Below are 56,519 nucleotides of genomic sequence, written 5' to 3'. Positions count from 1 at the left end.
CCCTTCAATCCCACCCTTTTTCCTTCGCCCGATTTCAGGTCTGGTACGCGAAAACAGGCCGTCGTGGCCCCCGGCCGCTAGGCATAACGCTGTCCGCAACGATCAGAATATGCCGAGGAATTTCTTGTGCTGTTTCTCGGCTTTGACGTCCTTGCTCTTGCCCGATCCGACATCCTCGCGCGGTGCGCCCTTGGTCGTACGTTGCGCCGAGGCCTTCGCCCCTGCCAGCACCGGTCCGCACGCCGCACTCTTGGCGTCGCCCGGATCGACGAAGGCGATGATCGCCGCCAGGGGGCTCGCCACGATGCCCAATGCCAGCCCGGCGCCGCCGCGCGCCAGCAATTGCGGAGTGATGATCTGGATTGCCGGCTTGGCGAAATAGCCACCAATGCCGACCGGCGACTGGCCCGAAAACAGGCTGAACTTCTTGCCGTCGGCGCGGAACGCCAGGCTGAGTGATTCATCCTTGAAGCTGAAACCGCCCTTGGCGGTCATGACGTTCTTGTCGGTGTCGATCAGGATCGGGTCGGCGGAGGCGATGCCATCGCGCACCGTAAAGCCAATCAGGCCGCAATTCACTTCCACCGGCTTCTTGAGCTTGTCCTGCAGCAGTTTCTGCAGGAACACGCCCAGATCGAACTCGCTCAGCTGGATATATTGCGTCCAGAAGGTGCCCTTTGGCAGGATGATCGCGATCCTGCCGGACGAGGAGGCGAGGCTCTTGCGCAGGGAGTCGCCCACGCCCCGCATCTTTACGCGTGCCGTCATGACGCCGGACGCGGGCGCATCCGCGACTCCGCTCTTGTAGAGCAACTTGCCGATCGGTGTCGGCGAAAGGCGGATGTCATATTCCGTGACGACCGCGGGCACACGTGCGTTGATCGAGATGTCGGAGCTCAGATGGCCGCCGGCGACGTCGAAGTTGAGCGGCGACAATTTGAGCAGCGATCGGTTGAGATCAACGCCCAGCACGATATTCGACACGGGGACGAACGGCTGCGTGATCGTGGCGATCGTGTAATTGACCTTCGCGTCGAAAGTCTTGATCGAGTCACTGCGCAGCGGCGCATCGGGCAGGATGCGCGGCACCCCGTCGCCCTTGTGCTGGGTCGTCGCTGCGGCGGTTGCACCCTTGGTTGCAAGCGCTGCCGGATCATAGCCGATAAACGGCCCGACATCGATGATGTCGACATGGCGCGATTTGAGATCGGCCGTCAGCAGCATCCGTTCGTCGCTATTCGCCGGGACCCGCGCGGTGAACCGCCCGGCGATGTCACTGGCGCCATAGAAACCCGTCATCCGCGTGAAGCGATATTCCTGCCCCTGCTTCACCATGTGCGATGTCAGGCGATAGGTGCGCGTGTCGGGCACTGCCACGCCGATCAGATCAAACAGGTATCGGATGTTCGGGCCGCGCGCGCCGACCGTCAGGTCCGCGCCTTCGATCATCGTCGCGCCGGGCAGGTTGCCGGCGACGTCGATGTGGAACAGTGCGCCCTGGGCGTGCAGGTCGAACTTGTTCGCGCCGCCCGCGATTAGCTGGTTGGGAGAGGATTGGCTGCCCCATAGCCGGAAGGGGCGTCCACGCATCGTGCCGTCGCCGTTAAAGCGGATGGCCTTGCCGACCTTATTGTCCTGGGCGTGGATCGCCTGAAACGCGACATCCACCGACAATTGCATCGATGGATCGCGATAGCGCGCGGTCGTGCCGTCGATTTCGGCCCGCTGGATAAGCGGCATCTGGAACGGTTTGCCGCCGCTCTTGCCGAACGTCCAGGTATTGTTCTGGTGCTTGGCGTCCCATTCCAAATCGGCGGCGCCATCGACCAGATTGATCCAGTTCACCTTTGACTGATCGCCGAACAGAAAGCTGAACGTGTCAATCCGGGTGTCGATGAGCTTGGCCTGGAACAGGTTCGGCTTGGACGCCCATGCCGGGTTGGATATAGTGAGACCCTCGGCCAGGAATTTGGTCGCGAAGGGATCGAGGTAAAGATTGAAGTCGCCCGCCACCTTCACCGCACGTCCGGTATGCGAGCTCGCGATCCGCTCGAACGTATGCTTCAGGAATCGCCCCTTGGTAACGAACAAGACCAGCCAGGCAAGAAAGATCAGTCCGATCAGTGTCGCGAGGATTGAGATGCCGGTAGCGAGGGTATGCGTTCCGGTGTCGCGTCTGCGCGCGGGCGGCGGCGTTTCGGACCGGACATCGTCGACGGATTCGGTATAGGGGATTTCGGCCATCCGCGTTGTAACCGTTCCGGATCGGCTCGGTTCCGCAACGTTCGTCGCACGAAGTGCACGGTTGCGCCGAGCCCTGGACTGCCTTATAGGCGCGCCCTTCCAAGCGATAATGGATGAACTGCCCGGCTAGTGTGGGCTGCCGTGGCCGTTCTTGATCGCTCTCGAAAGGAGACGAAAATGCCCAAGCTGAAGACGAAGAGCGGCGTTAAAAAGCGCTTCAAGCTCACCGCAACCGGCAAGATCAAGCACGGGGTCGCTGGCAAGCGTCACCGCCTGATCAGCCACAATGCGAAATATATCCGCCAGAACCGCCGCACCGATGTGCTCGCCGACGCCGATACGGTGCGGGTGAAGCTCTGGGCGCCCTACGGCCTCAATTAAGGAGTAGCGGGACATGGCACGCGTCAAGCGCGGCGTAACTACGCACGCAAAGCACAAGCGCATCCTTGAGGATGCAAAAGGCTATTATGGCCGCCGCAAGAATACGATCCGCATCGCCCGTCAGGCGGTGGAGAAAGCGGGTCAATATGCGTATCGCGACCGTAAGGTTAACAAGCGCAACTTCCGCGCGCTCTGGATCCAGCGCATCAACGCTGCCGTTCGGGCCGAGGGCCTGACCTACGGCGTGTTCATGCACGGTCTGAAGCTGGCCGGGGTCGAGCTTGACCGCAAGGTCCTGGCCGATCTCGCCATGCACGAAGGCGAAGTGTTTAGCGCCATCATCGCCCAGGCGAAGGCCGCGCTTCCGGAAGGCGCTCGGGTCGCGGCATAACGCCTGAGACCTTGGTGACCCATTGAAGGGCGCGGCGGCCGAACGGCTTCCGCGCCCTTTGTTTTGATTTGGTGCCAATGATCCAGCTTCACGCCATGACCGATGCGGATTTCGCCTGGTTGCTGGGTAAGGGGCCGGCGCGTGATCCAGGCCTGGCAATTGCACAAGGCGGGATCGCTCCTCCCGAAATTCTCGCCATGCTCCGTGGCATCATCGCAAGCTTGGCCGCCGCCGATCATCGCTCGGTTGCTTGGCTGGTCAGCGATGCGGGCATAATCGTTGCCATGATGAGCTTCACCAAATCCGGCGCCGACGGCCGCTACGAACTCGGCTATGGCGTGGCGCCTGCCTATCGCGGGCAGGGAGTGATGACCCGTGCGCTGGCCTCGTTGCTACCGCTTTTGGCTTCCGAAGGTCATCATGGCTTGACCGTGGAGACCAGCGTGGACAATCCGGCGTCGCAGCACGTGCTCGAACGGAACGGCTTTGTCCGCACTGGCGCGCGCGACGATCCCGAAGACGGCGCCCTCATCACCTGGGCGATCGACCTTAAATCAAAGGCTAAAGCGTGAGTACCGATCCCGATCAGATGCGCAGCGAATTGCTGAACGCGATCACTGCCGTCGACGAAGCCGACGCGCTGGAGGCGATTCGCGTGCGCGCGCTTGGCAAGAACGGCTCAATCACCGCTTTGCTCAAGACGCTTGGCGGCATGTCGCCGGAAGAGCGCCAGGTGAAGGGGCCGGAAATCCAGGAGCTGCGGCTCGCGGTTGCCGACGCGATCGCTGCGCGTAAGGCCGCGCTCGATCGGGCCGCGCTCGACGCACGGCTGGAATCGGAAACGATCGACATGACGCTGCCGGTGCCCGTGCGCGCTTCGGGCACGATCCACCCGGTCAGTCAGGTCATGGACGAACTGGCGGAGATCTTCGCCGATCTCGGCTTCGCGGTCGCGACTGGGCCGGAGATCGAGGACGACTGGCACAATTTCACCGCGCTCAACATTCCGGAAACCCATCCGGCCCGCGCGATGCACGACACCTTCTACTTCCCGGAAGCTGAAGGCGGCGACGGCAAGATGCTGCTGCGCACGCACACCTCGCCGGTTCAGATCCGTACGATGCTGACGCAGCAGCCGCCGATCCGCATCATCGCGCCCGGCCGGGTCTATCGTGCCGACAGCGACGCCACCCACACGCCGATGTTCCATCAGATCGAAGGCCTGGTGATCGACAAGGGCATTCATCTCGGTCACCTGCGCTGGACGCTGGAAACCTTCCTCAAGGCTTATTTCGAGCGCGACGATATTGTACTGCGGCTGCGGCCGTCCTTCTTCCCGTTCACCGAACCTTCGGTCGAGGTCGATGTCGGCTATTCGATCGAGAAGGGCCGCCGCGTCATCGGCGGTGCCGAAGGCTGGATGGAGGTATTGGGCTCGGGCATGGTTCACCCCAAGGTGATCGCCGCGTGCGGGCTCGATCCCGAGGAATATCAGGGCTTCGCCTTCGGTACCGGCGTGGATCGGCTGGCGATGCTCAAATATGGCATGGACGATCTGCGCGCCTTCTTCGATGGCGACCTGCGCTGGCTCAAACATTACGGTTTCCGCGCGCTGGACGTGCCGACGCTCAGCGGGGGAGTAGGGGCATGAAGTTCACCCTTTCCTGGCTCAAGGAGCACCTCGACACGGACGCGACGCTCGAGGAGCTCGTCGTCGGGCTTACCAAACTCGGGCTTGAGGTTGAGGGCGTCGACGATCCCGCGGCGAAGCTGGCGGGGTTTACCGTCGCGCGCGTGCTCACCGCCGCACCGCATCCGCAAGCTGACAAGCTTCAGGTGCTCACGGTTGACACCGGCGACGGGCAGGGGCTGCAGGTCGTGTGCGGCGCTCCCAACGCCCGCGCCGGGCTGGTCGGCGTGTTCGGTGCGCCCGGTGCGACCGTGCCCGCCAACAATATGGTGCTGCGCGTCGCGGCCATCCGGGGGGTCGAATCCAACGGCATGATGTGCTCGGTGCGCGAGCTGGAGCTGGGCGACGAGCATGACGGCATCATCGAGCTTCCCGGCGACGCGCCGGTCGGCACGTCTTTCGCCGACTATCAGGGCTTGTCGGACCCCGTCATCGACATTTCAGTGACGCCCAATCGCCAGGATTGTATGGGCGTTCGCGGCATCGCGCGCGATCTCGCCGCCGGCGGCTACGGTGCGCTGAAGCCGCTCGACGTGCCGGCCATCCGTGGCGACGGGCCGTCGCCGGTATCGGTGGCGACCCACGATCCGGCAGGTTGCCCGGCCTTCTTCGCACGTGCCGTCCGCGGCGTCGCCAACGGCGCCTCGCCCGATTGGATGCAGCGCCGGCTGATCGCGGTCGGCCAGCGCCCGATCTCGGCTTTGGTCGACATCACCAATTACGTGATGCTCGATCATGGCCGGCCGCTCCACGTTTACGATATCGCCAAGCTCAGCGGCGGGCTGGTCGCACGCAAGGCGGCCGACGGCGAGACGCTGACTGCGCTCAACGGCAAGGATTACACGCTCACCGCCGACATGACCGTCATTGCCGACGATGCGCATGTCCACGACATTGGCGGCATCATGGGTGGCGCGGCCTCGGGCGTTTCGGAAAACACCACCGACGTGCTGATCGAATGCGCCTATTTCACGCCGGAGACGATCGCGCGCACCGGCCAGAAGCTCGGCCTTACCAGCGACGCGCGTCAGCGTTTCGAGCGCGGCGTCGATCCGGCCTTCCTTGGTGATGGGCTCGCGATCGCAACCCAGCTCGTCACCGAAATTTGCGGCGGTACGCCGACCGAGGCGATCGAGGCGGGCCAGCCGCCGCTTGGCCACCCTACCTTCAGATATGATCCCCAGGCGGCCGCCCGGCTTGGCGGTTTGGACGTGTCCGCCGACCGCCAGCGTGAAATCCTCACTCGCCTGGGTTTCGGGATCGACGGTACCTGGACGATCCGCGTGCCGAGTTGGCGCCGCGACGTCGAGGGTGTGGCTGATATCGTCGAGGAAATCGTCCGGATCGAGGGCATCGACAATGTCCTCGCCGTGCCGCTGCCGCGCCCCGACGGCGTCGCCCGGCCGACCGCTACGCCCGAGCAAAAGATCGAGCGTATCGCCCGTCGCACGGCCGCCGCGCGCGGGCTCAACGAAGCCGTCACCTGGAGCTTCCTGCCCGAAGCGGAGGCGGACCGCTTCGGCGGCGCCGCCTGGATCCTCGCCAATCCGATCAGCGAGGATCTGAAGGCGATGCGTCCATCGCTGCTGCCGGGATTGCTCACCGCCGCGCGCCGCAATGCGGACCGTGGGGCCGGGGCGATCCGGCTGTTTGAGCTCGGCCGCCGCTATCTCGCGGAGGGGGAGCGTTCGACGCTTGGCCTGCTGCTCGCCGGCGATGCGCCGCGCGACTGGCGCCACGGCAAGGTTCAGGTCGATGCCTATGACGCCAAGGCCGAAGCGATGGCCTTGCTTGCCGCCGCCGGCGCGCCTGTCGATCGGCTGCAGGTGATGGAGGCGCTTGCGCCGACCTGGCATCCCGGCCGTTCGGGCTCGCTTCGCCTCGGCCCCAAGACCATCCTGGCGGAATTCGGCGAGCTCCATCCCGCCACGCTTAAGGCGTTTGGTCTCGATGGCCCCGCTGTCGCGGCAGAAATCTATCTCGACGCCATTCCTCCGAGGCGCGAGTCGGGCCGCATGCGCTCAGCCTATGCGCCGCCTGCGCTCCAGCCGGTGACGCGCGACTTCGCCTTCATCGTCAAGCGCACCGCCACCGCCGACGGCCTGCTCCGGGCGGTACGCGGCGCCGACAAGGATGCGATCGTCGATGTGACGCTGTTCGACGTCTTCACCGGCACCGGCCTTGCCGAGAACGAAAAGTCGCTGGCGGTCGAAGTCACGCTTCAGCCGGCCGATAAGAGCTTCACGGAAGCCGATCTCCAGGCAATCTCGGATAAGATCGTCGCCGCGGCGGCCAAGACCGGCGCCCGCCTGCGGGGTTAACGCCGAGCGGGCTTTCTGCGGTATCGCGCTCACCGCCGCAGCAGGAACACCGCATGCTCGGCGCGCAGATTGGCCGCCGCGCTCGAAATGCGCCGGTCCCCGGTCAGGAACCACGCATCCTCCACCACCAGCCCGCGCTCCGCCACGAATGCACGGAAATCGTCGATCGTGAGTTGGTGGATATTTTCCGTCTCGTACCAGGAGACCGGCAGCGCCGCCGTCACCGGCATCCGCCCGCCCCACATCAAATTCCAGCGCACGCGCCAGTAAGCGAAATTGGGGAAGGACACGAACGCCCGATCGCCGATCCGCAGCAATTCGGTCAGCACCTTGTCCGGCGCCCGCGCGGTCTGCAGCGTCTGGCTCAATATCGCGTAATCGAACGCCCGGTCGGGATAATAGCCAAGGTCCGCATCGGCATCCCCCTGGATCACCGACAGCCCCCTGCCGACCGCGAGGCTGACATTGGCGGGATCGATCTCCAGCCCGCGCGCGTCCACCTGCGCACGGTCGCGCAACTCCGCCATCAGCTCGCCGTCACCGCAGCCAATATCGAGCACGCGCGATCCGGGCGTGACGTGCTGGGCGATGATCGCCAGATCGGGCCGCAAGCTCATGACTCGCTCTGCAGCATGTCGGCGAAGCCCGGCGCGAGCCGCTCCATATAGCGATCCGGCCGCAGCAGGGGGTGGAAGCCCTGCGCGGCATAGACGTCATGCGCATCGCGCGTGACCAGGGCGAAGCGCCGTATGCCTTCGAATTGGGGATGATGGAGAAACCAGCCGACCATTCGCCGACCTAGGCCTTCGCCGCGGGCAGGCTCGTCCACCCAGACGTCAGCCAGCCATGCGAAGGTCGCATGATCGGTGATCATCCGCGCGAAGCCGATCTGCTCGTCTCCGCGAAAGGCGCCGAGACAGTGTGATCCCGCGATAGCCCGTTCGACCTTTTCGCGTTCGATCCCCGGCGACCAATAGCTTGACGCCAGCCAGCCATGGACCCGTGCCACGTCCAGCCGCGCTTTGTCATCGGACAGGACGATTTCGCTCATGCCTCGCCCGCCCGGATGAAGCCGTCGACCACCCCGAACAATTGCGGCACGTCGAGCAGAAAACTGTCATGCCCGAACGGCGACGACAGCTCGACGAAGCTCACCGCCGCGCCGGCGGCGTTGAGCGCATGCACGATCGCGCGAGATTCGCTGGTCGGATACAGCCAGTCGGTGTCGAAGCTGACCAAGCAGAAGCGTGTGGCGCTGCTCTTAAAGGCATTGGCGAGCAGCCCGCCATGCTCCTCGGCAAGGTCGAAATAATCCATCGCGCGGGTGATGTAGAGATAGGAGTTGGCATCGAACCGGTCGACGAAGCTGATCCCCTGGTGACGCAGATAGCTCTCCACCTGGAAGTCGGCATCGAACCCGAACCCCTTCTCACCGCGATCCTGCAGCTTGCGCCCGAACTTGTCGTGCAGCCCCGCTTCGGAAAGATAGGTGATGTGCGCCGCCATCCGCGCCACCGCCAGTCCAGCCGAGGGCGGGTCGCCGGTGCCGTAATAGTCGCCGCCGCGCCAATGGGGATCGGCCATGATCGCCTGACGCCCTACTTCGTGGAACGCGATATTCTGCGCTGAATGGCGCGCGGCCGAGGCGATCACCACCGCCGCGCGCACGCGCTCCGGGAAGCTCGCCGCCCATTCCAGCACCTGCATACCGCCCATCGATCCGCCGACTACCGCCTCGAGCGTCGGCAGGCCGAGATGGTCGATCAGCATCGCCTGCGCACGCACCATGTCGCGCAACGTGATCACCGGGAACGCCATTGCATAAGGCTGTCCCGTTGACGGATCGAGCGTGGCCGGGCCCGACGACCCCATGCACGATCCCAACACGTTGGCGCAGATCACGAAATGTCGCGCCGGATCGATCGGCCGGCCGGCGCCGACCATTCGCGTCCACCAGCCGGGCTTGCCCGTGCGCGGGTGGGCGGAGGCGACATGATGATCGCCTGTCAGCGCATGGCAGATCAGGATCGCATTCGATGCGTCGGAATTGAGCGTTCCGTACGTCTCATAGGCAATCTCGACCGGCGCCAGCATGCCGCCCCCGTCGAGCTTGAGCGGCCCGGGAAGCGTGATGTGGCGCGCGAGGCCAAAGCGTTGATCGTCCGACATGGGAGGGGCGGGCTAAGGGGCCGCCGCGCGCCTTGTCAACCGCGCCCTGTGCGACGCCGGCGCGGTCACGCGTTCAGCGCTGACGCTCCTCTGCCGTGGAACGGGAAGGCAGAGCCGCACCTGCTCGACATTCCTGGCGACTATGGCAGATTTGTGTAATGGCCCAGCTGTTTCGCCTTGCGGGTGCCAGCCCGCGTGATCCTCGTGTCGAGGCATGGTTCGGGGCGGAGGCGGCGGCTATGCGCCATGTCGTCCAGCCTTGGTTCGATCGCATCCGCGCCTGTGGTCCGGACGTTCGCGAGTTACTTCACGATGGCCAGCCGACGGCATGCGTTAAGGGCGTCGCCTTTGCTTATGTCGATGCCTTCCCCAGCCATGCGAATATCGGCTTCTTCAACGGGGCGGAACTGGATGATCCAGCAGGCCTATTGCAAGGCTCCGGCAGGAATATGCGCCATGTGAAACTGCGCTGGGGACGGGCGGTCGACGAGGTCGCGCTGGAGGCGCTGATCGCGGCGGCTTATCATGATATCCGCGCGCGCCTCGCCGACGCGATCTAAGTCCTGCGACGAAAGGAGTGCCGCTATGTATATTTGTGGCCTGTTGATCCCTGTGCCCGAACATCAGTTGGACGCCTACCGCGCCTGGGCCGAGAATGGCGCGCGCTTCTTCAAGGACTATGGCTGCCTCGAGATCGTTGAAAGCTGGGAGGATTTCGTGCCGCACGGCAAGCAGACCGATTTCCGCCGGGCAGTGGCCGCAAAGGACGGCGAGAAGATCGTCTTCACCTGGCAGATATGGCCGGACAAGGCGTTCTTCGAGGCTGCCGAGCAACGGATGCATCAGGATGAGCGCATGGACAGCGCGGGCAATCCACCGTTCGACGCCGCACGCCTGATCCTCGGCTGCTTCCAGCCCGTCTTCACGATGGGCCGGGACTGACTTCCCGCGCCATTGCTTGCGGCACTATTTGATCGGGCGCTTTTCCAGTTTCCGCGCCAGCGTCCGGCGGTGCATTCCCAGGCGGCGCGCCGTCTCGGAAATGTTGAATTGCGTTTCGACCAGCGTCTCGTTGATCCGTTCCCACTCGAGCGTCTTGATGGACGTCGAGCGTTCCGAAATCGGCGCAGCGACATTTCCCGCCGCCCGGCTGAAGGCGGCCTCGATATCGTCCGTGTTGGACGGCTTGGCGAGATAATGGCAGGCGCCCAGCTTGATCGCCTCGACCGCCGTCGCGATGCTGGCGAAGCCGGTGAGCACCACGATCAGCATCGCAGGGTCGTGCCGATGCAGGCGCTGGACGCAGGGCAGGCCGGATGCATTACCCAACTTCAGGTCGACCACGGCAAAATCGGGCGTCGCCTCGTTCAGCACCGCGTCGAGTTCGGCCGGGCCATGGGCGACCCACACCCGGTAGCCGCGCCGCTCGAACGACCGCTGCAACGTGCGCGCGAAGGCTGCATCGTCCTCGACGATCACCAGCTGGCGTGGGCTGTCCATCATTCGTCCCGTGCCAGATCCCAAACGAGAGGCAGGGCCAGCCTCACCTCCGCGCCACCTCCGGCGCGGTTCGCTGCCTCCAGCCGCCCGCCCAGTCTGCGCGCGACATTGGCGGCGAGGAACAGGCCCAGGCCGTGGCCCGCGCCCTTGCTTGACTGATAGGGTTTGCCGATCATCGGAAGTTGCGCGCTCGTGAAACCGGGTCCGCGATCGGTCACCGATAATATCAGCTCCTCCCCCTCGCGTCGCGCGTCCAGACCGATGCCTTCGGACGAGACCTCGGCGGCGTTGTCGAGCAGGTTGCCGATCGCCTGCCGCAAGGAGGCACTCACCACCACCGCCGCATCGTCAAGTCCGCGGGCAGCAAAGTTCAACGGCACCCCCGGATGCGCCTGCCGCCATGCCGCGACCGTCTCCTCCAGGAAGGCGGGGACCGCGACATTGGCCATGTCATCGCCGCGTGGCTCGCCGGCGGACTGGAGGATGTCCGAGACGATTTCCTTGCAGCGCTGAACCTCGGCTTGCATCTCGACGAGGTCGGCGGACAATTCGGGATGATCGGCCAGCACCGGCATCCGCCGCCAGTCGCTGAGGATGACCGCGAGCGAGGCGAGCGGCGTGCCCAATTCGTGCGCCGCACCACTGGCGAACAAGCCCATTCGCACGATCCCATCCTCTTCCGCCGCATGCTCGCGTAGGTCGGCGAGGTAGCGGTCGCGAGCGCGAAGATTGCGGGTGATACGCGTGATGAACAGCGCGAGCAGGGTGCCGGTCAGCGCGAAGCTGATCCATCCGCCGAGCCGGTAAAGATCTCCGATCTCGCTTAGCAGCCGCGGCGGATAGTGCAGCGGCACGCTGTGCGCGGCGAGCCAGGCGTAACAAAGGCAGGCCGCGAAAACGAGCACGCCCACGGACCAGACTTCCAGCAAAATGGCGCCGAGCACGACCTGGAGCAGGTAGAGCGAGATGAACGGGTTGGTCGCGCCCCCGCTGAGGTGAAGCTGCGCCGTCAGAACCGCCATGTCCAGCAGCAGCGCGACCATGATCTCGACGTTGGTGATATTGTGGCGCGGCAGCAGGATGATGCTGACGAGATTGGCAAAGGCCAGCAGCGCCACCAGCACGATCATCGGCACAAGCGGCAGCGACACTCCCAGGCCGAGATTGACGGCAAGGATGGTCAGCAGCTGACCACCGACCGCGATCCACCGCAACTGGATCAACTGGCGCATATTTTCCGACACGACGCTTTGCAGCGGGCGTCCGGACGCGCCTGCGCTGCCGCGCCGCGTCAGGGCGAGGACGGGCTTGTCCATCACCGGTCGTCCCGCGCGCGCAGGAGCATCACTGCTCCGGCGAGGGCCATGCCCGCCAGCGTGAACCAGGTGAGCGCATATACCAGATGGTTGTTGCGAAACTGGATCACGATCAGCCCCCCGACCGGATATCCGCCGATATTGGCCGTCGCGTCCGCGTCGATGAAGAAGGGAAGGGTAGGCCCAAGCCCGCGTGCCCGGGCGATGGCCGCGACATCGCGCGAATACCAGCGGCCTGCGGCCGGATCATTGCTCCGCAGGAAACCACCCTTCGGCTCGCTCTCCCGCAGCAGGCCGGTCACGGTGGCCGCGCCCGCGCTCTGCGCCTTTGCCCGGCTGGCGGGATCACGCCGCTCGAACGGCACATAGCCGCGATTGACGAGGACCACCCCGGACTGGGTGCGCAGCGGGGTCATCACCCACCAGCCCGGGCCGAGATCGGTTACCGCCTGCACCAGCGTCTCGCGGTCGTGCAGAAACACGCCGTGGGCACGGACCCGGGTATAGGCAAGATGCTTTGTCAAATCGGCCCCGGCGGGCAGCGGGCGCGGTGGGGCATGGATGCGCGCCTCGACGCTGGCGATCAGCGCCAGCTTCCATGCCCGTCTTTCTACCTGCCATACGCCCAGCGCCGCAAAGCAGGCTGCGAGCAGCAGGCACAAGGCCAGCAACAGGCGGCGCCCGGCCATGCCGCGGCCGCCTAGGGCGCGCCGTTCATACTGTCGGGTCCCATCGGCATCATGTTGCTGTTGAGGTGATACATGATCCACAGCGATCCGCTTATCACGATCGCGACGATCACGACCGTGAACATCAGCGCCATCAGCGTCCAGCCGCCCTCGGAGCGGCTGTTGACGTGCAGGAAGCTCAACGTGTGCACGACGATCTGGACGAACGCCAAGGCGATGATCAGCAGCACGGTCGTCTGCACGTCCCCAAGCACGCCCGTCATCACCAGCCAGAAGGGGACGGCGGTCAGGACCGCCGACAGGGCAAAGCCCGTTAGATAGCTGCGGCGCGTGCCGTGGCTTGCGGCTGCGCCGTGCGGGGCGCCATCATGAGCGCTCATCGCAATACTCCGAGCAGATAGACAAAGGTGAAGACGCCGATCCAGACCACGTCGAGCAGGTGCCAGAACATGCTCAGGCACATCAGCCGGCGCCTGTTCTCCGGGATCAGGCCACGCTGCCCGACCTGAACCAGCATCACCACGATCCAGATCAGGCCGAAGGTCACGTGCAGCCCGTGCGTTCCGACCAGGGTGAAGAAGCCGGACAGGAAGGCGCTGCGCTGCGGCGTCGCACCTTCCGCGATCAACGCACTGAATTCGTAAAGCTCGATGCCGATGAAGGCAGCGCCGAACAATGCGGTGATCGCGAGCCAGGCCTGGGTGGAGCGGACCTTGCCCTCGTCCATCGCGATCATTGCCATGCCGCAGGTGATCGAGGAGATGAGCAGCATCGCCGTATTGAGCGCCACCAGCGGCAACTCGAATATCTGCCGCGGCGCCGGGCCGCCGGCATAGCTGGTGCTCAGCACGCCATAGGTGGCGAACAGGGTCGCGAAGATGAGCGCGTCGCTCATCAGATAGATCCAGAAGCCGAGCAGCGTGCCGCCGCCGCTGCCATGCGCGTGATCGTCTTCCTCGATCAGGTAGAAAGAGGGGGCGTCCGCCGTTGTGGCGGTCGATGCCGTGCTTGCCATGTCAGGCCTCCGCCGCCGCAAGGCGCCGCGCTTCGGTCCGCGCGACCTCGTCGGCCGAAAGGAAGTAATCGCGGGCGTAATTGAACGTGTGCCCGATCGCGACCACGAACAGCCCGAGGGCGCTCACGGCGGCCAGCCACCAGATATACCAGACCATCGCGAAACCCAGCACCAAGGCCAGCGCCGACAGGATCACGCCGGCACCGGTGTTGCGCGGCATGTGGATCGGGCGGAAGCCACCCTCCGGCAACTGGTGGCCGCGTTTCTTCATGTCGTACCAGGCGTCGAGATGGTGGACGACCGGGGTGAATGCGAAATTATAGGGCGGCGGCGGCGACGAGGTCGACCATTCGAGCGTGCGTCCGCCCCAGGTGTCGCCGGTCGTGTCGCGTAGCGCCTCGCGGTTCTTGATGCTGACCGCGATCTGGACGACGAAGGCGAGGATGCCGACCAGGATGATCAGCGCGCCGATCGCGGCGATCACGAACCAGATCTGCAGCGACGGATCGTCGAAATGGCGCACGCGCCGCGTCGTGCCCATCAGGCCGACGATGTAGATCGGCGTCCACGCCACCCAGTAACCGATCACCCAGCCCCAGAAAGACACCTTCCCCCAGAAGGGATCGAGGCGGAAGCCGAACGCCTTGGGAAACCAGTAGGACATGCCGGCGAACAGGCCGAACACGACGCCGCCGATGATGACGTTGTGGAAGTGCGCGACCAGGAACAGCGAATTGTGCAGCACGAAGTCGGCCGGCGGCACCGCCAGCAGCACGCCGGTCATGCCGCCCACCACGAAGGTCAGCATGAACGCGACCACCCACATCATCGGCAGCTCGAACCGGATCTGGCCGCGATACATGGTGAACAGCCAGTTGAAGATCTTGGCCCCGGTCGGAATGGAGATCACCATCGTCGCGATGCCGAAGAAGCTGTTGACGCTCGCGCCGGACCCCATCGTGAAGAAATGGTGCAGCCATACGAGGTAGGACAGCACGGTGATGACCACGGTCGCATAGACCATCGAGGAATAACCGAACAGCCGCTTGCCGGAGAAGGTCGAGGTGATCTCGGAGTAAATGCCGAACACCGGCAGGACCAGGACGTAGACCTCGGGATGGCCCCAGATCCACACCAGGTTCCAATACATCATCGGGTTGCCGCCGAGATCGTTGGTGAAGAAATCGGTGCCGACATAGCGGTCGAGCATCAGCAATGCGAAGGCGCCGGTCAGCACCGGGAAGATCGCGATCGCTAGCACGTTGCTGCACAGCGCGGTCCAGCAGAAGACGGGCATCTTCATCATCGTCATGCCGGGCGCCCGCATCTTGATGATCGTCGTGACCATGTTGATCGCGGACAATGTCGTGCCGACGCCCGCTATCTGCAGCGCCCATAGATAATAATCCGGGCCGGTATCCGGGCTGTTCTGCAGGTTGGAAACGGGCACATAATTGAGCCAGCCCGCGCGGGAGAATTCGCCGACGAACAGCGACACCATCACCAGCAGCGCGCCCGCGACGGTCAGCCAGAAGCTCAGATTGTTGAGATAGGGAAAGGCCACGTCGCGCGCGCCGATCTGCAGCGGCATGACGAAGTTGATCAGGCCGACGACCAGCGGGATCGCCACGAAGAAGATCATGATCGTACCGTGGGCGGTAAAGACCTGGTCGTAATGATGCGCGGGCAGATAGCCCTGGTTCGCACCGAACGCGATCGCCTGCTGCGCGCGCATCATCAGCGCGTCGGCGAAGCCGCGCAGCAGCATGATGATGCCCAGGATCATGTACATGATCCCGATCTTCTTATGGTCGACGCTGGTGAACCATTCGCGCCACAGCCAGCCCCACAGGCGGAACCACGTCACCGCGCCCACAATCCCCGCGCCGAGCAGCAGCACCGCGATGAAGGTGATGAGCAGGATCGGCTCGTGGATCGGGAAGCTCTCGAACGAAAGCCGGCCGAAGACGGTCTTGAGGAGGGTCTCGCTGAACATGGGGGCTCCGGCGGCTCAGCCGCGCGCCACGACGGGCGCGCCCGGCATGGGGGGAAGGAAGGACATATCGCGGTTCCGCTTCGATGCGGGCTCGGTTGCGCCCGGCGCGCCCGGCTTGCGCGGTTTGGTCACGTTCGGGCCCGGCGCCATCTCATGGCTATCCTTGAACAGCGCGCCCTTGGGCTTGGCCCCGTGCGGCGGGGGTGCATCGCGGCCCGCAGGCATGCCGGCGCCTGCGCGCATCGCGTGCGGATCGCCGCCGCCGGCCTGGCGGTCATGCATCATCACGTCGGTCATGCACGGCGTGCCAGGCGCCGCGCAGCGATTGACCACGCGCTCGAACAAGCCGGGCGCGACCGCGGCAAAGCGCATCGCCGGCACCTTCTCGCTCGGTTTTTCGAGCGCGAGATAATCGGCGGTGGCGAGTTGGCGCCCGCTCGCCTTGGTCGCGGCAACCCAGCGATCGAATTGTCCCGCATCCACGCCGCGCAACTTGAAGCGCATGTCGGAGAAGCCCGCGCCGCTATAATTGGCCGAGAAGCCCTCATAGTCGCCGGGCCGATTGAGCACCGCATGCAGCGTGCTGCGCATGCCCGGCATGGCATAGACCATCCCCGCCAGTGTCGGGGCGTAGAAGGTGTTCATCATATTGGTCGACGTGATGTCGAACCGCACCTGGCGATCGACCGGCAGCACCAGCTCGTTGACGGTGGCAATGCCCTGCTCCGGATAGATGAACAGCCATTTCCAGTCGAGCGCCACCACCTGGACGCGCAGCGGCTGCGCCTTGGCATCCAGCGCCTTGTCCGCCGAGATGCGATCCAGCGGGCGGAACGGATCGAGCAGATGCGTGCTCGACCAGGTCAGCGCCCCCAGCGCGATGATGATCAGCAGCGGCGCCGACCAGATCACCAGCTCCAGCGAGGTCGAATGGTCGAAATCGGGATCGTAGGTCGCGTCCTTGTTGCCGTGGCGATAGCGCCACGCGAAGATCACGATCAGGATCATCACCGGCACGATGATCAGCAGCATCAGGCCGGTCGAGGCGTAGATCAGATTGCGCTGTTGCAGCGCCACGTCGCCGGCGGGGTCCAGCACCGCACGGCTGCAGCCCGCCAGCAGCGCAAGCGATCCCAGCAGGGCCAGCCGGCTCAAATGTCGCAGAATGGGCAGAGTTTCGCGCATGGCTTGGCGTTAGGCGCTCCCCGGGCACGGCTACATTGGACATTTTGTCCAATGCCGCTGCGCTCTGCTATAGGGCAGAACAGCACAAGTAGCGACCCGTGCGCCCGATTGCGCGGTCACGGGATGCAGATGGACGGACAGCGGGCAGCCCGCGGGAGCATGATGGCATGACGGCACCGATCGGCGCGGCGGATTCGACGCCACTCGAGCGCGACGCGCGGCTGGTCAATGCTCGCGATCACCGCATCGCCCCCGGCGAAATCGCGATCGGCGTCATCATCGGGCGGACGAGCGAGTTCTTCGACTTCTTCGTCTATGCGATCGCCTCGGTGCTCGTATTTCCGTCGGTCGTGTTCCCCTATGTCGATGCGCTCACCGGCACGCTGTATTCCTTCGCCTTGTTCGCGCTCGCCTTTGTGGCCCGCCCGTTCGGCACCTTGCTGTTCATGTGGATCGACCGCAATCACGGGCGCGGCGTCAAGCTGACGATCGCTTTGTTCCTGCTCGGCGGCTCGACCATGGCGATCGCCTTGCTGCCGAGCTACCAACAGGTCGGGCCGCTCTCCGCCATCCTGCTCGGCGCCTTCCGCATCGGCCAGGGCGTGGCGCTGGGCGGCGCATGGGATGGCTTGCCCTCCTTGCTGTCGCTCAACGCGCCGCACGAGCGCCGCGGCTGGTATGCGATGATCCCGCAATTGGGCGCGCCGCTCGGCCTGCTCGTTGCTATCGGCCTGTTCACCTATTTCCTGTCTTTCCTCTCCCAGGCGGACTTCCTGAGCTGGGGCTGGCGCTATCCCTTCTTCGTCGTCCTCGCGATCAACGTCGTCGCCTTGTTCGCGCGGCTGCGGCTGGTGGCGACGCCCGAATTCGAGCGTCTGTTCGAAAGCCGCGAGCTGCAGCCTTCGCCCGCCTTCGCCACCTTGTTCAGCGAATGGCGCACGATCGCGCTCGGCGCCTTCGCACCGTTGGCGAGCTTCGCCTTGTTCCACCTCGTCACCGTCTTCCCCCTGTCGTGGGTCACGCTCAAGACGGGCGAGCAGCCGATCCGCTTCCTGCTGATCGAGGCAGCGGGCGCGGTCGTCGGCGTGCTGGCGATGCTGGCCTCGGGACTGATCGCCGATCGCGTCGGGCGCCGCGCGGTGCTTGGCGTGTCGGCGGTGCTGATCGGTGCCTATAGCGGCTTCGCACCCCAATTGCTCAACGCCGGCGGCTTCGGCGAGACGATCTACATGCTGGTCGGCTTTGCTCTGCTCGGCCTCGCCTTCGGCCAATCGTCGGGGGTGGTGAATGGCAGCTTCCCGCCGCAGCATCGCTATACCGGCGCCGCGATCGTGGCCAATTCGGCCTGGCTGCTCGGCGCCGGCTTCGCCCCGCTCGCCGCCTTATTCCTCGCCAGCCGCTTCGGCCTGTGGTCGGTCGGCGCCTACCTCCTGTCGGGCGCGATCTGCACGCTGGCCGCGCTCGGCATCAACAAGGAGTGGGCGCGCAAGCAGGGGTGACCCGCCAGCTGTGCTTCGGAGAAAGGCGATACGGCGCGGATCGAAGCGTATACCTGCCGGTTTCTTGATCTCGCCGGCGGTGCAAGGGGAGGATCATGACAGGCGAGCTCGAGATCGAACTGAAGCTGGAGGCGGATCCTGGCGGGCTGGACGCTCTGGCTCAGGCGCCGATCCTAGCGGATGCCAAGCTCGATGCGCGTGAGCAGGTCTCGACCTATTTCGATACGCCGCGACGCGAATTGCGGGCGGCGGGCGTCTCGCTGCGCATACGCCGCATCGACGCGCGCTACGTCCAGACGGTGAAGGCCGAAGGCGCATCGGCAGCAGGATTGTTCGCGCGTCCCGAATGGGAGGGCGACGTGCCAGACGAAGCGCCGGTGATCGACGAGGCCGCCGGCCCGCTGACGACATTGCTTTCCGAAAAGGTGCTCGGGTCGATCGCGCCGGCGTTCACCGTCGAGGTAACGCGCAGTACCGGGCGCTTCCACTATGAAGGTGGCGAGATCGAGGTCGTCCTCGATCGGGGCCGGATCTTCACCGGCAACCGCACCGTGCCGGTCAATGAGGTGGAGCTGGAGCTCAAGGCCGGTCGCTCCGACGCCTTGTTCGCGCTCGCGCGCGCGATGAACGCGGTCACGCCCTTGCGGCTGGGTGTGCTTTCCAAATCCGAACGCGGCTATCGTCTCGCCGGCAAAGCTAATCCGAAATCGCTGAAGGCGGAGCCGGTCGTCGTTGGCGCGAATATGAGTGTCGCGGAGGTGTTCCAGGCCGTCGCCGGCGCTTGTCTGCGGCACTTTCGCCTCAACGAAGCGATCCTGGAACGGACCGGCGGGGCCGAAGCGCTGCATCAGGCGCGCGTCGCCTTGCGCCGGCTGCGCTCCGCGCTGTCGCTCTTCAAGCCGCTATTGGCGGACGATCGCTTCGAGTGGATGCGCACCGAGCTCCGCTGGCTCGCTGCTACGTTGGGTGAGGCGCGCGACATCGACGTGCTGCTCGGCAGGGCCGAAGCTGGCAGCGTCAAGCTACTGCGCGTCGCCCGCAGCCGGGCTTATGCCGACGTTCACGCGGCACTTTCCTCCCAGCGTGCGCGCGACTTGATGATCGACCTCTCCGAATGGATCGCGATCGGCCGCTGGCGGATGGAGCCGGCTGATCCAGGCCTGCGCGACAGACGCGCCGACCGCTTCGCTGCGGAAATGCTGCAGCAGCTGCGCCGCCGGCTCAAGCGGCGCGGCCGCGAACTGCTGCAGCTGAGCGACGAGGAACGGCACGAGGTCCGCATCCTCGCCAAGAAGCTGCGCTACGCGTCCGAATTCTTCGTGGGCCTGTTCTCAGGCAAAAAGGTCGAGCGGCGGAGCACCAGGTTCCTGGCGGCACTCGAAACTTTGCAGCAGCATCTCGGTGACCTCAACGATCTGGCGCACGGCCCGTCCGTGCTGGCACGGCTGGGGATTGACGTCGGCGACGAAGGCGTCCCCGCGGAACGGCGCGAAAAGCTCCTCGGCAAGGCGGCGGAGGCGCACGCCGAACTCGCCGATACCAAGCCTTTCTGGCGCTGACGGACGCTTAATTCGGCGACCGAAGCGCAGGGTCGACAAGCGGCGCGAGCTGCCGTCGCAGCAGCGCGGCGAATCGTGGCGCCGGGCACAGAATGGCCCCGCAGCCGGGGATGCGAAGGGGCCGGAGGGTGACGGCCGTGCCAAGCTTTCGCAGCGTCTCCGGGCGTTGGGTCCGGTAGTAAACCCGCACGAACAATTTGCCCGAGACGGGATCCCGCAGCCGTTCCACGATCAGCGCCCCGCCCGGCGGCACATCGTCGGTGGCATAGCCCGGTGCGCGCAGCTCGATCCGCAAGGCCGCCGCGAGCGCGGTGACATTGGTGTCGTGCCCCATCAGCACATCTACGCGTGGGCCGGCCGGATCGGTCACGGACTGTAACACTTCGCGCCCCAGCACCGCCGCTTGGTGCGCCGCCATATAGGGCGGATGGGTGAATACCGCGAACAGGGCGGCATGGAGCGCCCCCAGCCGCTGCAGCGCCGCCGCGTCGACGCGGCCCCAGCCTACCTGCATAAGGTCCAGCCCCTCGGCATATTGGAGCAGCAGCACTTGCGCGATCCCGGAAGCACTGCGGATCGGCCCTGTCAGGACCAAATCGTGCCCATCGACACTCGGCATGAGACCGGGCGCGGCCACGGGCAGGCAGCCATCGCGGCGTGGCGCACAGCCGAGCACGCCGTCCAGGAGATCGAGCGCCGCGCGATGACGTCCGACCAGTGCCGCCACGCCGCCCGTCTCCTGGTTGATCGCGGCAACCGCTGCCCGGGCATCGAACCGTGTTGCACGCGCCCGTAGCGGTTCGAAGATCGGGTCCACCTCATCCAGCGGGCGATGCTCGACCTTTAGCTCGCATCCGCGCGCGAAGCCTTTCGCATAGGCCACCCCGCTGGCGATCGTGCGCGCCGAGCTGTTGGTGCGGATTCGCACCGTCCCCACCGCCGGACATCCCGCGCCCGCGACCAATCCTTGCCGCGCCAGCAGCGCCCGATCGCCCGCCGCCGCTATGTCCAGCGCGCGGACGCCGTGCGGTGTGATGCGGCTCTCCGCGACCGGCCATTGCGGCCAGGGAGCGCCGGTGCGGGTCCCCTCCGGCACCTCACCCGCCAGCGGCGCGCGGATGCCGTGGCGCATGACTATGACGACCCGCTCGATCACTGGCCCGGCGCCCGCATCGCTCGAGGCGAGCACGGCCAGCAGCAGGGCGGCCAAGGCAAAAAGCACATGGCGCAGCGCGGTCATCGTCGCATCCTCCCGCCTAAGGACCTGGTTCAGGGCTGAACGCGGCATCCCGCCGGCACCCGCACCGGGCTGCAGCGCGCCATCGCGCGGTCGGGCAAAGTCACCGTGAAGCCGAGCCCCAGCGGATCGGGCGCGCCCGGATAATAATCGGTGCTGACCGCCTGCGCGCCGCTCGCCATCGCCGCCTGCGCCTTGCCGAGATCGTGCCGCCGCGCCTCGATTGTGTTGGCGTCGGTACGGGTCCGCACGATCAGGCCTTGCTCCACCCATACGCGGATGCGCGCACCATCGACCAGTGGGTCCTGCACGATCTCGATCGCCGCTTCCGGCTCGCTGTCCGGATACCAGCCGAACATCGCCCGCCCGGCGAGCGCGGGATGGCCCGCCCGATACACGTCGGACACGGCGCGGCGCACGTCCAACAGGATATAGATCCGCCCCCGTGCCGCACTCAACCTCGGCCATCCATGGTCGCGCACCGCGTCGCGCAGGCTGGTCGCCCGGCCACGCACTTCGTCCGGCGTGATCAGCCGCGCCGGCGGCAGTACCGAACGTATCTCCGCATCGAGCGCGTCCAGAAGCGCCGGGTCGTCGAGGGGCAGCGGGGCGGAAATGCCCGGCCGCTCCGGCGGCGTGTCGGCGGCGTTGATCGTGATCATGATCGGCAAATGGCGCGGATGCGCGCGCGACCAGCTATCCACCTCGCGCAGGCACCGCACCAACGTCACGCAGCCGCTCAGATAATCCACGTCGGGAATGTGGAACACCTTGTAGCCCGGCTGCAGCATTGCCGCCCGATCGAAGCCGGTGCGCTCGCCGGCGGCCTGTGCCCATGCCTCGCCCTTGGGATCGGCATAGCGCCCCCCGGCCGGGTCGGCGAAGATGTCGATCTCCAGCTGGCGCACGCCCGCGTCCAGCTGGCGGGCGAGCGGCAGATGGTAATAATCCAGCCCGTCCGCCGCCTTGGGATCCATGGCGCGCAATTTCGCCATCACCGCGGTCGGGATGCGTGCCTTGAAGCTGTTGTGCGAGCCGACCACCTGGATGTCGTTCATCGCGTGCGGGGCGGCCGCACTTGCCGCCCCCGCCGAGGCGAGCGCCGCCGCCAGCAGCACCGCCTTCATCAGAATTCCGCCCTCACGCCGAACAGGATCGTGCGGCCGTAATAGTTGATTTCGCCGAAGCGCAATTTGTCGTCATTGTAGGAATAGGTGCGGGCGCCAGCGATGTTGATGGCCTCCACGCTGAGCAGCACATTCCTGGTCACGCGCAGCGAGACGTTGCCATCGAGCGAACCGAATGCCGCGAGATAGGTGGACGCCTGCGTCGTGCTGCCGTTGCCGGTGAGATATTTGTCGCGCCACACATAAGACAGCCGCGCCGAAAACGGCCCCTTGTCGTAGAAACCGACCAGGTTGTAGCTGTTCTTCGACAGGCCGATCAGCTGGTTTTTGATCGGCCGCGCGCCCGCCGTATAATTCGAGCGAACCGACGTGTGCGTATAGGATGCCTGGAAGCCCAGCCCATCGAACGGCTTCGGCAGGAAGGTGAACACCTGGTTGTAGGCAGCTTCGAGGCCATAGACCTTGGCGTCGCCCCCATTGACTTGCGTGCTGAGCAGCACGGTGCCGCGGCCCGGAATGTCGATGTTGATATTCTGCGCCGTGATATAATCGTCCATCTTCTTGTAGAACAGTGCGCCGGTCAGCGAACCCTTGCGACTGAAATACCATTCCAGCGATGCGTCATATTGCGTCGCCAGAAAGGGCTTCAGATCCGGATTGCCGCCGCTCGCGGTCGGGGCGTCGGTCGACACGCTGATCTGCGGCGCGCTCTGCGTTACGTTGGGGCGGGTGAGCACGCGGCTGGCGGCGAGCCGGCCGACGAGGGTGGGGCTGAATTCCGCGCGCAGATTGAAGCTCGGCAGCCAATTGTTGAACGTCTTGGGGAAGCTCGCCGGCGTCGGCGCGGTGCCGATCGTCAGCGTGCCGCTTGCCACCTGGTCGGTATGGACATAGCGCACACCGACATTGCCGGTGACGTCGACCGGGCCGAGCACGAAAGCATAATCCGCGCGTGCATAGCCGGCCGCGACCTCTTCCTTGACGATATAGGATGCACGCAAATCGCCCGCCGCCAGCGGCGCGTTGGCGATCGCGTCCGTGAACAATTTGTCGTAGAACACGCTCGTGATTGGCACGAGCCAGTTGCGCGGATAATTGCCCGACACGCCCTTCAGGAAATCGTCAAACGGCATCTGCTCGAAGCCGTTGGGCGCGAACTGCGTCAGCGGCACGTTGTTGGCGCTGTTCACGGTGAAGTCGCGGCGGCGGTAATCGCGCTTGCGCCAGTGATATTCGCCGCCCGCCGAAATCTTGGTGATGAAGCCGCCCAGGTCGCGCGCCACGTCCAGCCGCGCATAGCGGTCCCAATCCTTGCTGTTCTTGGGCGCGATGTTGAACGGATAGATTACGAAATTGGCGGGGTTAGTCGCATCCACCGGCGTGCTTATCGTCGGCAATACCTTGTAGCCGCCCGACGCGTCATAGGTCAGCGGCGCAAAGAACATCACGCGGCTGCGCACCGTGCCCTCGGCGTAGCTCGGATGGAAGCTGTGGGCATAGGACCAGTTGGCGTTGGCCGCCACGTGCCAATCATCGCCCGGATCCCACGTCTGTTTCAGCCCGATCGTCAGCAGATCGTGGCGGTTGAGGCTATATTCGCGCGTGCCCATGAAGCGCACGTCGTTGATGGTCGCACCTACCACCGTGTTGCCGTCCGTCTTCACCGATCCGGGAACGAGTACCGGCCTGTGGCCGGCGACGCTTGTGTCGTCGGGATAGATGTCGAGCCCGAATTCGTCATAGGCGACGTCAAGCCGCGTCGCGAGCACGTCCAGCGTGGTCTGCAGCTCGGGTGTCGGCTGCCATTGCGCCGAAAGGATGCCGGAAATGCGCTTGCGGTCTTCGGTCTCGACGGTCGGCCGTAGGCGGGTCGGGGTATAGAAGCCCTTGCCGAGCACGGACGTGAATTTGTCGAGGTTCCAGCCGGTCTGGTAGGAACGGTCGTTGCGCACTTCCTTGCGCCAATATTGCACGCCGCCGAGGATGCCGAACGTTCCGTCCTGCGTCTTGTAGCTGGTCAGCAATGTGGCATTGGGCCGCACCTTGTCAGTCATGTCAGTATAGGTGCCACGCAAATTGAGCGTGGTGCGCGTGCCGACATCCAGCGGATGGAAGGTACGAATGTCGATATTGCCGCCGAGCGCGCCCTCGGTCATGTCCGGTGTGGGCGTCTTCACCACGTCTATGCGCGACACGAATTCGGCCGGCAGCATCTCGAAGCGGAACTGGCGTCCGTTGGCGCCGCCATTCTCGATCAAATCGTTGATCGCCACCGGGCTGCCGTTGAGCAAGGTGCTCTGGAACTGGGGCCCGAGCCCACGCACGCTGACATAAAGGCCTTCGCCGCGCGGACGCGTGATCGTGACGCCGGTCACCAGCTGCAATGCTTCGGCGACGTTCTGCGTCGGGAATTTGCCGATATCGGTCGACGCGATCGAGTCCACGCCGAACGCGGCACGCCGCTTCGTCTCGGTCGCTTCGGCCAGGCTGCGCGCATAGGAGCCGGTAACGACGACTTCGCCAGCATCGCCCGGCGCTGCATCCCTAACCGGCGCCGCCGGTACGGCGGCGGGCCCACCGGCCGGCTGGCTGTTTGCGGCAAGCGCCGGTGCGGCGCCGAGCATGACCCACGTGAACGGAAGCGTCGCCTGAACCAGGCGCGAGCGGCATGACATCGATATTCCCCCTTGGTGCAGGCCCATTGGCCTTTCGGGAGAAGCGTCTAGGTCCGCGATATTACCGTTTCCGGGCGGAAATGTTGCCAGGATGTTGCAATGCGGCATAGTCCCGGGCGCGTTCGGGTCGCGCACATCCACGGCTCCACTATACTAGTGCGGCACCCCGTCGCTAACACCCGATTCGCATTTCACGCGGATCGATGTCATTCTCTCGCAGCACTTGGGTGAGATGGTGGGGCCGGACAGCTTTCTCTCGAGACTTTACTCAATTCTCGGTTCTATGTGGGCCGGAACCGGGTTGCTGCATGTCGCCCTGCTCGCCTGCTTACTGTCGCTGTCTGGGTGCGCGACACGGGATTATCCGCATTTGCATGCCCGCATCATCCAGTTGCTGGATAGCGCGGCGAGCTCGACCCCCCAGGCCGTTGAGGCTGAAGCGGTCCGGAAGCTGCGCGGAAAGCGCGAGAACTCCTTTCAAACTCAATATATTCGGCTCGATTATGCCGGTCGGGCCCGGCCGGCCTGGCTTCGAGCCGCCCCTCATACTTTGCCCGATAAGAGCGGAGCTTATTATGTCCGCTATTTCGACGCGTCGCTGACGCTTGCTTCGGACATTGCAGACCATCTAGGGCCGGCGCAGGGCGAGCGCGGGCCACTGCGCTTCTGGCGATTGAGCACTGGTACGATCGAGGTGAGTTCCTTCATCGTAACCTCTCTTAGCTTTTATCCGGTCGCGTTTTCGCAGCCCGCAGATTGGTTCGAGGTGGCCGGGTATTTATCCTTGCCGGATGCGGCGCTCATGCGTCGTCAGCTCGAAGTTGCGCAGGTCGTTTCCAGGTCGCTCACGAAGCACCTTGACCCTGGGAACACGCGCGCTGCGTTCTTGAGTCTGCCGACAGGGGAGATGCTGTTCGTTTCCCACCGGTCTGAGGATCTCTTAGGAATCGGCATTCAATATATCGCCCCGCCCGAGCTCATCCGCGCCTCCGGCACGGCGCTCGTTTTGGAACTCACCCGGCAACTGGGGCTATCCGCGCACGAGCCCTTCATAAAGGCATTGCTGGATGCGAGTCAGCTGAGGGATCCATCGGTATCCCATGCTCCTGGGCTCTTCGTGTCGGACAACATCACCTATGAGATCAATTACGAGCGCTCAGACATACCCGGCAGGAATCAGCTTACGCTTCGCGCTTGCGCCCGTGCCGGCGCGCTGGAGCGCCGGATGGCCTATGGCGCGCCGTGCAACACCGTCAGGTGATTTTGCCGCGCGTCGCTGTGGGCGCTAGCATAACCCCTAGCCGGGAATGAGCGGCTTTGAGGCGGACCGCTAAAAAGCGTGAGGGTAGTGAGTATACAAAGCGATTTGGTGTGATCGTTCAGGAGAGCGGCTCGGCGATTGAACGCGTTACACGTCGTTATGCAGATGCGGGCAGGCCTACCGGGACTTGCAAGAACGTGGACGATCGGTAAAGTCTAGTAACTGGTCACTTCGTGGGGACGGATAACTATGGGCGCCTTTAGCGGAAAGTTTATGGGAGACCCGGGAGCTTACACCTTTCAGCAGGTGATAGACCGCGTCGCCGCCGCTCTGGATAAGGTTCAAGAGGGAGGCGCCTTACGTTCCGAACAGATCCAGATCGAAATGACTATTCGCGGCCCCGATACTGTCGACACCATTAGGATCCCGACCGAAAGCATCCGTGAAGCTGTTGAAATACTTAAACTTAACGGCTCATGATTCTTTGCTGGATAAGATTCCCCACGGTGCGGGTCAACTTGAGCGAAGTCTCGCGCCTATCGAGGCGGTAGCTCGGGCAACCACCTTTCTCACCGCGCAGGGTCTTGAATGCGCCTATAGCGAGTTAGGCGGATCGGTCGTTACTACACGCTGCGTGCTTCACGACGCGAGCGGCGAAGTAGGCTCGGGACTGGGCAAGGGAATTGGCGACCAGTCCCGGGCTTCTGCAGTTTTCGAGGCCATAGAACATTTCTACTGGTTTCGTGATCAGCCGTCGCTTTCTGCTATTCCAGAACCCCTCGAGCTTGACGGCAAAGACCAGCGGCTCAGGCAAGGCGCACCTGACTTCGCGTTGATATGTTCAAACGGTCTTCTGCCTCTGTCACGGATTGAGATGCAGCCTTTGAAATATGACGCTGATCCTCTTCGCTTTCCGTTCTTCTTAACCAATCCATTTTGGAAGTCTGCATACCAGAATGAGAATGATGCAATCGATCGGTTCGCACTGCGTCGATATAGTACCAACTCCGGAACGGCATCGGGTGTCACCCGTGACGAGGCAGTTCTGCACGGATTGCTCGAAACGGTCGAGCGTGATGCGATCAGCATCGAGCTATTACGGACAGTTGTCAGCAAGCGCCCTGCGCCTGTCCGCAGGGTCAATGTCTCTCATCTTTCGCCCGTTATCGGCTCGATTGCAGAGCAGGTCGAAACCGACGACATAAAAGTAATTGGCTTCTGGGAATTCACCACCTTTGACCTGAAGATTCCGGTTGGACTTGTAGGGTGCCTCGACACCAGGACAAACCGCATAGCCTTTGGCACCGGCGCGTCGCTGCTGGCGGATTACGCGTTCGAGCGCGCTTTCCTGGAAGCGATCCAGACGGTGCATGCCTATCGCACCTTGCCATATCAGCCCGAAGTACGAGCCCTGCCTGACAATGCCCCGCCATATCTTGGCTGTGCATTGGACCGAGGCTTCTTCGCTTATCGTGGCGGCGAGACCGACGTCGTCCCGCTGTCGTTCCAAGATCCGGCAGTCTTGACCGCCGCATCACCCGCTCTCCAGGTGGCCATGATTTGCGACCGTCTGGCCGAGCTCGGGATGGTAGCGTATTCACGGGTGCTGATCGAGGATGCCGTAAGCGTTCAGCAAGTCATTGTGCCGGAACTTGAGCGTTTCCATGTCGTATCCTCGGGTGTTCCGGTTCTGCCGAGCGCCCGTGGACGCAAGTTCCTTGCTGATCCCTTCATGTGAACTGACAGACAGACTTCCCTCTGGAGTATCATGGCGCGAGTGGAGGATTGCTCGCGGCCCTTTTCGAAGATGCCCTGAGGGATTGGATCGATTTCGGACACTTCGGCCTTGCTGGATGGGTTAGGCATTGCCGCTGTCGGCAACTGGCTGGCTTCCTCTACCGCGCAACGCTCACGGCACGTTCCCCCCGTTGCCCACCACGCCGGCGCCCCCTAAAGCCGCCGCCATGAACGCACTCACCCCCAAGCCCTGGATCCAGGCGATCGCGCCTTACGTGCCCGGCCGAGCCACTACCGATGACGGCCGCAAGGTTCACAAGCTGTCGTCCAACGAAAATCCGCTTGGCACGAGCCCTGAAGCACGCGCCGCCTTCATCGCCGCCGCCGCCACGCTCGATCGCTATCCCGATGCCGGCGCCGCCGCCTTGCGCGAAGCGATCGCCGCCAAGTTCGGGATCGAGGCGGATCGCGTCATCCATGGCACCGGCTCGGACGAACTGCTCCATCTCGCCGCCGGGGCATTTGCGGGGCAGGGCGACGAGGTCCTCTACGTCCGCTACGGTTTCTCGGTCTACCCAATCGCCGCGCGCCGCGTCGGCGCGGTTCCGGTCGAGGCCGACGATGCCGATTATGCCACCGACGTCGACGCCCTGCTCGCCAAGGTGACGTCGAAGACGCGGGTCGTGTTCATCGCCAATCCCAACAACCCGACCGGCACGTACACGTCGCGTGACGAGCTGGCCCGCATCCATGCCGCTTTGCCCGCCGATTGTCTGCTGGTGGTCGACCAGGCCTATACCGAATATCTCGAGCCCGAGGATGATGACGGCGCGCTCGATCTCGCCCGCACCGCGGCCAACGTTCTCGTCACGCGCACCTTCTCCAAGATTCACGGCCTCGCCGCCGAGCGGATCGGCTGGGCCTATGGGCCGGCTACGGTCGTCCAGGCGATGCACAAGATCCGTGCCCCGTTCAACGTCTCGACCGCGGGGCAGGCGGCGGCGGTGGCCGCGCTCAATGCCGACGATTTCGTGCGCGCCAGCCACGATCACAATCTCGAATGGCGCAGCTGGTTCGAAGGCGAGATCGCCAAGATGGGCAATGCCGGCCTTCGCGCGATCCCGAGCAAGGCCAATTTCATCCTGATCACCTTCAGCGGCAAGCTGACGGCGGAGGAGGCCTATCACGGCCTGATGGAGCGCGGCTACATCGTCCGCTGGCTGCCCAATCAGGGTCTCGGCCACGGCCTGCGCATCACCATCGGCACCGAGGACGAGATACGCGGTATCGCCTGGGCGTTACACGACATGATCGGCGAAGCTGACTGATGCTGCCATTCGCGCGCGTCTCGATCATCGGTCTCGGCCTGATCGGCTCGTCGATCGCGCGCGCGGTGCGGGCGAACATGCCGACCGTCGCGCTCACCGGCCATGATGCCAATGCGGAGGTGCGCGCACGCGTCACCGAGCTCGGTCTGTGCGACGACGTGACCGACACCCCCGGCGCGGCGGTGATCGACGCCGATCTCGTCATCCTGTGCGTGCCGGTGGGAGCGGTCGGCGACGTCGCCGCTTCATTGGTGCAGGACATACCCGCCGACGCGATCGTCAGCGATGTCGGCTCGTCCAAGGCGGGCGTGGTGTCGGCGCTCGGCGAGCATTTCCCCGATCGCCAGATCGTGCCCGCGCATCCCGTCGCCGGCACCGAATATAGCGGGCCGGACGCCGGTTTCGCCACCCTGTTCAAGGGGCGCTGGTGCATTCTCACGCCGCCGGGCGATGCCGATCCCGCCGCGGTGATGCGCGTCTCGGCTTTCTGGGAAAGGCTCGGTTCGCGGATCGAGATCATGGACGCCAAGCATCATGATCTCGTCCTCGCCATCACCAGCCATTTGCCGCATCTTATCGCTTATACGATCGTCGGCACCGCCTCCGATCTCGAAGTCGTGACCGAGAGCGAGGTCATCAAATATTCGGCCGGCGGCTTCCGCGATTTCACCCGCATCGCCGCCTCCGATCCAACCATGTGGCGCGACGTGTTCCTCGCCAACAAGGAAGCGGTGCTAGAGATGCTGCAGCGCTTCAGCGAGGACCTCACCGTCCTTCAGCGTGCGATCCGCTGGGGCGACGGCGATGCTTTGTTCGACCTCTTCACCCGCACCCGCGCCGTCCGCCGCTCGATCATCGAACAAGGTCAGGACGACGAACGCCCCGATTTCGGCCGCACCCACGAATAGCGTCGTACGACCGCCCCGGCGCCGGCCGGATCCACCAGGCGCTATTGGCCGCCGTTGAACGGCCCCACGATTTCTCAGCGCCCGGCCAGCGCCGCCCCCCGCCGCAGCAGGTATTTGTGATATTCCCTGAGCAAGCCCAGCAAATTGGGCTCGCTCGGCACCGCATCGCGTACCACCGTCACCCCCTTGAGGACCTGCCTCAGTTCGAACCGCGCGCGCCGCATATGCCAGTCGGTGGTTACCAGCCGGATCGAGCGATAATGATGCGCGGCGATCCAGCGGCGCGTCTCCAGCGCGTTCGAGCGCGTGTCGACCGCCGAGCGGCCAAGGTCGATCCGGCTCAGCAGATCAGGCCCGACATGGTAAGCCGCCGCGATGTCGGCCGGCCGCACCCGCCGATCCACGCCGGAAACGAGCATCCGTTGCGCATGGCGCGCCGTCAGCACGTCGATCCCGCGCCGCACGCGCCCCGGTCCGCCGGTCAGCACGACGATACCGTCGGTATATTCGTTGCCGGCCGGGCGCGGCAGGTCGATCGCGAACAGCACGAAGCCGAGCGCCCACGCCAGCAGCAATGCGCTGAATAGCCGCCGGATCACGGCGCCCGCCGCCACGTCATCAGCAGCGCGCCCTGCGCCGCCAGCGCCGCCAGCCCGACCAGCGCGAGCGCCAGCAGTGCCAGGATCGTCCAGCCCCCCATGCCCAGGCTCGCGTCGACGCCCGCACCCAATTCGGCCACGCGCGCGCCGACGGTGGCGATCACGAAGATCGCCACGATCAGGCCGACCGCCGCGCCCACGCCGGCATCGCGCGCGATCTTGCCCGTCACCAGTCGCGACAATTGGCGATCGGTCGCGCCGAGCGTGTGCAGGATGTCGATCGTCGCTCCTTCGCGGGCCAGCGCCGCGCGCGCCGACAACATCGCGATCAGCCCGGTCGCTGCGGCGCTGGTGAGCGCCACCCCGAAGGCGATCGCGCGCAGCGATTCGATCAGGCGCGACAGCGGTCCGAGCTCGGCGCCGGCCGCGGTAACCTGCACGTGCGGCAAGCGCTGGAGCGCCACGTCGATCGCGCTCCGGTCTGCGCCGCGCACCTCGATCATGGCGGGCAGGGGCAGATCGCTCATCTTCATGCTGCCCACATAGGGATCGACCAGCGCAAATGCCTCCTGCTCGGGCACCCGGCGGGTCGAAACCGTGCGCGGCAGCCGGTCGAGCCTCGCCAGCACAGCGTCGGCAATCCGCTCGCGCCGCGACGCGTCCGCCTCGACCACCTGCACCAGCACATGCGCGTGCGCCGCTTGCGCCACCGCATTGCCGGCCGCGCGCAGCGACAGTGCCAAAGCCGCCGCCAGCAGCATAAGCAGGCATGCCGCGGCGATCAGCATGGCGAAGCTTCCCGGCCGCTGGCGCTGAAGCCGAAGCAGCGGGGAGGCGGCCATCATCGCGCCACCGCGCGTTGCGGCGCGCGCAGCTCGCCGTCGAACTGGTCGATGCGGCCCTTCGCCAGCCGCATGATGTTCGCGCCGGATATTTGCTGCAGCAATTGCACATCGTGGGTCGCGATCAGCACGGTCGTACCCTGCCGGTTCATCGTGTCGAACAAATGAAGCACGCGCGCCGCCATTTCCGGATCGACATTGCCGGTCGGCTCGTCGGCGACGATCAGCTCGGGATGCGTGATGACCGCGCGGGCGATGGCAATGCGCTGTTGTTCGCCTCCCGACAGGGTCGCCGGCCGCGCATTGGCGCGCGATCTCAGGCCTACCCAGTCGAGCAATTCCTCGACCCGCGACCCGATCTCCCGCTCGGCCATGCCGCTGATGCGCAGCGGCAGCGCGACATTGTCATAGGCCGAGAGCTGCGGCACCAGCCGCGAATCCTGATGGACCACGCCGATCCGCCGGCGCAGCGCGGGCAGGCGGCGGCGCGGCAGGCCCGCAGCGTCCTCCCCGAACAGGCTGACGATCCCGCGGCTCGGCCGCCGCGCGAGCGTGATCAGGTTGATCAGCGATGTCTTGCCCGCGCCCGATGCGCCGGTGAGGAAGTGGAACGAGCCCGCGGCCAGCGTGAAACTCAGGCCCGCAAGCGTCTCCGCGCCCGTGCCGTAGCGCAGGCCGACATTGTCGAACTGGACGATGCCCGCCATCGCTGCGCCTCGCTCCCTTGCTACCCTCGTGCTCGCATCGCACGGGGGGAGGATGCGCGTAAAGGATTGGAAGGGCATGACGACGCTTGCGGCCAGGCGGTCGCCATGATTTACGATGGCGCGATGAAGCTCTCCTGCCCGAATTGCGGCGCCACCTACGACGTTCCGGAAAATGCGATCGGCCCTTCTGGCCGCAAGATTCGCTGTCGTGCCTGCGACACCAGCTGGTTCGAACCGGCGCGTGTCGCCGTCCCGCCGCCGCTTGCCCCCGCCCCCCCGCCGGTCTCGCCCGCACCGGCCGCCACCCCGCCCTGGGCTTCCGGCATCGCCGAAACGACGGAGGAGCCGCCCGTCCGCAGGAAGCGCGGACCCTGGCTGTTGCTGGCATTGGTGGTGCTGGTCGTCATCCTCGGCAGCATCGCCGCAACCGTTCTGATGGGTCCGCAGCAGGTGGCGTCCCGCCTCGGGATTGGCGAGCGGCACGTGCCGCTCGGCATTGCCATCACGCGCGAGCCCGACTGGCGCATGATCGCCGGTGGCAGCCAGCTGTTCGCGGTCTCGGGCCGGGTCTGGAACCCGACCAATGTCGAGCAGCCGGTGCCCGACATCCGCGCCGAACTGCGCAACGCCCAGGGCAAGACGGTCTATGCCTGGACGATCACGCGGCCGGTGCCGCGGCTCGCGCCCGGCGCCGCCGTCAGCTTCGAAGGTGCCGCCGTCGATGTGCCGCCCAGCTCCTCCAATGTCAGCGTGACTTTCGCCGGCACCGGCGCGGATCGTTAAACTGGGTGCGGCGGCCATTGCGGGCCGTAAAACCCTCTGCTAGGGGCACCGCCTCACCAGCCCCGGCCTGTCCGGGGAACATCCCGATGTGCGGTCGTGGCGGAACTGGTAGACGCGCAACGTTGAGGTCGTTGTGGCCGAAAGGCCGTGGAAGTTCGAGTCTTCTCGACCGCACCATCAGCCCCTCGTGAGGCTGAGCAAATCGGGTCCGGGCCAAGCTCGGACCCGTTTTCCCGTCACTGCATATACCAGCCGTGGCTCACCACGATCGATTGCCCGGTCAGGGCATTGGTCGGGAAGCCGGCGAGGAAAACCGCCGTGCGCGCCACGTCGTTGACGGTCGTGAATTCGCCGTCGACCGTATCCTTGAGCATCACCTTCTTGATGACCTCTTCTTCGCTCAGCCCAAGCGCCTGCGCCTGTTCCGGGATTTGCTTGTCGACCAGCGGCGTGCGCACGAAGCCGGGACAGATGACGTTGGATCGCACGCCATGTTTGGCGCCTTCCTTGGCAACGACCTTGGCGAGCCCGATCAGCCCATGCTTGGCGGTGACGTAGGGCGCCTTGAGCACCGATGCCTCCTTGGAATGGACCGAACCCATATAGAGGATGCTGCCGCCGCGGCCTTGGGCATACATGTGCTTGAGGCAGGCTTGCGTGGTGAGGAAGGCGCCATCGAGGTGGATCGCCAGCAATTTCTTCCAGTCGGCATATTTGAACTCGTCGATCGGGGCGACGATCTGGATGCCGGCATTGGAAACCAGCACGTCGATCGAGCCGAACCGGGCGGCGATCGCTTCGATGCCGGCATTGACCTGGTCCTCGTCGGTGACGTCCATCGCCACGCCCATCGTGCGTGCCCCGGAGGGGTCGAACTCACGGGCCGTGGCGTTCGCGGCCTCGACATTGAGATCGGCGATCGCGACCTTGGCGCCGTTGGCGAGAAATTCGCGCGCAATGTCCTTGCCGATGCCGCTCGCGGCGCCCGTGACTATTGCGACCTTGTCCTGCAGACTCATCATCTATCCTTTGCGATCATCGCGTCATGGAAAAGGGCCGGCGGGTCCGCCCGGTGGCCCACGACCGGTTGGGCTTGGCCTGCATCACGAACGACAATTCGCCTCCTGCCATGATTTCGTCATGCCGGATGTAGCTGCGGGCGAGCGGTGTGCCGTTGAGCAGGATCTTGCCGACATAGGCCTTGGCGGGGTCGTCGCACCGGATCGTGAAGCGCTTGCCGTTGGGCAGGGTGAGCGTTGCCCGCGTCACGAACGGCCGGCCGATCACATATGCCAGACTGCCGGGCGTTACCGGATAGAAACCAAGGCTGGTGAAGACCAGCCAGGCGGACATCTGGCCGAGATCGTCATTGCCGGACAGGCCGTCCGGCGTCGGCTTGTACTGGCTGTCGACGATCTGCCGCAGCCGTTCCTGCGTCCGCCAGGGCGCGCCGGCATAATTGTAGAGATAGGCGACCGAATGGCTCGGCTCATTGCCATGAATATATTGGCCGATCAGGCCGGATATGTCCTCGGCATGCGAATAATCGAGCTTGCTGTTATCGTAATCGAACATCGCGTCGAGCTTGGCGACCGTCTTCCTGTCACCCCCTAGCGCGCGCACGAGCCCGCCTTCGTCCTGCGGCACGAACCACGAATATTGCCAGGCATTACCCTCGGTATAGTCGGAGCCGTATTTGATCGACACCGGGTCGAACGGCTCGCGGAAGGCGCCGGTCGATAGCCGCGCGCGCACCCATCCGGTCTTGGCATCGAAGCTGTTACGCCAATGGCCGGCGCGCTTCTCGAATGACGCGGCGACCTCCTTGCGTCCCATTGCCCGCGCCATCTGCGCGATGGTCCAGTCGTCATAGGCATATTCGACCGTCTTGGATGCCGCCTCCGGCTCCTTGTCGATCGGGACGTAACCCAGCGTGCGATAGTCGGCGAGCCCGCCATAGGGGCCGTAATTCGCGCTCGCGATCATCGCATCCAGCGCTTCGTCCGCATCGAAGCCCTTGATGCCCTTGAGATAGGCTTCGGCAATCACCGGCACCGCGTGATAGCCGATCATCGTCCACGTCTCGCGCCCCTGGAATTGCCAGACCGGCAATATGCCGAGCGGGCTTTGCTTGCGGCTCTCGATCAGCGAGCGGATGAAATCGGCGTTGGTTCGCTCCGGCTGGATAAGGGTGAGCAGCGGGTGCTCGGCACGAAACGTATCCCACAGCGAAAAGGTCGAACGGAAGGTAAAGTCCTGTGCCGTATGAACCTGATTGTCCGGCCCGCGATAACGGCCATCGGCGTCGCTCGCGATCGAAGGGGCGAGCAGCGTGTGGTACAGCGCCGTATAGAGGTTCTTCTCCATCGGTGCCGGGGCATGCAGCTCGACCGCGCTCAGTGCCTGCTCCCATGCCGCCTTCGTGTTCGCGCGGATTGCGTCGAAGTTGTCCGGCTCGCTCCCAAGGTTGGCGATCGCGCCAGCCTCGTCGACCGAGGAGATCGCGACTTTTACCTCGAGCGGCTTGTTCAGTGTGCCGAAGTCGAAGCGCGCGACAATGGCGCGTCCGCTCCGTTCGGCGAGATCGTCCGTGCCGCGGCCGGGACCCTGAAAGCCTTTATAGGCCACATCCTGTTCCGTGCTGACGAAGGCATGCGCCGTCGGCGCGGCGGTGAAACGCATCGCGAAACAGAGGATCCGGTCTGGCGCCCAGCCGCGCGTCTGACGGCAGCCGGTGACGGCGCCGTCCGGCCGCAGCCGGATCGAGGACCACAAGGTCTTGCCGGGATAATTGTATATCGCGCTACGCAGATCGAGCACGATGTGCGCCTGCAGCCCGGTGGGGAAGGCATAGCGGTGGACGCCCACGCGCGTGCCCGCGGTCAGCTCCGCCCTAACCTTGTGGTCGAGCAGCGTGACCGAATAATAGCCTGGCTGCGCGCGCTCGCTCCCGTGGTCGAAACGCGAACCGTAGCCCGAACCCGCCTTGGTCGGGTCGCCCGGCTCCAACGATATGTGATCGCCCGAGACCGGCATCACCAGGAAGTCGCCCAAATCCGAATGTCCGGCGCCTGAAAAGTGCGTGTGGCTGAAACCCTGAATCAAGGCATCGGAATGGCGATATCCGGCGGCCCATTTATAGCATTCGCGGATCAGGCAGCCGGTATTCGTATCGGGACTCAGCTGCACCATGCCGAACGGTGCAACCGCGCCAGGGAATGTGTGGCCCTCGCCACCCGTGCCGATGAGCGGATCCACCGCGTCGTAGGCCGGCGTCGCCATGACGCCGGTTGATAGGAACAGGCCCAGGGCCAGCGGGATCGATCGGATTGCCATGTCTTCTTTGAGCAGCCGTTGGGCTCAAGCGAAAGCGGAACTTCGCAGCTAAGGTTGGAACGGGGTCGGACAAACGGCGTTCACCGCGAATTCCGCAATCACGCGGACGGGAGCCGTACAATGCTTTGGACAATCGCCGTCATTCTGCTGGTGCTCTGGCTCCTCGGCTTCGCGATCCATATTGGCGGTGGTCTGATCCACATCCTGCTGGTGCTGGCGATCATCGTCGGCCTGATCCAGCTGTTCACCGGCCGCCGCGCGCTCTAGCCCACTTTTCCTGAGCGCTGGTTCGATTTAACAGCGCCTCTTCGACAATGGGGGAGGCGCTGTTGAGCGCACGGACCAATGCGGCCATCGCGCCCTTTCCGGTGGGAGGAGGCGAACTTGGCGCGCTGATTGCGGCGTTCGACTGGTCGAAGACCAGTCTGGGGCCGATCGGCAATTGGCCGCAAAGCCTGAAGACCGTCACGAATCTCCTGCTGCTGTCGCCGGTGCCGATCGTTCTGCTGTGGAACGAAGATGGCGTGATGATTTACAATGACGCTTATTCGGAATTTGCCGGACGGCGTCATCCTCAGCTGCTGGGCTCCAAGGTCCGTGAGGGGTGGCCGGAGGTCGCCGACTTCAACGACAACGTGATGAAGGTCGGGCTGGCCGGCGGTACGCTGGCCTATCGTGCCCAGGAATTGACGCTCGAGCGTCATGGCGCGCCCGCGCCCGCGTGGATGAACCTGGATTATTCGCCGGTAGTTGATGAGAGCGGCGAGCCTGCTGGCGTGATCGCGATCGTCGTTGAGATCACCGAGGCGATATTGGCTGAGCGGGCGATGATCGCGAGCGAGGGGCGGTTCCGGGCGCTCGTCAATGCGAGTTCGGACGTGATCTACCGCATGACGCCGGATTGGAGCACGATGCACCCGATCGACGGCCGCGGGCTGGTCGCCAACAATGATTCACCCAATCCGCAATGGCTTGAGGAAAATCTGTACGCGGAAGATCATGTCGCCGTGCGCGCCGCTATTGACGATGCGATCCGCCGCAAAGGCACGTTCGAAATGGAACATCGCGTCCGCCGGCCGGACGGCTCGACCGGCTGGACCTTCTCGCGCGCCGTGCCGATCCTCGACGATACCGGCGCCATTACCGAATGGTTCGGGACGGCCACCGACGTCACGGAACGTCATCGCAGCGAGGATCATCTGCGGCTGGTGGTGAACGAGCTCAACCACCGGGTGAAGAACAGCCTGGCGATGACGCAGGCTATCGCCGCGCAGACCTTCCGTGGCGCGGACGATCTGGCACAGGCGCAGGCCCGGTTCTCCGAGCGGATCAGGGCGCTGGCCCAGGCCAATGATTTGCTCACTGGCGAGCGTGGTGCCGGCGTCTCGCTTCATGGTGCGGTAGAGCAGGCCGTGCGGCCCCATTGCGGACGCGAGGACCGGCTCCGCATCGAAGGTCCCAACGTCTCCCTGTCTCCCAAGACGGCATTGTCGCTGTCGCTCGCGATGCATGAGCTTGCGACCAACGCGCTCAAGCATGGCGCGTGGTCGGCGGAACGGGGCGAGGTGGCCATAAGCTGGCGCACCTATACCCCTGCGACGGGTGGCGCGCGTGTCGCCATGCTATGGCGCGAAAGTGGCGGTCCGCGGGTTGCGCCGCCGGCCCGTCGCGGTTTCGGATCGCGCCTGATCGAGCGCGGCCTTTCGGCGGAAATGGGCGGCGAAGTCCATATGCGGTTCGAACCCGATGGACTGGTGTGCGAGATCGACGCGCCGCTTACCATCTATGGTCTGGCACCATGACCGATACGCTGCGCGTGCTGATCGTCGAGGACGAAATGACGATCGCCCTCTTGCTCGAGGAGATGGTGGAAGATCTGGGTCACCAGGTCGCCGGCCTGGCGATGCGGCTGCCGCAGGCGATCGAGCTTGCCCACAGCCGCCCTCTCGACCTTGCCATTCTCGACGTGAATCTGGACGGCCATATGTCCTATCCCGTCGCGGAGGTCCTGGCCGAGCGCGGTGTGCCTTATGTGTTCGCCACAGGCTATGGTTCGGCCGGGATCGACGCTCAGTATCGCGACCGCGTCATCATCAAGAAGCCTTATGCGCTGGATGACATAAAAGGCGCGATCGAAAATGCCCTCGCGCCTTGACCCACATATAAAGAATTCTTTATATGGGCCAGATGACCGGTCCATCTCTCTCGCAGCTTGAAGAAGCGCGCCGCGCCCTCGATGCGCCCTTGTTTGCGGATCTTGCCGGCGACGCTGCGGTGAGTTTCGAATTCTTCCCGCCAAAGACGGAGAAGATGGAAGAGCAGCTCTGGCAGGCGATCGAAACGCTCGCCCCGCTCGGGCCGCGCTTCGTTTCCGTGACGTACGGGGCAGGCGGCTCCACCCGGGAGCGGACGCACGCCACGGTCGCGCGGATTGCAAGCGAGACCAATATTCCCGCCGCGGCCCATCTTACGTGCGTCGAGGCGAGCAAGGCTGAGATCGAGGAGATTGCCCGCGCTTATTGGGATGCCGGCGTGCGCCACATCGTGGCGCTGCGCGGCGATCCGCCGCAGGCGGGGGAAGCGTTCAGGCCGCATCCGGATGGCTATGCCAATGCGGCGGAGCTGACCGCCGGTCTCAAGCGGATCGCGCCGTTCGAAATCTCGGTGGCGGCCTATCCGGAATGTCATCCATCTTCGCCGAGCGTGCAGGCGGATCTCGACAATCTCAAGGCGAAGGTCGACGCCGGCGCGGACCGCGCCATCAGCCAGTTTTTCTTTTCGCCCGAAACCTATTTCCGTTTCCGCGACCGCGCGGCCGCCGCGGGGATCGTGGCTGAGATCGTGCCGGGCATCTTGCCGGTTTCGAATGTCGCCACGACGCGCAAGTTCGCCGGCCTGTGCGGCGCGGCGATCCCGCCCTGGATGGACCGGCTGTTCGAGGGGCTCGACGATCATCCCGCCGCGCGTCAGCTGATCGCCGCGACTATCGCCGCCGAAATGTGCCGCCGCCTCTATGCCGGTGGCGTGCGCCACTTCCACTTTTACACGCTCAATCGCGCCGAGCTCGCTTATGCGATCTGCCACTTGCTCGGTCTGCGTCCTGACAGCCACGCTACGGAGAAAGCCGCATGACGCGCATTCCCTCCGCCGCCGCCCGGCGCTTCCGCGCCGAGGCCGCAAATCGCATTTTGCTGACCGACGGTGCCTTTGGAACGATGATCCAGGGCTATGGCCTGAACGAGGCGGATTATCGCGGCTCCTACGATCTGCCGATGGATCAGAAGGGCAATAACGATCTGCTCGTCCTGACGCGGCCCGACATCATCGCCGAGATTACGCGCGGCTATCTCGATGCCGGCTCGGACATGGTGTCCACCAACACCTTCAATGCCAACACGGTCAGTCAGGCCGACTATGGCGCCGAGCATCTCGTGCGCGATCTCAACCTCGCGGCATCGAAAATCGCGCGCGAGGCGGCTGATGCCGCCGAGGCCAGGGACGGCCGCCCGCGCTTCGTTGCCGGGGCGATCGGGCCGACCAACAAGACCCTGTCTCTGTCCCCGGACGTCAACGATCCCGGCTATCGCGCGATCGGGTTCGATGAATTGAAGGATGTGTATCGCGAGCAGGCCGAGGCGCTGCTGGACGGCGGTTGCGACTTCATCCTGATCGAGACGGTGTTCGACACGCTCAATGCCAAAGCGGCGATCGTGGCTGTGCTCGAGATTGCAGACGCGCGGCATCATGAGGTGCCGATCATGCTGTCGATGACGATCACCGATATGTCGGGCCGCAACCTTTCCGGCCATTCGGTCGAGGCGTTCACCTACATGGTACGTCACGCACGCCCGCTCACGATCGGGCTCAACTGCGCATTCGGGGCGGATCTGATGCGGCCCTATCTCAAGGAAATGGCGCAGGTCGCGGACAGCCTGATCATGGCCTATCCCAATGCCGGCCTGCCCAACGATCTCGGCGCCTATGACGAACAGCCGCACACCACCGGCGCGCTGGTCGGCGAATGGGCGCAAGACGGGCTGGTCAATGTGGTCGGCGGCTGCTGTGGTACCACGCCGCCGCATATCGCCGCCATGGCGGCAGCGGTGAAGGATGTCGCACCGCGCCCGATCCACGATCATGCCTCGATCACCCGCCTCGCCGGGCTCGATCCGTTCGTGATGGCTGCCTAGCGCCGCCGTCATGCTGAACCTGTTTCAGCATCCATCCATCCCCCTCCACCGCGCCTAGTTGGGCGCGATGGACCCTGAAACCAGTTCAGGGTGACGAAGAGAATAATGGCCAGCACCCCCTCCACCGCCCAGTTCGTGAATATCGGCGAGCGCACCAATGTCACCGGTTCGGCGGCGTTCAAGAAGCTCATCATGGCCGGCGATTATGCCAAGGCGGTCGAGGTCGCGCGCCAGCAGGTCGAGAATGGGGCGCAGGTCGTCGACGTCAACATGGACGAGGGCCTGCTCGACGCCGAATATGCGATGACCACCTTCCTCAAGCTGATCGCCGCCGAGCCCGATATCGCGCGCGTGCCGGTGATGGTCGACAGTTCGAAATGGAGCGTGATCGAAGCCGGGCTGAAGTGCGTCTCGGGCAAGCCGATCGTCAATTCGATCAGCATGAAGGAAGGCGAGGAGGCGTTCCTCGCCAGCGCGCGCAAGGTCATGGCCTATGGCGCCGCCGTCGTCGTCATGGCGTTCGACGAGGTCGGTCAGGCCGATACCAAGGAGCGCAAGGTCGAGATTTGCGACCGCGCCTATCAATTGCTGACCGGCATCGGTTTCCCGCCCGAAGACATCATCTTCGATCCCAACATCTTCGCGGTCGCGACCGGCATCGACGAGCATCGCCGCTACGCGATCGATTTCATCGAGGCGACGCGCGAGATCAAGGCGCGCTGCCCGCATTGCCATATCTCCGGCGGCGTCTCGAACCTCAGCTTCTCGTTCCGCGGCAACGAGCCGGTGCGGCGCGCGATGCACAGCGTGTTCCTCTACCACGCCATTCAGGCGGGCATGGACATGGGCATCGTCAATGCCGGCCAGCTCGACGTCTATGACGCGATCGATCCCGAGCTGCGCGAGGCGTGCGAAGATGTGATCTGGGACCGGCGCGAGGATGCGACCGATCGTCTTATCACGCTCGCCGAGCGCTATCGTGGCACCGATGCCGTCGCCGAGAAACAGGCTGAGGAATGGCGCAGCTGGGATGTGCGCAAGCGGCTCGAACATGCCCTGGTCAAGGGCATCGACCTGTACGTCGTCGAGGATACGGAGGAAGCCCGCCTCCAGCATGCCCGCCCGATCGAGGTGATCGAAGGCCCGCTGATGGACGGCATGAACGTCGTCGGCGACTTGTTCGGATCGGGCAAGATGTTCCTGCCGCAGGTGGTGAAGTCGGCGCGCGTGATGAAGAAGGCGGTTGCCCACCTGCTGCCCTATATCGAGGCCGCCAAGGAAGTCGGCGCGCGACCCAAGGGCCGGATCATCATGGCGACCGTCAAGGGCGACGTGCACGATATCGGCAAGAATATCGTCGGCGTTGTACTCGCGTGCAACGGCTATGACATCATCGATCTCGGCGTGATGGTGCCGTGGACCAAGATCCTCGAAGCCGCCAACGAGAATGACGCGGACATGATCGGCCTGTCCGGCCTGATCACCCCGTCGCTCGACGAGATGGTGACGGTCGCGGCCGAGATGGCGCGCGCCAACATGACGATGCCGCTGCTGATCGGCGGCGCCACGACGTCGAAGGTTCACACCGCGCTGCGCATCGATCCGGCATATAAGGGCCCGGTGGTGCACGTGCTCGACGCCAGCCGTGCGGTTGGCGTCGCCTCGACCCTCATGTCGGATACGCAGCGCGACGCATTCGTCGAGAAGACGGCGACCGATTATGAAGCGGTTCGCGTAGCGCGGGCTGATAAGGGTCAGAACGACCTCGCTTCGCTCGCTGAGGCGCGTGCCAATGCCTTTCCTTATGACGCCGCGCAGAAGCCGCCGGCGCCGTTGCAGCCGGGCACCCATGTGTTCGACGATTGGCCGCTCGACGATCTGCGTTCCTACATCGACTGGACGCCGTTCTTCCGCGCCTGGGAACTGGCCGGCAATTATCCTGCAATTCTCGAAGATCCCGTCGTCGGCGAGAGCGCCCGCGGGCTGTTCGCCGACGCCGAAGCCATGCTCGATACGATCATCGCGGAGAAATGGCTGACGGCGCGCGGCGTCGCGGCGCTCTGGCCGGCGCATCGCGAAGGGGACGACATTGTCGTTTCGCACGGCGGTCAGGACGTCGCCTTTCCGATGCTGCGTCAGCAGATCAAGAAGCGTGAGGGCAGGGCGAATATGTGCCTCGCCGATTTCATCGATCGCGAGGATGATTGGTTCGGCGGCTTCGCGGTCGGCATCCACGGCATCGACAGCCACATTGCCCGCTTCAAGGCGGACCATGACGACTATAAGGATATCCTGCTCAAGGCGCTGGCGGACCGTCTCGCCGAAGCCTTCGCCGAACGGCTCCACCTCCACGTCAGAACGAACCTATGGGGTTATTCGGCTGGCGAACAATTGACCAGCGAGGCTTTGATCAAGGAGCAATATCGCGGCATCCGCCCGGCGCCGGGCTATCCGGCCTGCCCCGAGCACAGCCTCAAGCCGATCCTGTTCGACCTGCTCGGCGCCACCGAGACGACGGGTATGACGCTGACCGAAAGCTTCGCGATGCTGCCGACTGCCGCCGTCTCCGGCTTCTATTTCGGCCATCCCGAAAGCCAGTATTTCGGTGTCGCCCGCATCGGCCGTGACCAGCTGGAAGACTATGCGGTTCGGCGCGGTGTCGACCTCCAGACGGCTGAACGTTGGCTGCGTCCCAACCTCGATTGAGCGGGAGGCGGCTTTAGGCACTCTTCGAACGGCTGAGGGTGGGGGAAACGGAACGGCTGCTTGCGGGTCCGCATCGGCAGAAAGCAGACGTTCGCCCGTGGGGCTCGGGCGACAGCTTCGCGCCTCAAATGATCGTTTAAAGGCTAAGGCCGGCGCCCAGACGCAGCGCTCGGTTACGGTCGAGCGGCGACAAGGTACGCCTTACCGCACGTGCCCCATCGCCTTGCCGCGTTCCGCCGACAGCGTGTCTCGAAGCCAGTCGCCAACCAGTGTCGCGAGGCGGGGCGATCCGAGGTACGGGCCCAAGTTTGACACCTGATTGGGCATGCCTGTGACCTCGCCTTCCTGGAACGAGTGGCCGAGTCCGTCCAGCATCACAATTCGAGCGCGGCGGTTGCTCGCCAACGCAGCGCGTGCCGCAGGTGCGTCGTCCAGCGCCATCGGATCCTTGGTTCCGTAGACCGCTAGAACGGGTATGTGCAGCGCCTTGAGATCGGAGGCGGAGCGAAGCTTGCTTGCTTTCCACGCCTCTGGAACGTCGATCATTGCGAGCGCTTGTTCCGCCTGCGGGCGCGGGAACCCCGCTGCTTCGAACCGGTCGACGACGGTCGCGCGAAGGCGGGTGATCGTTTCCGCATTTTTGCTGTCCGCCCGAGCCTGGAGCAAAGCCATCACCGCATCCACCGCCTGACCGGCGAGGGCTTCGCGGCCGCCGCCGGTCATCTTCACTACCTGCCTAAAAATCCCTTTTCGCACGTAAGGCAGCCCGTCGCCGACATTGCCCGCCAGCGTCACCACGGCCGCGATCTCGGGATCGGCAGCTGCCACAGCGGGCGCGATCACACCGCCCCCGCTATGACCGACCAGCGCGATTCGGCTGCCGACGATGTCCGAGCGACGGCGCATCGCCGCGACCGCGGCGGCGGCATCCGCAGCCAGCCGGTAGGAATCCTCTTCGAACGTGCCCGTCGACTGCCCGGTACCGCGCTTGTCATATTCCAAGGCAGCTATGCCGTCGGCTGTCAGTCGTTTGATGATCTCGGAATAATTGCCACGCCCACCGGGCCCATGCCCCGTAATTAGCACTGCCACGGGATAGGGGCCCTTGCTCTGCCCTTGCGGCAGATACAGTGTTCCCGCCAGCACAATACCCGGTTCGGATGAAATGCGAATTTCTGTCGCGTGAGCTGCGGGACCGACCGTCTGTGCCTGCTGCGCCTCTACGCGGCCGGCAACGCCTGTCGCGAGCAGCGGGAGCAGGGCCGTTAACAGCCGCAGCGCGACGCGGCGGGACACATTGGCCATGGCTTTCATCGGTGCTCCACTCCCCCACCTTTGCGGCACGATCAGTTTGCCGTGCCCAATCTTTCCCCTTGGCGTTGCTGAACAGCTGCTCGTGCCATTCGCAACGCTCGTTTGCTGTGCAAAACCTAGATATGTAGAATTACGAGTCAAGGGTGACGGGGTTTATAATGGTGTGCTGTTCAGAAAGTGTGCTGAATGTCCGCAATTGGGCCGCAAAAAGCTAATATCCGCCACCAGATGAGACATGAATGAGTGTCCGTATGAGGCGGCGCCGGCAAACGTCGGAATGGCCGACTTTGGGTCTTTGCTGGCGCAAGGCTGCTGGTCAGTACTAGGCTCGAGTCGGCGGTTAAGTCCGGTGGCCTTCGGCTCGGAAATTAACGGCCTTCATGCTTTCCTGTTCATTCGGCCGGCAAGTGGTGCGCGGCGAACAACGCAATGCTCTCGGCGGTGCCCGGATCGCGGTTGGCCAGCACGACTACCGTGTAACCATGCTTGAGGAAGTGGTGCAACGAACCGCTCATACCCGGTGCGCCGCCACCATGTCCGATGAAGCGTCCGGTGCCAGCCATGGATCCACCGAAATCAAGACCGACGAACTTGCCCTCGCCCGTCTTGATCCCACCCTCCGTTAGCTTCCGGAAGGTCTCGCTACGCAACAGCCGGTGCGAGGTCACCGCGACGATAAATCGATGGAAGTCGCCGACCGTCGAGTAGCCCCCGCCGGCCGCTGTCCCGTTGAGCCGAAGCGTTTCGTCGGCGCGCTTGAGCCGAGCGCCAGACCCCATATAGCTGACCGCACGGCGCAGAACGGCTGCGCTCTCCGGCCAGTTGCGCCAATCGCGACGCTGTTTGTCGTTCTTGTGTTTCTTTGGTTAACAAAACCGCGGCAGCCGACCAACGACCGCTAACCATCCTTGCCGGCCGCTTCTAGACGCCGGTCGAGCCCGGCTTACCGATAGCAGCCGCATCAGCGCGCGTGGCGAGGGGCCTTTCGCATGCCCAAGCTCGATTGACTCGAATCTGCGGCCCGTGCAGGGTCGCTGCGTCGTCGGCGGGCAACCGCCGGAGGACTGCGCGGGAGAGCGTTCGCTTTGAGCGGGCCACCGAAGGAGCAACCGCCCCGGAATCTCTCAGGTCAACGGACCGCGCGGAACTTCAGACACTCTGGAAAGCGAGGGCGGGCAACCGCGCTCCACCGAAGGTGCAAGCGCCGTTCCGATGGCGTGAAAGCTCTCAGGTTCCCGTGACAGAGGGGGCGATGGACAGAAGCGGCCGCAAGGCCGGCTGGCCGTCGTTCTCTTGCCGGGAAGCATGTGATGAGCGCCGACGACCATATCGCCGAACCGCTGCCGCTGGATGCGTGGCACCGCGCCCGTGGCGCGCGCATGGTGCCGTTCGCGGGCTATTCCATGCCGATCCAATATGAAGGCATCATTGCCGAGCATGCCTGGACGCGCGAGCATGCCGGCCTGTTCGACGTCAGCCACATGGGCCAGCTCACCTTGTCGGGCGACGATGTCGATGCCGCGCTTGAGACGTTGCTGCCCGGCGACATCATGGGGCTTGGCGTCGATCGCATGCGCTATTCGCTGCTGCTCGACGACACTGGCGGCGTGATCGACGATCTGATGGTCACGCGCCGGGCGGACGATTTCTATATGGTCGTCAACGGCGCCACCAAGCATGGCGATATCGCCCACATGCGGGCGCGCCTCCCGGCGAGCATCGCGCTCGTGACGATGGACAGCTACGGCCTGCTCGCCTTGCAGGGGCCGGAAGCGGTGACCGCGCTTTCGCGCCTCGTCCCCGGCGTCGAAAATCTCACCTTCATGACCGCCGGTCTATTCGGCCATGGCGAGCATCCGCTGTGGATCAGCCGCTCGGGCTATACCGGCGAGGATGGGTTCGAGATTTCGCTGCCCGCGCACAGCGTCGACATGTTCGCGACGCTTTTGTGCGCTCAGCCGGAGGTGAAGCCGATCGGCCTCGGCGCGCGCGATTCCTTGCGGCTGGAGGCGGGCCTGCCGCTCTACGGCCACGATCTTGACACCCATATCAATCCCGCCGCCGCCGATCTCGGCTTCGCCATTTCCAAGCGCCGCCGCGTCGAGGGCGGTTTCCCCGGCGCGGATGCGATCCTCGCCGATCTGCGCGACGGTGCGAAGACGAAGCGCGTCGGCTTCGCGGTCGAAGGCCGCCTGCCCGCGCGCGAGGGCGCCGCGATCCTGTCCGGCGACAGCCGCGTCGGCACCATCACCTCGGGCGGGTTCGCCCCCTCGGTCGGCGCGCCGATCGCGATGGGCTATGTCGAGTCCGCCTATGCCGCCCCCGGCACCGCGCTCGAGATCGAGGTGCGCGGCAAGCGTCTCGCCGCCACCGTCACGCCGATGCCGTTCGTCCCCCACCGCTATGTCCGCAAGGGAGCCTCCGTATGACCACCTATTTCACCAAGGATCATGAATGGATTTCGGTCGAGGGCGATAGCGCCACCGTCGGCATCACCGATTATGCCCAGGCTCAGCTTGGCGACGTCGTGTTCGTCGAGGTGCCGCCCGCCGGCACCGCCGTCGCCAAGGGCAAGGAAGCCGCCGTCGTGGAGTCGGTGAAGGCCGCGTCCGACGTCTATGCCCCCGTCTCCGGCACGGTGACCGAGGCCAACGCCGCGCTCGAGGCCGATCCCGCGCTCGTCAACACCGCGCCCGAGGCCGACGGCTGGTTCTTCAAGCTCACCTTGTCCGATCCCGGCGAGCTCGAAGGCCTGATGGACGACACCGCATACAAGGCGTTCGTGGCCGGCCTGTGATGATCGCGGCCGCGCTCGCCTTGGCAATGCACACTGCCTCCATCCCTGTCATGGATGCGGCGCGCGTCGACGCTCAGATCGCGAGTCTCGATGGCAAGGTAGTGCGGGTTCGAGGGTGGCTCGGCACCTGCACGCACTTCGATTGCGCGCTTTATGCGACGCAGGCGGACGAGGCGCAATTCATGAAAGTGCTGCGTTCGCGAGGTGTAGGCTCTCGATATCCGGCCCGGATTTCAATTGGCAGCGAGCGTTCTTTCGATCGCTTGGCTCAGGGGTTTAGCCATCATTATGTGACAGTCACGGCAACCGTTAGCAGCGCCTGTCGCCTGCCACGTGGGATTTGCACCGATCGGGCGCCCGATCTCGTTCCTATTGCAATCAGGTCTTGGCGGGGCCCGGCCAGATGACGCCCAATGCCGCCAGCCGCTGGGATGCGGCCGAATATGCCAAGGGGGCGGCGTTCGTGCCCGCGCTCGGCGCGCCGGTGCTCGCCTTGCTCGCGCCGCAGCCGGGCGAACGCATTCTCGATCTCGGCTGCGGCGACGGCATCCTCACGGCAAAGATCGTCGCGGCAGGCGCCACCGTGGTCGGCGTCGACGCGTCCGAGGACATGATCGCCGCCGCTTTGGCCCGCGGCCTCGACGCCCGTCTCGGCAACGGCGAGGCGCTCGCCTTCGACGCCGAATATGACGCGGTCTTCTCCAACGCCGCGCTCCACTGGATGCTCGACGGCCCCGCCGTCGCCGCCGGCGTCTATCGCGCGCTCAAGCCCGGCGGGCGCTTCGTCGGCGAGATGGGCGGGCAGGGCAATGTCGCCACTTTGCGCGCCGGCATCCGCGCCGAGCTGACCAAGCGCGGCTATCCCGTCCCCACCAACGACCCGCAATGGTATCCCGCGCCGGCCGAGTTCGCCGCCATCTACGCAGCAGCCGGCTTCACCGACATCGACGCCCAGCTCATCCCGCGCCCGACCCCGCTCCCCGACGGCGTCGCCGCCTGGCTGCGCGTCTTCCGCGCCGGCTTCATGGACGCGTCCCGCGTCCCCGATTCCGACCAGGCCGAGATCGCCCGCGCGGTCGAAGCCCAGCTCGCCCCCCAGCTCCGGCAGCCCGACGGCAGCTGGCTCGCCGATTATGTCCGCCTCCGCTTTTCCATGAGGAAGCCCGTTTGATGCGTTATCTCCCGCTGTCCGACGCCGATCGCACCCAGATGCTCGCCGCCGTCGGCGCGGCCTCGATCGACGATCTGTTCGTCGACGTGCCCGCGCCTGCGCGCCTGTCCGGCCCGGTCGAGGGCCTGCCGCTGCACATGACCGAAATGGCGGTCGAGCGGAAACTCGGCGCACTCGCGAAGCAGAATCTCGCCGCGGGCGACGCGCCCTTCTTCCTCGGCGCCGGCGCCTATCGCCACCATGTCCCGGCGAGCGTCGATCACCTCATCCAGCGCGGCGAATTCCTCACCGCCTACACGCCCTACCAACCCGAAATCGCGCAAGGGACCCTCCAGGTCCTGTTCGAATTCCAGACCCAGGTCGTGCGTCTGTTCGGCTGCGACGTCGCCAATGCGTCCATGTATGACGGCTCGACCGCCTGCTGGGAGGCGATCGGCATGGCGCGCCGCATCACGCGCCGCACCAAGGCGATCCTGTCCGCGGGCCTCCACCCCCATTATGTCGCGGTCGCCCAGACCATGGCCAAATTCACCGGCGACACGCTCGCCACCGCGTTCCCCACGCTCGACGGGGCAGGGGACGACATGGCCCGCCTGCTCGGCGCGATCGACGGCGAGACCAGCTGCGTCGTCGTCCAGAACCCCAACATCCTCGGCCACATTGCGGATCTCGGCGAACTCGCCGAGGGCTGCCACGCCAAGGGCGCGCTCCTGATCGTGGTCGTGACCGAGCCGGTCTCGCTCGGCGCGATCAAATCCCCCGGCGAGATGGGCGCCGACATCGTCGTCGGCGAGGGCCAGTCGATCGGCGTCGGCCTCCAGTTCGGCGGGCCCTATCTCGGCCTCTTCGCCACGCGCGACAAATATGTCCGCCAGATGCCCGGCCGCCTGTGCGGTCAGACCGTCGATGCCGACGGCAAGCGCGGCTTCGTCCTCACCCTCTCCACCCGCGAGCAGCATATCCGCCGCGAGAAGGCGACCTCCAACATCTGCACCAATTCGGGCCTGTGCGCGCTCGCCTTCACCATCCACATGACGTTGCTTGGGGAGAAGGGCCTGCGCGAATTGGCCGCGATCAACCACGCCCGCGCCTCCGCCGCGGCGGACGTGCTCGCGGCCGTCCCCGGCGTCGAGCTGGTCAACAAAGCCTTCTTCAACGAATTCACCCTGCGCCTCGCCAAGCCCGCCCGCCCGATCGTGCGCGCGCTCGCCGACCGCAACATCCTCGCCGGCGTGCCGCTCGGCCGCCTCTACGCCGACACGGGCCTCGAGAATGGCCTGATCGTCGCCGTCACCGAAACCACCACCGAGGAGCATGTCGCGACACTTGCTTCCGCGCTCCGGGAGCAATTGGCATGACCATCAACCAGTCCGGCTGGCGCCCCGAAGCGCCGCTCGCCAACGGCGCGGGCGAGCAACCCACCTTCACCGGCAACCGCGCGCTCATGCTCGAAGAGCCCTTGTTGTTCGAGCTCGGCTCGACCGACCGCACCGGCGTCGATTTCGAGGAAGCGCCCGCCGCCCCCAATCGCCTCGCCGGCCTCGAACGCGGCGCGATCAACCTGCCCGGCCTGTCCGAGCCCGAGACGGTGCGCCATTATACCCGCCTCAGCCGCCAGAATTACGCGATCGATCTCGGCGTCTTCCCGCTCGGCTCATGCACGATGAAGCATAACCCCCGCCTCAACGAGCGTATCGCCCGCTTGGCCGGCTTCGCCGACATCCACCCGCTCCAGCCGGTCTCGACCGTCCAGGGCGCGCTCGCCGTCATCAATCTCGTCGGCGAATGGCTGTGCAAGCTCACCGGCATGCCCGCCGTCGCGATGAGCCCCAAGGCCGGCGCGCACGGCGAACTCTGCGGCCTGCTCGCCATCCGCGCCGCGCTGGAAGCGCGCGGCGACGCCCGCCAGGTCATCCTCGTCCCCGAAAGCGCGCACGGCACCAACCCCGCCACCGCCGCCTTCTGCGGCTATGCGGTCGAGAATATCCCCGCCACCGCCGAAGGCCGCGTCAATCTCGATGCGTTGAAGGCCCGCCTCGGCCCCGACGTCGCCGGCGTGATGATTACCAACCCCAATACCTGCGGCCTGTTCGAACGCGACATGACCGCCATTTCGGAGGCGGTCCACGCCGTCGGCGGGCTGGTCTATTGCGACGGCGCCAATTTCAACGCGATCGTCGGCCGCGTCCGCCCCGGCGATCTCGGCATCGACGCGATGCACATCAACCTCCACAAGACCTTCTCGACCCCGCATGGCGGCGGCGGCCCCGGCGCCGGCCCGGTCGTCTTCTCCGCGGCACTCGCCCCCTTCGCGCCTTTGCCCTTCGTCGAGCAGACCGGCGACGGCGCCTTCCGCCTGGTCGAGGAGGAGACCGCCGAGGATCATCACGCCCACAGCTTCGGCCGCATGGTCGCCTTCCATGGCCAGATGGGCATGTTCACCCGCGCCGCCGCCTACATGCTCAGCCACGGCGCCGACGGCCTGCGCCAGGTCTCGGGCGACGCCGTGCTCAACGCCAATTACATCTTGCGCCAATTGGAGGACGTGCTCGACGCGCCCTTCGCCGCCTCCGGCCCGTGCATGCACGAGGCGCTCTTTTCGGACAGCGGCATGGCGCCGGGCTTCACCACGCTCGATATCGCCAAGGGCCTGATCGACGAGGGCTTCCACCCGATGACGGTCTATTTTCCTTTGGTGGTGCATGGCGCGATGCTGGTCGAGCCGACCGAGACCGAGAGCAAGGCCGGCCTCGATCAGTTCATCGGCGCGCTGCGCTCGGTCGCCGAGCGCGGCCGGGCAGGGGACGAAAGCCTCAAATCCGCCCCCCATTTCTCCCCGCGCCGCCGGCTGGACGAGACGGCGGCGGCCCGCTCGCCCGTGTTGGCGCAGCGCCTGCTGGCGGATCAGGACGACTAGGAAAGCAAACCCACCCCGCTCATGCTGAGTAGAGACTGAGTAGGCGCGTCGGCGCCGTATCGAAGGCTCGTATCGAAGCATCGGCTGATCGGCCGATGCCCGCGTTGCTACGTCCCGACCTCGCCTGCTTCTCTCCGGGTGCGCGCCCCAGGCGCCACGGGGAAATTGTGCCACGATGGACCATGAAACGAGCCTGCCGTGGGCATGTCGAAGGGGCCAAGGTGACAAAGAAGAAGTGCGCGCGCACCCCGGCAAATGCGCCACGCCACCGAAGCCAACCTATAATATTTTCCAACGGGCCTTCCCCGCCCGACGCCACCCCCTGCCACCGCAAAAACCTCGCCGCACGCGGACACTTCCTCCCGCGCTCGGGTTGAGCGTCCCATGCGTTTCTACCACGCCACGCGCTGGGTCTTTCCCCGCAGCTACCACCTCCGCATCTTCGCCATCTGCTTCGGCGCGGTGCATCTGCCGATCGCGGTCTTCTGCCTCGCCGAGCTCGTGCTCGGCCAGTGGGACTGGGCCGTATTCCTGCCGCTGCTGGGCGCGACCCTGGTCGGCACCGGCGCCGCGATCGTCGCCCTCCACGCGATGCTCGCGCCGATCGCCCACGCCACCGATCTGCTGCGCACGATCCAGCGCGGCGGCCGCGTACCGGCGGTGCCCGTCGGCGGCGAGGATCTCGTCGGTGAGCTCTTGACCGGCGTCGCCCGCGCCTCCGCCGCCACCGCCGCCCGCATCACCACGCTCACCGACGCCGCCGGCAAGGACATGCTGACCGGTCTGCTCAACCGCCGCGGCTTTACCGACGTCGCGGCGCACACTTTGCGCGCCGATGCCACCTCGGCGATCGCCCTGCTGGATCTCGATCATTTCAAGGCGATCAACGATCGCTTCGGCCATGACGAAGGCGATCGCGTCCTCACCGCCTTTGCCCGCCGCCTCGAAGCGGGGCTGCGCAAGGGCGATAGCGCCGCGCGCTGGGGCGGCGAGGAATTCGCGATCCTGATGCCGGAAACCGATCTGGAGGACGCCACCGCCATCATCGAGCGGCTGCGCCTGTTGCTCAGCCTCGACAATATCAGCGCCGCGGACAGCCCCGCGCTGACCTTCTCGTGCGGCGTGACGGCGCTGCAGGGGTACCAGTCGTTCGATGCGGCGTTGGTGAAGGCCGACCAGGCCTTGTACGCCGCCAAGCGCGGCGGACGGGATCGGGTGGAGCGCCGGAGGTAGGGGGCGCGACGCCGCCTCCCGGTCCGTCATTGCGAGGGCAGCTCGGCGGCAATTCAGTTCACACGCCAGTCTACGGTGCGATGCAATCGTCCCTTACCACCACAGGCAGCGTATGAGCACTTATACTATCTGCGCAACTTCGTTGCGCAAGCGGATGACAATGCTATCATGGTTTCATGAAACGCGGGGGATCAGCGCTGGGGGAGCGTCAAATTTTAGCCGAAGAGCACTTGCAGATAACCGTCCCGCGCGAGACCAAGAAGAGCCTCAAAATTCGCTCGGCAGAAAGCGGTGATCCGATGAGGGTCATCGTATTGAGGGCGCTGGCCGAAGCCGGAATTCGGGTTCCCGACGAAGAAGTATTGGACCGGAGAAAATCGAAGTGAGGGGGGAGACAATCAGGGAAACATTTAGGACTACGACCGCGTCTCGCCCGCGTGTCGCGTCGGTCGTTGATTTGTTTTGTGGGGCTGGGGGCTTGTCTCATGGCTTCAAGCAAGAAGGCTTCGACATTGTCGGCGGGTTCGATACCGACGAAGCATGCCGGTATGCATTCGAGTCAAACAACGACGCACCGTTCATCCGTCGCGATGTGGCGAAGCTAAAATCAAATGATATCAATGCCCTTTTTGTACCGGGGAAGGCACGCGTTCTAGTGGGATGTGCCCCTTGCCAACCGTTTTCAACTTACAATCAGAAGAATGACGATCCAAAATGGGAGCTTCTATCGCGGTTCGGCGACCTCATTGAGAAAGTCCAGCCTGACGTCGTTTCGATGGAGAACGTACCCAGGCTGCTAGCATTTAGAGAGGGAGCGATTTTCGAGAGTTTTGTTAAGAAACTGCGAAAGTCCAGTTACCAGGTCGCGTGGGGCGTGCTGTTCGGTCCTGAGTTCGGGCTCGCTCAAACGCGCTCAAGGCTGGTTCTTCTGGCTTCCCGGTTGGGCCCGATCACGCTTCCTACACCGACGCATGATGCATCTAACTATCGCACGGTTAGGGATGAGATCGGTGACCTGCCTTCGATCTCCCATGGAGAGGCAGATGACAGCGACCCATTGCACTGCGCCAGCCGGCTGTCAGAAACGAACGCGCGGCGCATCGCCTCTGCAAAACCAGGAGGGACTTGGCGCGACTGGCCCGAAGAGCTAGTCGCAGAATGCCATAAGACTGAGACCGGCAGAGGCTATTCCTCCGTCTATGGCCGTATGACGTGGAGCGCGCCATCACCGACGATCACTACTCAGTTTTTTGGATTTGGTAACGGGCGTTTCGGTCATCCCGAGCAGGATCGAGCGTTGAGTCTTCGTGAAGGAGCGCTCTTGCAAGGGTTTCCTCGAGCCTACGAATTCGTGGAGCCGGGCCGCCCCATACAAATTAAAAATGTTGGTCGCCTGATCGGAAACGCCGTACCCGTGAAGCTAGCAGCAGCTATCGCGCGGTCGGTCCGACAGCACATTGAGACACGCGCATGAGCGTCAAACGCAAACTAGAGATGACGATCAGCCTCAATGCCTTGGAGCATCTAGGCATCAATCTTTACAGTAATATTCCGGCGGTTCTCTCTGAAATTGTCGCGAATGCGTGGGACGCGGACGCTACGAAGGTCTCAATTTCTATCGACAAAGCAAATGGAACCATCACCATTGAGGACAATGGGACAGGAATGGACCGGGATGGCGTCATAGACCGCTTTCTCACGGTCGGGTTCAAGAGGCGGGAGCAGCTAGGAGAGAAAACCCCGCTAGGTCGTCTGCCAATGGGCCGCAAAGGCATCGGTAAACTTTCGATCTTCTCAGTTGCTCAGGTGGCGGAGGTCTTCACAACATTACACGGTGAAAAAACGGCCTTCCGTATGGACAGGGAAGTCATTCGAAAGGCGATCGCTGGTAAGGGTAAGGACAATTACGAGCCCGAAGAGCTTTCGACGTGGCCCAAGGACCTGAAAGCCGGAACCCGTATCGTTTTGTCCAAAACATCAAAATCACTTTCAGGAATGACTGCTGAAGGGCTCCGTCGCCGCGTCGCGCGCCGCTTCTCGGTCATTGGCTCCAAAAGCAACTTTGACGTGTCCGTTGATGGTCATAAAATCGGACCGGAAGACCGTGCTTACCACAACGTCGTACAATACCTCTGGACCTACGGTGATCAGTCGGCATTTACGAAAACCTGTAAGCATCTTGAGCGCAGTGCTGAGGCAAGGCTGACGGCAGTGAATGCGGAGCTGAAAAAGGCGGGGCTGACCTTGACTGGCTGGATCGGGACGGTCGCAAAGCCGGATCAGCTAAAGGACGAAGAAGGCGACAATCTCAATCGCATCGCAATTTTTATGCGCGGAAAGCTCGCTCAAGAGGATGTGCTGGACGAATTCGGCCAGAAGGAAATTTACGCTGATTACATCATCGGCGAGCTGCATTGTGAGCAACTTGATCTCGATACGGACGGGGATATCGCAACAAGCAGTCGACAAGCACTCAAGCAGGATGATCCGCGGTTCGAAGCGCTGAGAAGGATAATTTTGTCCGAACTGCGGTACATTGCCGGCAAGTGGAGCGACTGGCGGCGTACCGATGGCGCGAAAGCTGCGGCCACCGTTCCTGCGGTTTCTGCTTGGCTAGCAAATTTGCAGGGCGAAACAAAGAAGAGAGCCGAGCGCTGGATCGGGAGGCTCAACACCATCCGTTCGAACAATGACGAGGAAAAAAAGGAGCTATTGAAGGCTTCGATCCTCGCCTTCGAAAGCTATCGTCGCAAGGAAGAGTTAGACCGCCTCGACAACATAAAAGACGAGAATCTTGACGAGATTCTCGCGATTTTCGAGAACATCGATGACCTGGAGCTGAGTTACTACGGCCAGATTGTGAAGCTTCGAGTGGGTATTATCACCGCCCTCCAGAATAAGCTGAAGGCAAACGACAAGGAGCTCGTCCTACGCGATTACATCTTCGAGCACTTGTGGCTGTTGGATCCGTCTTGGGAACGGACCAAAGGAACCGAACATGCTGAAACGCTCGTCGAAAAATTTCTTGAAGACAATACCAAGAGCCTCAAGGGCGCGGCCAAGGCCGGTCGGATCGATATTGGATATCGGACCGCCAACGGGAAGCATATCATCGTGGAACTCAAACGCGCCTCGGTGGTGGTGCCGGTCGACGAGCTTATGGCGCAAATTCGGAAGTATCGTGATGGCGCAAGAAAGATCCTGGATAAGACCGCGTTCAAAGGCTGGCCCATCGAGATCATATGCCTGCTCGGCAAGGAGCCGCCGGAATACAAGGAAGCCACCGGGGCCAAGGGAGTTGCCGATACGTTGAAAACGGTGGATGCAAGGATCGTTTTCTACGACGAACTGCTAACTAATGCTCAACAGGCCTACGCCGACTATTTGGAAGCACATGTCAAAGTCGACAAGCTGTGGGGTGTCTTTGAAGCGATTGACGACTTTACCCCGCCGCCAAAAGCTCTCCCCGCTGCCGCGCCAATCCGAGCCCTACCGAGCCCAGCCACGAAGGCCAAAGCCAGGTCTGCGGCCAAAGCTAAATAAATCCGGTGATGAAGCGTGGCGGTGATCGACCCGATCCGAAGCAAAATTATGCGCGCCGTTCGGCGCGCGAACACGAAACCAGAAATGGCCGTTCGACGCGCTTTGCATGGTGCCGGCTACCGTTTTCGCCTCCATCGTAAAGGGATGGCGGGA

The 56,519-nt window shown here is 64.5% G+C and carries 51 protein-coding genes, 1 tRNA gene, 1 pseudogene and 1 riboswitch (1 of these 54 cut by a window edge); of the genes and pseudogenes, 32 read left to right on the top strand and 21 right to left on the bottom strand.

What is annotated here, in order from left to right; genetic code table 11:
- Positions 1–102: 102 nt before the first annotated feature.
- Positions 103–2,244 (bottom strand): AsmA family protein, encoded by a 2,142-nt coding sequence (locus DX905_RS03495; protein WP_116090107.1) that lies wholly within the window; start codon positions 2,242–2,244, stop codon positions 103–105.
- Positions 2,245–2,421: 177 nt separating this feature from the next.
- Here DX905_RS03495 and rpmI point away from each other — a divergent pair, with 177 nt between their 5' ends.
- The 5 genes from rpmI (at position 2,422) to pheT (ending at position 7,027) form a co-directional block, all read left to right on the top strand.
- Positions 2,422–2,625 (top strand): 50S ribosomal protein L35, encoded by a 204-nt coding sequence (rpmI, locus tag DX905_RS03490; protein WP_116090105.1) that lies wholly within the window; start codon positions 2,422–2,424, stop codon positions 2,623–2,625.
- Between the two features lie 13 nt (positions 2,626–2,638).
- On the top strand, positions 2,639–3,016 hold the full coding sequence (rplT, locus tag DX905_RS03485) for a 50S ribosomal protein L20 (protein WP_116090104.1): 378 nt from the start codon (positions 2,639–2,641) through the stop codon (positions 3,014–3,016).
- Between the two features lie 77 nt (positions 3,017–3,093).
- Positions 3,094–3,588, top strand: coding sequence for a GNAT family N-acetyltransferase (locus tag DX905_RS03480; protein ID WP_116090102.1), 495 nt, complete (start codon positions 3,094–3,096; stop codon positions 3,586–3,588).
- 17 nt (positions 3,589–3,605) lie between these two features.
- On the top strand, positions 3,606–4,667 hold the full coding sequence (gene pheS, locus DX905_RS03475; protein ID WP_116092298.1) for a phenylalanine--tRNA ligase subunit alpha: 1,062 nt from the start codon (positions 3,606–3,608) through the stop codon (positions 4,665–4,667).
- Positions 4,664–7,027, top strand: a complete 2,364-nt coding sequence (gene pheT, locus DX905_RS03470) for a phenylalanine--tRNA ligase subunit beta (RefSeq protein ID WP_116090100.1) — start codon at positions 4,664–4,666, stop codon at positions 7,025–7,027. Before pheS ends, pheT begins: the two co-directional genes overlap by 4 nt.
- Before the next feature lie 29 nt (positions 7,028–7,056).
- Here the strand turns inward: pheT and metW are convergent, their stop codons facing one another.
- Genes metW through metX form a run of 3 tightly spaced genes read right to left on the bottom strand, consistent with a single transcriptional unit; the run spans position 7,057 to position 9,196 of the window.
- Entirely contained in the window at positions 7,057–7,644 is a 588-nt protein-coding gene (gene metW, locus DX905_RS03465; RefSeq protein WP_116090098.1) for a methionine biosynthesis protein MetW, read from the bottom strand.
- Positions 7,641–8,078 carry a GNAT family N-acetyltransferase gene (locus DX905_RS03460; protein ID WP_116090097.1) on the bottom strand — a complete coding sequence of 146 codons (438 nt, stop codon included), beginning with the start codon at positions 8,076–8,078 and terminating at the stop codon, positions 7,641–7,643. Before DX905_RS03460 ends, metW begins: the two co-directional genes overlap by 4 nt.
- Positions 8,075–9,196 carry a homoserine O-acetyltransferase MetX gene (metX, locus tag DX905_RS03455; protein WP_116090096.1) on the bottom strand — a complete coding sequence of 374 codons (1,122 nt, stop codon included), beginning with the start codon at positions 9,194–9,196 and terminating at the stop codon, positions 8,075–8,077. Before metX ends, DX905_RS03460 begins: the two co-directional genes overlap by 4 nt.
- A gap of 158 nt (positions 9,197–9,354) precedes the next feature.
- Here metX and DX905_RS03450 point away from each other — a divergent pair, with 158 nt between their 5' ends.
- Complete coding sequence (locus DX905_RS03450; protein WP_116090094.1) at positions 9,355–9,756, top strand: DUF1801 domain-containing protein; 402 nt, start codon at positions 9,355–9,357, stop codon at positions 9,754–9,756.
- Between the two features lie 25 nt (positions 9,757–9,781).
- Entirely contained in the window at positions 9,782–10,138 is a 357-nt protein-coding gene (locus DX905_RS03445; RefSeq protein WP_116090093.1) for a DUF1428 domain-containing protein, read from the top strand.
- A 24-nt stretch (positions 10,139–10,162) separates the two neighbouring features.
- Here DX905_RS03445 and DX905_RS03440 read toward each other — a convergent pair whose 3' ends face one another.
- The 7 genes from DX905_RS03440 to cyoA are packed head-to-tail and all read right to left on the bottom strand — an operon-like array spanning position 10,163 to position 16,897.
- The gene (locus DX905_RS03440) at positions 10,163–10,696 is read right to left on the bottom strand and encodes a response regulator transcription factor (protein WP_116090091.1); all 534 of its coding nucleotides are present in this window, start codon (positions 10,694–10,696) and stop codon (positions 10,163–10,165) included.
- Positions 10,696–12,012: an ATP-binding protein gene (locus DX905_RS03435; RefSeq protein ID WP_116090090.1), complete on the bottom strand. Its 1,317-nt coding sequence runs from the start codon at positions 12,010–12,012 to the stop codon at positions 10,696–10,698. Before DX905_RS03435 ends, DX905_RS03440 begins: the two co-directional genes overlap by 1 nt.
- Positions 12,012–12,701, bottom strand: a complete 690-nt coding sequence (locus DX905_RS03430) for an SURF1 family protein (protein ID WP_116090088.1) — start codon at positions 12,699–12,701, stop codon at positions 12,012–12,014. The genes DX905_RS03435 and DX905_RS03430 overlap by 1 nt, the downstream gene beginning before the upstream one ends.
- Before the next feature lie 11 nt (positions 12,702–12,712).
- Positions 12,713–13,081, bottom strand: coding sequence for a cytochrome o ubiquinol oxidase subunit IV (cyoD, locus tag DX905_RS03425; protein ID WP_116090087.1), 369 nt, complete (start codon positions 13,079–13,081; stop codon positions 12,713–12,715).
- Positions 13,078–13,716 carry a cytochrome o ubiquinol oxidase subunit III gene (gene cyoC, locus DX905_RS03420; RefSeq protein ID WP_116090086.1) on the bottom strand — a complete coding sequence of 213 codons (639 nt, stop codon included), beginning with the start codon at positions 13,714–13,716 and terminating at the stop codon, positions 13,078–13,080. Before cyoC ends, cyoD begins: the two co-directional genes overlap by 4 nt.
- A 1-nt stretch (position 13,717) precedes the next feature.
- On the bottom strand, positions 13,718–15,712 hold the full coding sequence (gene cyoB / locus DX905_RS03415) for a cytochrome o ubiquinol oxidase subunit I (protein ID WP_116090085.1): 1,995 nt from the start codon (positions 15,710–15,712) through the stop codon (positions 13,718–13,720).
- Between the two features lie 15 nt (positions 15,713–15,727).
- Positions 15,728–16,897, bottom strand: coding sequence for a ubiquinol oxidase subunit II (gene cyoA / locus DX905_RS03410; RefSeq protein WP_205412184.1), 1,170 nt, complete (start codon positions 16,895–16,897; stop codon positions 15,728–15,730).
- Between the two features lie 167 nt (positions 16,898–17,064).
- Here cyoA and DX905_RS03405 point away from each other — a divergent pair, with 167 nt between their 5' ends.
- Together DX905_RS03405 and DX905_RS03400 are read left to right on the top strand one after the other, a co-directional pair.
- Positions 17,065–18,396, top strand: a complete 1,332-nt coding sequence (locus DX905_RS03405) for an MFS transporter (protein WP_116090083.1) — start codon at positions 17,065–17,067, stop codon at positions 18,394–18,396.
- A gap of 95 nt (positions 18,397–18,491) precedes the next feature.
- Complete coding sequence (locus DX905_RS03400) at positions 18,492–19,955, top strand: CYTH and CHAD domain-containing protein (RefSeq protein WP_116090082.1); 1,464 nt, start codon at positions 18,492–18,494, stop codon at positions 19,953–19,955.
- Between the two features lie 7 nt (positions 19,956–19,962).
- Here the strand turns inward: DX905_RS03400 and DX905_RS03395 are convergent, their stop codons facing one another.
- From DX905_RS03395 to DX905_RS03385, 3 genes are read right to left on the bottom strand one after another with little or no spacing between them, the layout of a single operon-like run.
- Complete coding sequence (locus DX905_RS03395; RefSeq protein WP_162875438.1) at positions 19,963–21,195, bottom strand: histidine-type phosphatase; 1,233 nt, start codon at positions 21,193–21,195, stop codon at positions 19,963–19,965.
- A gap of 29 nt (positions 21,196–21,224) precedes the next feature.
- Positions 21,225–22,319 carry a Ca2+-dependent phosphoinositide-specific phospholipase C gene (locus DX905_RS03390; RefSeq protein ID WP_205412183.1) on the bottom strand — a complete coding sequence of 365 codons (1,095 nt, stop codon included), beginning with the start codon at positions 22,317–22,319 and terminating at the stop codon, positions 21,225–21,227.
- Entirely contained in the window at positions 22,319–24,994 is a 2,676-nt protein-coding gene (locus DX905_RS03385) for a TonB-dependent receptor (RefSeq protein WP_240320703.1), read from the bottom strand. Before DX905_RS03385 ends, DX905_RS03390 begins: the two co-directional genes overlap by 1 nt.
- Positions 24,995–25,217: 223 nt before the next feature.
- Between DX905_RS03385 and DX905_RS03380 the strand changes: the two genes are divergently transcribed.
- The 5 genes from DX905_RS03380 to DX905_RS03365 all read left to right on the top strand — a co-directional run bounded on the left by DX905_RS03380 (position 25,218) and on the right by DX905_RS03365 (position 30,228).
- Positions 25,218–26,255 carry a hypothetical protein gene (locus tag DX905_RS03380; protein ID WP_162875437.1) on the top strand — a complete coding sequence of 346 codons (1,038 nt, stop codon included), beginning with the start codon at positions 25,218–25,220 and terminating at the stop codon, positions 26,253–26,255.
- A gap of 249 nt (positions 26,256–26,504) precedes the next feature.
- On the top strand, positions 26,505–26,735 hold the full coding sequence (locus DX905_RS15925) for a hypothetical protein (RefSeq protein ID WP_162875436.1): 231 nt from the start codon (positions 26,505–26,507) through the stop codon (positions 26,733–26,735).
- A complete protein-coding gene (locus DX905_RS03375; RefSeq protein ID WP_162875435.1) occupies positions 26,698–27,993 on the top strand; it encodes a YcaO-like family protein in 1,296 nt (431 codons plus the stop codon). The genes DX905_RS15925 and DX905_RS03375 overlap by 38 nt, the downstream gene beginning before the upstream one ends.
- A 226-nt stretch (positions 27,994–28,219) precedes the next feature.
- The gene (gene hisC, locus DX905_RS03370; RefSeq protein WP_116090075.1) at positions 28,220–29,320 is read left to right on the top strand and encodes a histidinol-phosphate transaminase; all 1,101 of its coding nucleotides are present in this window, start codon (positions 28,220–28,222) and stop codon (positions 29,318–29,320) included.
- Positions 29,320–30,228 (top strand): prephenate/arogenate dehydrogenase family protein, encoded by a 909-nt coding sequence (locus DX905_RS03365; RefSeq protein WP_116090073.1) that lies wholly within the window; start codon positions 29,320–29,322, stop codon positions 30,226–30,228. The genes hisC and DX905_RS03365 overlap by 1 nt, the downstream gene beginning before the upstream one ends.
- A 74-nt stretch (positions 30,229–30,302) precedes the next feature.
- Here the strand turns inward: DX905_RS03365 and DX905_RS03360 are convergent, their stop codons facing one another.
- Genes DX905_RS03360 through ftsE form a run of 3 tightly spaced genes read right to left on the bottom strand, consistent with a single transcriptional unit; the run spans position 30,303 to position 32,376 of the window.
- Complete coding sequence (locus tag DX905_RS03360) at positions 30,303–30,827, bottom strand: YdcF family protein (RefSeq protein ID WP_116092295.1); 525 nt, start codon at positions 30,825–30,827, stop codon at positions 30,303–30,305.
- A complete protein-coding gene (locus tag DX905_RS03355) occupies positions 30,824–31,669 on the bottom strand; it encodes a cell division FtsX domain-containing protein (protein WP_162875434.1) in 846 nt (281 codons plus the stop codon). The genes DX905_RS03360 and DX905_RS03355 overlap by 4 nt, the downstream gene beginning before the upstream one ends.
- Positions 31,669–32,376: a cell division ATP-binding protein FtsE gene (gene ftsE, locus DX905_RS03350; protein WP_116090069.1), complete on the bottom strand. Its 708-nt coding sequence runs from the start codon at positions 32,374–32,376 to the stop codon at positions 31,669–31,671. The genes DX905_RS03355 and ftsE overlap by 1 nt, the downstream gene beginning before the upstream one ends.
- Before the next feature lie 105 nt (positions 32,377–32,481).
- Here ftsE and DX905_RS03345 point away from each other — a divergent pair, with 105 nt between their 5' ends.
- Together DX905_RS03345 and DX905_RS03340 are read left to right on the top strand one after the other, a co-directional pair.
- Positions 32,482–33,159 carry a zinc-ribbon domain-containing protein gene (locus tag DX905_RS03345; RefSeq protein ID WP_116090068.1) on the top strand — a complete coding sequence of 226 codons (678 nt, stop codon included), beginning with the start codon at positions 32,482–32,484 and terminating at the stop codon, positions 33,157–33,159.
- Positions 33,160–33,249: 90 nt separating this feature from the next.
- Positions 33,250–33,336, top strand: a tRNA-Leu gene (locus DX905_RS03340).
- Positions 33,337–33,395: 59 nt separating this feature from the next.
- Here the strand turns inward: DX905_RS03340 and DX905_RS03335 are convergent.
- Positions 33,396–34,178 carry a 3-hydroxybutyrate dehydrogenase gene (locus tag DX905_RS03335; RefSeq protein WP_116090067.1) on the bottom strand — a complete coding sequence of 261 codons (783 nt, stop codon included), beginning with the start codon at positions 34,176–34,178 and terminating at the stop codon, positions 33,396–33,398.
- A gap of 16 nt (positions 34,179–34,194) precedes the next feature.
- Positions 34,195–36,495, bottom strand: coding sequence for a GH92 family glycosyl hydrolase (locus tag DX905_RS03330; protein WP_116090065.1), 2,301 nt, complete (start codon positions 36,493–36,495; stop codon positions 34,195–34,197).
- A 120-nt stretch (positions 36,496–36,615) separates the two neighbouring features.
- Between DX905_RS03330 and DX905_RS03325 the strand changes: the two genes are divergently transcribed.
- The 6 genes from DX905_RS03325 (at position 36,616) to metH (ending at position 43,391) form a co-directional block, all read left to right on the top strand.
- Entirely contained in the window at positions 36,616–36,762 is a 147-nt protein-coding gene (locus DX905_RS03325; protein ID WP_116090064.1) for a lmo0937 family membrane protein, read from the top strand.
- A gap of 62 nt (positions 36,763–36,824) precedes the next feature.
- A complete protein-coding gene (locus tag DX905_RS03320) occupies positions 36,825–38,297 on the top strand; it encodes a sensor histidine kinase (protein ID WP_240320702.1) in 1,473 nt (490 codons plus the stop codon).
- Positions 38,294–38,650: a response regulator gene (locus tag DX905_RS03315; RefSeq protein WP_116090061.1), complete on the top strand. Its 357-nt coding sequence runs from the start codon at positions 38,294–38,296 to the stop codon at positions 38,648–38,650. Before DX905_RS03320 ends, DX905_RS03315 begins: the two co-directional genes overlap by 4 nt.
- Before the next feature lie 32 nt (positions 38,651–38,682).
- The gene (gene metF, locus DX905_RS03310; protein ID WP_116092294.1) at positions 38,683–39,627 is read left to right on the top strand and encodes a methylenetetrahydrofolate reductase [NAD(P)H]; all 945 of its coding nucleotides are present in this window, start codon (positions 38,683–38,685) and stop codon (positions 39,625–39,627) included.
- A complete protein-coding gene (locus DX905_RS03305) occupies positions 39,624–40,685 on the top strand; it encodes a homocysteine S-methyltransferase family protein (RefSeq protein WP_116090060.1) in 1,062 nt (353 codons plus the stop codon). The genes metF and DX905_RS03305 overlap by 4 nt, the downstream gene beginning before the upstream one ends.
- A 105-nt stretch (positions 40,686–40,790) precedes the next feature.
- Positions 40,791–43,391, top strand: coding sequence for a methionine synthase (metH, locus tag DX905_RS03300; RefSeq protein ID WP_116090059.1), 2,601 nt, complete (start codon positions 40,791–40,793; stop codon positions 43,389–43,391).
- Positions 43,392–43,592: 201 nt separating this feature from the next.
- On the opposite strand, the gene DX905_RS03295 is transcribed toward metH, so the two are convergent.
- Both DX905_RS03295 and DX905_RS03290 read right to left on the bottom strand, forming a co-directional pair.
- The gene (locus DX905_RS03295; protein WP_116090057.1) at positions 43,593–44,705 is read right to left on the bottom strand and encodes an alpha/beta hydrolase; all 1,113 of its coding nucleotides are present in this window, start codon (positions 44,703–44,705) and stop codon (positions 43,593–43,595) included.
- A 392-nt stretch (positions 44,706–45,097) separates the two neighbouring features.
- Positions 45,098–45,532, bottom strand: a pseudogene (locus DX905_RS03290) (serine hydrolase); the annotation flags it as partial.
- A gap of 232 nt (positions 45,533–45,764) precedes the next feature.
- A riboswitch (glycine riboswitch) is annotated at positions 45,765–45,855 on the top strand.
- A gap of 160 nt (positions 45,856–46,015) precedes the next feature.
- Here DX905_RS03290 and gcvT point away from each other — a divergent pair.
- The 10 genes from gcvT to DX905_RS03235 all read left to right on the top strand — a co-directional run.
- Positions 46,016–47,134, top strand: coding sequence for a glycine cleavage system aminomethyltransferase GcvT (gene gcvT / locus DX905_RS03285; protein WP_116090053.1), 1,119 nt, complete (start codon positions 46,016–46,018; stop codon positions 47,132–47,134).
- Complete coding sequence (gcvH, locus tag DX905_RS03280) at positions 47,131–47,502, top strand: glycine cleavage system protein GcvH (protein ID WP_116090051.1); 372 nt, start codon at positions 47,131–47,133, stop codon at positions 47,500–47,502. Before gcvT ends, gcvH begins: the two co-directional genes overlap by 4 nt.
- Positions 47,503–47,887: 385 nt before the next feature.
- Positions 47,888–48,673: a class I SAM-dependent methyltransferase gene (locus DX905_RS03270; protein ID WP_240320700.1), complete on the top strand. Its 786-nt coding sequence runs from the start codon at positions 47,888–47,890 to the stop codon at positions 48,671–48,673.
- The gene (gene gcvPA / locus DX905_RS03265) at positions 48,673–50,031 is read left to right on the top strand and encodes an aminomethyl-transferring glycine dehydrogenase subunit GcvPA (RefSeq protein WP_116090049.1); all 1,359 of its coding nucleotides are present in this window, start codon (positions 48,673–48,675) and stop codon (positions 50,029–50,031) included. Before DX905_RS03270 ends, gcvPA begins: the two co-directional genes overlap by 1 nt.
- On the top strand, positions 50,028–51,590 hold the full coding sequence (gene gcvPB / locus DX905_RS03260; RefSeq protein ID WP_116090048.1) for an aminomethyl-transferring glycine dehydrogenase subunit GcvPB: 1,563 nt from the start codon (positions 50,028–50,030) through the stop codon (positions 51,588–51,590). The genes gcvPA and gcvPB overlap by 4 nt, the downstream gene beginning before the upstream one ends.
- A gap of 384 nt (positions 51,591–51,974) precedes the next feature.
- Positions 51,975–52,823, top strand: a complete 849-nt coding sequence (locus tag DX905_RS03255) for a GGDEF domain-containing protein (protein WP_116090047.1) — start codon at positions 51,975–51,977, stop codon at positions 52,821–52,823.
- Between the two features lie 176 nt (positions 52,824–52,999).
- Positions 53,000–53,209 (top strand): hypothetical protein, encoded by a 210-nt coding sequence (locus DX905_RS03250; protein WP_116090046.1) that lies wholly within the window; start codon positions 53,000–53,002, stop codon positions 53,207–53,209.
- The gene (locus DX905_RS03245) at positions 53,206–54,297 is read left to right on the top strand and encodes a DNA cytosine methyltransferase (protein ID WP_420822134.1); all 1,092 of its coding nucleotides are present in this window, start codon (positions 53,206–53,208) and stop codon (positions 54,295–54,297) included. Before DX905_RS03250 ends, DX905_RS03245 begins: the two co-directional genes overlap by 4 nt.
- Complete coding sequence (locus DX905_RS03240; protein WP_116090044.1) at positions 54,294–56,366, top strand: BbrUII/HgiDII family restriction enzyme; 2,073 nt, start codon at positions 54,294–54,296, stop codon at positions 56,364–56,366. The genes DX905_RS03245 and DX905_RS03240 overlap by 4 nt, the downstream gene beginning before the upstream one ends.
- A 48-nt stretch (positions 56,367–56,414) precedes the next feature.
- Positions 56,415–56,519, top strand: partial view of a very short patch repair endonuclease gene (locus tag DX905_RS03235; RefSeq protein WP_116090043.1) — the start only. 276 nt of this gene lie beyond the right edge of the window; only the first 105 of its 381 coding nucleotides appear in the window; it begins with the start codon at positions 56,415–56,417; the stop codon falls past the right edge of the window.

This window comes from Sphingomonas crusticola (genome assembly GCF_003391115.1).
GTDB classification, from domain to species: Bacteria; Pseudomonadota; Alphaproteobacteria; order Sphingomonadales; family Sphingomonadaceae; genus Sphingomonas_I; species Sphingomonas_I crusticola.
This window is presented reverse-complemented; position numbering and strand designations above follow the sequence as displayed.

What these genes read in the sequence shown, in the direction of transcription:
- rpmI (WP_116090105.1), top strand. Translation starts at nt 2,422, where the DNA reads ATGCCCAAGCTGAAGACGAAGAGCGGCGTTAAAAAGCGCTTCAAGCTC.
- DX905_RS15925 (WP_162875436.1), top strand. Translation starts at nt 26,505, where the DNA reads ATGGGCGCCTTTAGCGGAAAGTTTATGGGAGACCCGGGAGCTTACACC.
- DX905_RS03315 (WP_116090061.1), top strand. Translation starts at nt 38,294, where the DNA reads ATGACCGATACGCTGCGCGTGCTGATCGTCGAGGACGAAATGACGATC.
- metX (WP_116090096.1), bottom strand. Translation starts at nt 9,196, where the DNA reads ATGTCGGACGATCAACGCTTTGGCCTCGCGCGCCACATCACGCTTCCC.
- cyoC (WP_116090086.1), bottom strand. Translation starts at nt 13,716, where the DNA reads ATGGCAAGCACGGCATCGACCGCCACAACGGCGGACGCCCCCTCTTTC.
- gcvH (WP_116090051.1), top strand. Translation starts at nt 47,131, where the DNA reads ATGACCACCTATTTCACCAAGGATCATGAATGGATTTCGGTCGAGGGC.
- DX905_RS03400 (WP_116090082.1), top strand. Translation starts at nt 18,492, where the DNA reads ATGACAGGCGAGCTCGAGATCGAACTGAAGCTGGAGGCGGATCCTGGC.
- DX905_RS03365 (WP_116090073.1), top strand. Translation starts at nt 29,320, where the DNA reads ATGCTGCCATTCGCGCGCGTCTCGATCATCGGTCTCGGCCTGATCGGC.
- hisC (WP_116090075.1), top strand. Translation starts at nt 28,220, where the DNA reads ATGAACGCACTCACCCCCAAGCCCTGGATCCAGGCGATCGCGCCTTAC.
- gcvT (WP_116090053.1), top strand. Translation starts at nt 46,016, where the DNA reads ATGAGCGCCGACGACCATATCGCCGAACCGCTGCCGCTGGATGCGTGG.
- DX905_RS03450 (WP_116090094.1), top strand. Translation starts at nt 9,355, where the DNA reads ATGGCCCAGCTGTTTCGCCTTGCGGGTGCCAGCCCGCGTGATCCTCGT.
- DX905_RS03295 (WP_116090057.1), bottom strand. Translation starts at nt 44,705, where the DNA reads ATGAAAGCCATGGCCAATGTGTCCCGCCGCGTCGCGCTGCGGCTGTTA.
- DX905_RS03460 (WP_116090097.1), bottom strand. Translation starts at nt 8,078, where the DNA reads ATGAGCGAAATCGTCCTGTCCGATGACAAAGCGCGGCTGGACGTGGCA.
- metF (WP_116092294.1), top strand. Translation starts at nt 38,683, where the DNA reads ATGACCGGTCCATCTCTCTCGCAGCTTGAAGAAGCGCGCCGCGCCCTC.
- DX905_RS03435 (WP_116090090.1), bottom strand. Translation starts at nt 12,012, where the DNA reads ATGGACAAGCCCGTCCTCGCCCTGACGCGGCGCGGCAGCGCAGGCGCG.
- DX905_RS03445 (WP_116090093.1), top strand. Translation starts at nt 9,782, where the DNA reads ATGTATATTTGTGGCCTGTTGATCCCTGTGCCCGAACATCAGTTGGAC.
- DX905_RS03335 (WP_116090067.1), bottom strand. Translation starts at nt 34,178, where the DNA reads ATGAGTCTGCAGGACAAGGTCGCAATAGTCACGGGCGCCGCGAGCGGC.
- cyoB (WP_116090085.1), bottom strand. Translation starts at nt 15,712, where the DNA reads ATGTTCAGCGAGACCCTCCTCAAGACCGTCTTCGGCCGGCTTTCGTTC.
- metH (WP_116090059.1), top strand. Translation starts at nt 40,791, where the DNA reads ATGGCCAGCACCCCCTCCACCGCCCAGTTCGTGAATATCGGCGAGCGC.
- DX905_RS03440 (WP_116090091.1), bottom strand. Translation starts at nt 10,696, where the DNA reads ATGGACAGCCCACGCCAGCTGGTGATCGTCGAGGACGATGCAGCCTTC.
- DX905_RS03405 (WP_116090083.1), top strand. Translation starts at nt 17,065, where the DNA reads ATGACGGCACCGATCGGCGCGGCGGATTCGACGCCACTCGAGCGCGAC.
- DX905_RS03395 (WP_162875438.1), bottom strand. Translation starts at nt 21,195, where the DNA reads ATGACCGCGCTGCGCCATGTGCTTTTTGCCTTGGCCGCCCTGCTGCTG.
- rplT (WP_116090104.1), top strand. Translation starts at nt 2,639, where the DNA reads ATGGCACGCGTCAAGCGCGGCGTAACTACGCACGCAAAGCACAAGCGC.
- DX905_RS03430 (WP_116090088.1), bottom strand. Translation starts at nt 12,701, where the DNA reads ATGGCCGGGCGCCGCCTGTTGCTGGCCTTGTGCCTGCTGCTCGCAGCC.
- DX905_RS03250 (WP_116090046.1), top strand. Translation starts at nt 53,000, where the DNA reads ATGAAACGCGGGGGATCAGCGCTGGGGGAGCGTCAAATTTTAGCCGAA.
- DX905_RS03495 (WP_116090107.1), bottom strand. Translation starts at nt 2,244, where the DNA reads ATGGCCGAAATCCCCTATACCGAATCCGTCGACGATGTCCGGTCCGAA.
- DX905_RS03385 (WP_240320703.1), bottom strand. Translation starts at nt 24,994, where the DNA reads ATGTCATGCCGCTCGCGCCTGGTTCAGGCGACGCTTCCGTTCACGTGG.
- metW (WP_116090098.1), bottom strand. Translation starts at nt 7,644, where the DNA reads ATGAGCTTGCGGCCCGATCTGGCGATCATCGCCCAGCACGTCACGCCC.
- pheS (WP_116092298.1), top strand. Translation starts at nt 3,606, where the DNA reads ATGCGCAGCGAATTGCTGAACGCGATCACTGCCGTCGACGAAGCCGAC.
- DX905_RS03240 (WP_116090044.1), top strand. Translation starts at nt 54,294, where the DNA reads ATGAGCGTCAAACGCAAACTAGAGATGACGATCAGCCTCAATGCCTTG.
- DX905_RS03330 (WP_116090065.1), bottom strand. Translation starts at nt 36,495, where the DNA reads ATGGCAATCCGATCGATCCCGCTGGCCCTGGGCCTGTTCCTATCAACC.
- cyoA (WP_205412184.1), bottom strand. Translation starts at nt 16,897, where the DNA reads ATGCGCGAAACTCTGCCCATTCTGCGACATTTGAGCCGGCTGGCCCTG.
- gcvPB (WP_116090048.1), top strand. Translation starts at nt 50,028, where the DNA reads ATGACCATCAACCAGTCCGGCTGGCGCCCCGAAGCGCCGCTCGCCAAC.
- DX905_RS03325 (WP_116090064.1), top strand. Translation starts at nt 36,616, where the DNA reads ATGCTTTGGACAATCGCCGTCATTCTGCTGGTGCTCTGGCTCCTCGGC.
- ftsE (WP_116090069.1), bottom strand. Translation starts at nt 32,376, where the DNA reads ATGGCGGGCATCGTCCAGTTCGACAATGTCGGCCTGCGCTACGGCACG.
- cyoD (WP_116090087.1), bottom strand. Translation starts at nt 13,081, where the DNA reads ATGAGCGCTCATGATGGCGCCCCGCACGGCGCAGCCGCAAGCCACGGC.
- gcvPA (WP_116090049.1), top strand. Translation starts at nt 48,673, where the DNA reads ATGCGTTATCTCCCGCTGTCCGACGCCGATCGCACCCAGATGCTCGCC.
- DX905_RS03255 (WP_116090047.1), top strand. Translation starts at nt 51,975, where the DNA reads ATGCGTTTCTACCACGCCACGCGCTGGGTCTTTCCCCGCAGCTACCAC.
- DX905_RS03345 (WP_116090068.1), top strand. Translation starts at nt 32,482, where the DNA reads ATGATTTACGATGGCGCGATGAAGCTCTCCTGCCCGAATTGCGGCGCC.
- pheT (WP_116090100.1), top strand. Translation starts at nt 4,664, where the DNA reads ATGAAGTTCACCCTTTCCTGGCTCAAGGAGCACCTCGACACGGACGCG.
- DX905_RS03355 (WP_162875434.1), bottom strand. Translation starts at nt 31,669, where the DNA reads ATGGCCGCCTCCCCGCTGCTTCGGCTTCAGCGCCAGCGGCCGGGAAGC.
- DX905_RS03480 (WP_116090102.1), top strand. Translation starts at nt 3,094, where the DNA reads ATGATCCAGCTTCACGCCATGACCGATGCGGATTTCGCCTGGTTGCTG.
- DX905_RS03305 (WP_116090060.1), top strand. Translation starts at nt 39,624, where the DNA reads ATGACGCGCATTCCCTCCGCCGCCGCCCGGCGCTTCCGCGCCGAGGCC.
- DX905_RS03390 (WP_205412183.1), bottom strand. Translation starts at nt 22,319, where the DNA reads ATGAAGGCGGTGCTGCTGGCGGCGGCGCTCGCCTCGGCGGGGGCGGCA.